The 55,423-nt window shown below is 71.3% G+C and carries 52 protein-coding genes, 2 tRNA genes and 1 pseudogene (1 of these 55 cut by a window edge); 21 read left to right on the top strand and 34 right to left on the bottom strand.

Annotated elements, in window-relative coordinates; all coding sequences use genetic code 11:
* Positions 1-111 carry the 5' portion of a hypothetical protein gene (locus tag BLT59_RS24860; protein ID WP_091787127.1) on the bottom strand. 75 nt of this gene lie to the left of the window's left edge, so the window shows 111 of its 186 coding nt (coding positions 1-111); its start codon is at positions 109-111; its stop codon lies off the left edge, out of view.
* A 304-nt stretch (positions 112-415) separates the two neighbouring features.
* On the opposite strand from BLT59_RS24860, the gene BLT59_RS24855 reads away from it, so the two are divergent.
* The gene (locus BLT59_RS24855) at positions 416-1,717 is read left to right on the top strand and encodes an alpha/beta hydrolase (protein ID WP_175544126.1); all 1,302 of its coding nucleotides are present in this window, start codon (positions 416-418) and stop codon (positions 1,715-1,717) included.
* A 228-nt stretch (positions 1,718-1,945) separates the two neighbouring features.
* On the top strand, positions 1,946-4,198 hold the full coding sequence (locus BLT59_RS24850; RefSeq protein ID WP_091787124.1) for a TonB-dependent siderophore receptor: 2,253 nt from the start codon (positions 1,946-1,948) through the stop codon (positions 4,196-4,198).
* Positions 4,199-4,275: 77 nt separating this feature from the next.
* On the opposite strand, the gene BLT59_RS24845 is transcribed toward BLT59_RS24850, so the two are convergent.
* The 8 genes from BLT59_RS24845 to BLT59_RS24805 form a co-directional block, all read right to left on the bottom strand.
* Entirely contained in the window at positions 4,276-5,820 is a 1,545-nt protein-coding gene (locus BLT59_RS24845; protein WP_091787121.1) for a PhnE/PtxC family ABC transporter permease, read from the bottom strand.
* The gene (locus tag BLT59_RS24840) at positions 5,820-6,500 is read right to left on the bottom strand and encodes an ATP-binding cassette domain-containing protein (protein ID WP_244514135.1); all 681 of its coding nucleotides are present in this window, start codon (positions 6,498-6,500) and stop codon (positions 5,820-5,822) included. The genes BLT59_RS24845 and BLT59_RS24840 overlap by 1 nt, the downstream gene beginning before the upstream one ends.
* A gap of 5 nt (positions 6,501-6,505) precedes the next feature.
* Positions 6,506-7,411 carry a putative selenate ABC transporter substrate-binding protein gene (locus tag BLT59_RS24835; protein ID WP_091787118.1) on the bottom strand — a complete coding sequence of 302 codons (906 nt, stop codon included), beginning with the start codon at positions 7,409-7,411 and terminating at the stop codon, positions 6,506-6,508.
* A gap of 486 nt (positions 7,412-7,897) precedes the next feature.
* Positions 7,898-9,223, bottom strand: coding sequence for an adenylate/guanylate cyclase domain-containing protein (locus BLT59_RS24825; protein ID WP_091787115.1), 1,326 nt, complete (start codon positions 9,221-9,223; stop codon positions 7,898-7,900).
* On the bottom strand, positions 9,223-10,635 hold the full coding sequence (gene hflX, locus BLT59_RS24820; RefSeq protein ID WP_091787112.1) for a GTPase HflX: 1,413 nt from the start codon (positions 10,633-10,635) through the stop codon (positions 9,223-9,225). Before hflX ends, BLT59_RS24825 begins: the two co-directional genes overlap by 1 nt.
* Before the next feature lie 275 nt (positions 10,636-10,910).
* Complete coding sequence (hfq, locus tag BLT59_RS24815) at positions 10,911-11,162, bottom strand: RNA chaperone Hfq (protein ID WP_007563033.1); 252 nt, start codon at positions 11,160-11,162, stop codon at positions 10,911-10,913.
* A 196-nt stretch (positions 11,163-11,358) separates the two neighbouring features.
* Positions 11,359-12,723 carry a nitrogen assimilation response regulator NtrX gene (locus tag BLT59_RS24810; RefSeq protein ID WP_091787110.1) on the bottom strand — a complete coding sequence of 455 codons (1,365 nt, stop codon included), beginning with the start codon at positions 12,721-12,723 and terminating at the stop codon, positions 11,359-11,361.
* Positions 12,720-15,200: a sensor histidine kinase NtrY-like gene (locus BLT59_RS24805; protein ID WP_091787107.1), complete on the bottom strand. Its 2,481-nt coding sequence runs from the start codon at positions 15,198-15,200 to the stop codon at positions 12,720-12,722. Before BLT59_RS24805 ends, BLT59_RS24810 begins: the two co-directional genes overlap by 4 nt.
* Positions 15,201-15,488: 288 nt before the next feature.
* Between BLT59_RS24805 and BLT59_RS24800 the strand changes: the two genes are divergently transcribed.
* From BLT59_RS24800 to BLT59_RS24790, 3 genes are all read left to right on the top strand, one after another.
* The gene (locus tag BLT59_RS24800; RefSeq protein ID WP_091787104.1) at positions 15,489-16,550 is read left to right on the top strand and encodes an oxidoreductase; all 1,062 of its coding nucleotides are present in this window, start codon (positions 15,489-15,491) and stop codon (positions 16,548-16,550) included.
* A 115-nt stretch (positions 16,551-16,665) separates the two neighbouring features.
* Positions 16,666-16,758, top strand: a tRNA-Sec gene (locus tag BLT59_RS24795).
* A 209-nt stretch (positions 16,759-16,967) separates the two neighbouring features.
* Complete coding sequence (locus tag BLT59_RS24790) at positions 16,968-17,216, top strand: hypothetical protein (protein WP_091787101.1); 249 nt, start codon at positions 16,968-16,970, stop codon at positions 17,214-17,216.
* Between the two features lie 46 nt (positions 17,217-17,262).
* On the opposite strand, the gene BLT59_RS24785 is transcribed toward BLT59_RS24790, so the two are convergent.
* Positions 17,263-17,667: a hypothetical protein gene (locus BLT59_RS24785; RefSeq protein WP_091787098.1), complete on the bottom strand. Its 405-nt coding sequence runs from the start codon at positions 17,665-17,667 to the stop codon at positions 17,263-17,265.
* Between the two features lie 168 nt (positions 17,668-17,835).
* Here BLT59_RS24785 and BLT59_RS24780 point away from each other — a divergent pair, with 168 nt between their 5' ends.
* Both BLT59_RS24780 and BLT59_RS24775 read left to right on the top strand, forming a co-directional pair.
* Entirely contained in the window at positions 17,836-18,072 is a 237-nt protein-coding gene (locus BLT59_RS24780) for a DUF4170 domain-containing protein (protein ID WP_091787095.1), read from the top strand.
* Between the two features lie 178 nt (positions 18,073-18,250).
* Complete coding sequence (locus BLT59_RS24775) at positions 18,251-19,195, top strand: ribose-phosphate pyrophosphokinase (protein WP_012318471.1); 945 nt, start codon at positions 18,251-18,253, stop codon at positions 19,193-19,195.
* A 23-nt stretch (positions 19,196-19,218) separates the two neighbouring features.
* Here the strand turns inward: BLT59_RS24775 and glgX are convergent, their stop codons facing one another.
* Positions 19,219-21,339: a glycogen debranching protein GlgX gene (glgX, locus tag BLT59_RS24770; protein ID WP_091787093.1), complete on the bottom strand. Its 2,121-nt coding sequence runs from the start codon at positions 21,337-21,339 to the stop codon at positions 19,219-19,221.
* Between the two features lie 54 nt (positions 21,340-21,393).
* Entirely contained in the window at positions 21,394-22,815 is a 1,422-nt protein-coding gene (locus BLT59_RS24765; protein ID WP_091787168.1) for an alpha,alpha-trehalose-phosphate synthase (UDP-forming), read from the bottom strand.
* Between the two features lie 407 nt (positions 22,816-23,222).
* Here BLT59_RS24765 and BLT59_RS24760 point away from each other — a divergent pair, with 407 nt between their 5' ends.
* The 4 genes from BLT59_RS24760 to BLT59_RS24745 all read left to right on the top strand — a co-directional run bounded on the left by BLT59_RS24760 (position 23,223) and on the right by BLT59_RS24745 (position 25,438).
* A complete protein-coding gene (locus tag BLT59_RS24760; protein ID WP_091787090.1) occupies positions 23,223-23,744 on the top strand; it encodes a hypothetical protein in 522 nt (173 codons plus the stop codon).
* Between the two features lie 4 nt (positions 23,745-23,748).
* The gene (locus BLT59_RS24755) at positions 23,749-24,174 is read left to right on the top strand and encodes a phage holin family protein (protein ID WP_091787088.1); all 426 of its coding nucleotides are present in this window, start codon (positions 23,749-23,751) and stop codon (positions 24,172-24,174) included.
* 5 nt (positions 24,175-24,179) lie between these two features.
* Positions 24,180-24,551 (top strand): DUF3618 domain-containing protein, encoded by a 372-nt coding sequence (locus BLT59_RS24750; protein ID WP_173009402.1) that lies wholly within the window; start codon positions 24,180-24,182, stop codon positions 24,549-24,551.
* A gap of 110 nt (positions 24,552-24,661) precedes the next feature.
* Positions 24,662-25,438, top strand: a complete 777-nt coding sequence (locus BLT59_RS24745; RefSeq protein WP_091787082.1) for a hypothetical protein — start codon at positions 24,662-24,664, stop codon at positions 25,436-25,438.
* 139 nt (positions 25,439-25,577) lie between these two features.
* Here BLT59_RS24745 and BLT59_RS24740 read toward each other — a convergent pair whose 3' ends face one another.
* Both BLT59_RS24740 and BLT59_RS24735 read right to left on the bottom strand, forming a co-directional pair.
* The gene (locus BLT59_RS24740; RefSeq protein WP_091787080.1) at positions 25,578-27,095 is read right to left on the bottom strand and encodes a malonate--CoA ligase; all 1,518 of its coding nucleotides are present in this window, start codon (positions 27,093-27,095) and stop codon (positions 25,578-25,580) included.
* Positions 27,096-27,169: 74 nt separating this feature from the next.
* Positions 27,170-27,619, bottom strand: a complete 450-nt coding sequence (locus BLT59_RS24735) for a monooxygenase family protein (protein ID WP_091787077.1) — start codon at positions 27,617-27,619, stop codon at positions 27,170-27,172.
* 45 nt (positions 27,620-27,664) lie between these two features.
* Between BLT59_RS24735 and BLT59_RS24730 the strand changes: the two genes are divergently transcribed.
* Complete coding sequence (locus BLT59_RS24730; RefSeq protein ID WP_091787074.1) at positions 27,665-28,243, top strand: TetR/AcrR family transcriptional regulator; 579 nt, start codon at positions 27,665-27,667, stop codon at positions 28,241-28,243.
* A 1-nt stretch (position 28,244) separates the two neighbouring features.
* On the opposite strand, the gene BLT59_RS24725 is transcribed toward BLT59_RS24730, so the two are convergent.
* Both BLT59_RS24725 and BLT59_RS24720 read right to left on the bottom strand, forming a co-directional pair.
* Positions 28,245-29,654 (bottom strand): malonyl-CoA decarboxylase, encoded by a 1,410-nt coding sequence (locus BLT59_RS24725; protein ID WP_091787071.1) that lies wholly within the window; start codon positions 29,652-29,654, stop codon positions 28,245-28,247.
* Positions 29,655-29,903: 249 nt separating this feature from the next.
* Positions 29,904-30,095: a hypothetical protein gene (locus tag BLT59_RS24720; protein ID WP_091787068.1), complete on the bottom strand. Its 192-nt coding sequence runs from the start codon at positions 30,093-30,095 to the stop codon at positions 29,904-29,906.
* A 333-nt stretch (positions 30,096-30,428) separates the two neighbouring features.
* On the opposite strand from BLT59_RS24720, the gene BLT59_RS24715 reads away from it, so the two are divergent.
* Complete coding sequence (locus BLT59_RS24715) at positions 30,429-31,604, top strand: MFS transporter (protein ID WP_091787065.1); 1,176 nt, start codon at positions 30,429-30,431, stop codon at positions 31,602-31,604.
* Here BLT59_RS24715 and cobD read toward each other — a convergent pair.
* Positions 31,597-32,631: a threonine-phosphate decarboxylase CobD gene (gene cobD / locus BLT59_RS24710; protein WP_091787062.1), complete on the bottom strand. Its 1,035-nt coding sequence runs from the start codon at positions 32,629-32,631 to the stop codon at positions 31,597-31,599. The two genes, BLT59_RS24715 and cobD, sit on opposite strands and share 8 nt — an antisense overlap.
* Between cobD and cbiB the strand changes: the two genes are divergently transcribed.
* Together cbiB and BLT59_RS24700 are read left to right on the top strand one after the other, a co-directional pair.
* Positions 32,623-33,618 (top strand): adenosylcobinamide-phosphate synthase CbiB, encoded by a 996-nt coding sequence (gene cbiB, locus BLT59_RS24705; RefSeq protein ID WP_091787058.1) that lies wholly within the window; start codon positions 32,623-32,625, stop codon positions 33,616-33,618. The genes cobD and cbiB overlap by 9 nt on opposite strands.
* 178 nt (positions 33,619-33,796) lie before the next feature.
* The gene (locus BLT59_RS24700; protein WP_091787055.1) at positions 33,797-34,711 is read left to right on the top strand and encodes an NAD(P)-dependent oxidoreductase; all 915 of its coding nucleotides are present in this window, start codon (positions 33,797-33,799) and stop codon (positions 34,709-34,711) included.
* Positions 34,712-34,758: 47 nt separating this feature from the next.
* On the opposite strand, the gene BLT59_RS31480 is transcribed toward BLT59_RS24700, so the two are convergent.
* The 5 genes from BLT59_RS31480 to cobU form a co-directional block, all read right to left on the bottom strand.
* Positions 34,759-34,935 (bottom strand): hypothetical protein, encoded by a 177-nt coding sequence (locus tag BLT59_RS31480; protein WP_173009403.1) that lies wholly within the window; start codon positions 34,933-34,935, stop codon positions 34,759-34,761.
* Positions 34,936-35,036: 101 nt separating this feature from the next.
* Complete coding sequence (locus BLT59_RS24695) at positions 35,037-36,383, bottom strand: MFS transporter (protein ID WP_091787052.1); 1,347 nt, start codon at positions 36,381-36,383, stop codon at positions 35,037-35,039.
* Between the two features lie 78 nt (positions 36,384-36,461).
* Positions 36,462-37,904, bottom strand: a complete 1,443-nt coding sequence (locus BLT59_RS24690) for a cobyric acid synthase (RefSeq protein WP_091787050.1) — start codon at positions 37,902-37,904, stop codon at positions 36,462-36,464.
* Between the two features lie 35 nt (positions 37,905-37,939).
* The gene (gene cobO / locus BLT59_RS24685) at positions 37,940-38,542 is read right to left on the bottom strand and encodes a cob(I)yrinic acid a,c-diamide adenosyltransferase (RefSeq protein ID WP_091787047.1); all 603 of its coding nucleotides are present in this window, start codon (positions 38,540-38,542) and stop codon (positions 37,940-37,942) included.
* On the bottom strand, positions 38,539-39,096 hold the full coding sequence (cobU, locus tag BLT59_RS24680) for a bifunctional adenosylcobinamide kinase/adenosylcobinamide-phosphate guanylyltransferase (RefSeq protein ID WP_175544125.1): 558 nt from the start codon (positions 39,094-39,096) through the stop codon (positions 38,539-38,541). The genes cobO and cobU overlap by 4 nt, the downstream gene beginning before the upstream one ends.
* Before the next feature lie 118 nt (positions 39,097-39,214).
* Here cobU and BLT59_RS24675 point away from each other — a divergent pair.
* Positions 39,215-39,290 (top strand) — tRNA-Glu (locus BLT59_RS24675).
* Between the two features lie 761 nt (positions 39,291-40,051).
* Complete coding sequence (locus BLT59_RS24670) at positions 40,052-40,414, top strand: transposase (RefSeq protein WP_091787041.1); 363 nt, start codon at positions 40,052-40,054, stop codon at positions 40,412-40,414.
* A 194-nt stretch (positions 40,415-40,608) separates the two neighbouring features.
* Here BLT59_RS24670 and BLT59_RS24665 read toward each other — a convergent pair whose 3' ends face one another.
* The 7 genes from BLT59_RS24665 to BLT59_RS24635 all read right to left on the bottom strand — a co-directional run bounded on the left by BLT59_RS24665 (position 40,609) and on the right by BLT59_RS24635 (position 47,766).
* Positions 40,609-41,556, bottom strand: a complete 948-nt coding sequence (locus BLT59_RS24665; protein WP_175544124.1) for an acetamidase/formamidase family protein — start codon at positions 41,554-41,556, stop codon at positions 40,609-40,611.
* A 20-nt stretch (positions 41,557-41,576) separates the two neighbouring features.
* Positions 41,577-42,290 carry an urea ABC transporter ATP-binding subunit UrtE gene (gene urtE, locus BLT59_RS24660; protein WP_091787038.1) on the bottom strand — a complete coding sequence of 238 codons (714 nt, stop codon included), beginning with the start codon at positions 42,288-42,290 and terminating at the stop codon, positions 41,577-41,579.
* Positions 42,287-42,997: an ATP-binding cassette domain-containing protein gene (locus tag BLT59_RS24655; RefSeq protein WP_091787035.1), complete on the bottom strand. Its 711-nt coding sequence runs from the start codon at positions 42,995-42,997 to the stop codon at positions 42,287-42,289. Before BLT59_RS24655 ends, urtE begins: the two co-directional genes overlap by 4 nt.
* A complete protein-coding gene (gene urtC, locus BLT59_RS24650) occupies positions 42,994-44,094 on the bottom strand; it encodes an urea ABC transporter permease subunit UrtC (RefSeq protein WP_091787032.1) in 1,101 nt (366 codons plus the stop codon). The genes BLT59_RS24655 and urtC overlap by 4 nt, the downstream gene beginning before the upstream one ends.
* The gene (gene urtB, locus BLT59_RS24645; RefSeq protein ID WP_091787029.1) at positions 44,091-45,722 is read right to left on the bottom strand and encodes an urea ABC transporter permease subunit UrtB; all 1,632 of its coding nucleotides are present in this window, start codon (positions 45,720-45,722) and stop codon (positions 44,091-44,093) included. The genes urtC and urtB overlap by 4 nt, the downstream gene beginning before the upstream one ends.
* The gene (locus BLT59_RS24640) at positions 45,715-46,941 is read right to left on the bottom strand and encodes a transporter substrate-binding protein (RefSeq protein WP_091787026.1); all 1,227 of its coding nucleotides are present in this window, start codon (positions 46,939-46,941) and stop codon (positions 45,715-45,717) included. The genes urtB and BLT59_RS24640 overlap by 8 nt, the downstream gene beginning before the upstream one ends.
* A 534-nt stretch (positions 46,942-47,475) precedes the next feature.
* Positions 47,476-47,766, bottom strand: a complete 291-nt coding sequence (locus tag BLT59_RS24635) for a M28 family peptidase (protein ID WP_280141081.1) — start codon at positions 47,764-47,766, stop codon at positions 47,476-47,478.
* 441 nt (positions 47,767-48,207) lie between these two features.
* Between BLT59_RS24635 and BLT59_RS24630 the strand changes: the two genes are divergently transcribed.
* Positions 48,208-49,251 (top strand): YihY/virulence factor BrkB family protein, encoded by a 1,044-nt coding sequence (locus BLT59_RS24630; RefSeq protein WP_091787019.1) that lies wholly within the window; start codon positions 48,208-48,210, stop codon positions 49,249-49,251.
* Positions 49,252-49,393: 142 nt separating this feature from the next.
* On the opposite strand, the gene BLT59_RS24625 is transcribed toward BLT59_RS24630, so the two are convergent.
* Positions 49,394-49,648: a hypothetical protein gene (locus tag BLT59_RS24625; protein WP_175544122.1), complete on the bottom strand. Its 255-nt coding sequence runs from the start codon at positions 49,646-49,648 to the stop codon at positions 49,394-49,396.
* 258 nt (positions 49,649-49,906) lie between these two features.
* Here BLT59_RS24625 and BLT59_RS24620 point away from each other — a divergent pair, with 258 nt between their 5' ends.
* A complete protein-coding gene (locus BLT59_RS24620) occupies positions 49,907-51,142 on the top strand; it encodes an MFS transporter (protein WP_091787015.1) in 1,236 nt (411 codons plus the stop codon).
* Positions 51,143-51,486: 344 nt separating this feature from the next.
* Here the strand turns inward: BLT59_RS24620 and BLT59_RS24615 are convergent, their stop codons facing one another.
* Both BLT59_RS24615 and BLT59_RS24610 read right to left on the bottom strand, forming a co-directional pair.
* Positions 51,487-52,062 (bottom strand): phospholipase A2 family protein, encoded by a 576-nt coding sequence (locus BLT59_RS24615; RefSeq protein ID WP_091787012.1) that lies wholly within the window; start codon positions 52,060-52,062, stop codon positions 51,487-51,489.
* 168 nt (positions 52,063-52,230) lie between these two features.
* Positions 52,231-52,482 carry a hypothetical protein gene (locus BLT59_RS24610; RefSeq protein ID WP_091787009.1) on the bottom strand — a complete coding sequence of 84 codons (252 nt, stop codon included), beginning with the start codon at positions 52,480-52,482 and terminating at the stop codon, positions 52,231-52,233.
* A 379-nt stretch (positions 52,483-52,861) separates the two neighbouring features.
* On the opposite strand from BLT59_RS24610, the gene BLT59_RS24605 reads away from it, so the two are divergent.
* Positions 52,862-53,044: a hypothetical protein gene (locus tag BLT59_RS24605; protein ID WP_244514134.1), complete on the top strand. Its 183-nt coding sequence runs from the start codon at positions 52,862-52,864 to the stop codon at positions 53,042-53,044.
* Between the two features lie 60 nt (positions 53,045-53,104).
* Positions 53,105-53,233: a hypothetical protein gene (locus tag BLT59_RS32195; RefSeq protein ID WP_280141079.1), complete on the top strand. Its 129-nt coding sequence runs from the start codon at positions 53,105-53,107 to the stop codon at positions 53,231-53,233.
* Positions 53,234-53,409: 176 nt separating this feature from the next.
* On the opposite strand, the gene BLT59_RS24600 is transcribed toward BLT59_RS32195, so the two are convergent.
* Positions 53,410-53,694, bottom strand: a complete 285-nt coding sequence (locus BLT59_RS24600; RefSeq protein ID WP_091787006.1) for a hypothetical protein — start codon at positions 53,692-53,694, stop codon at positions 53,410-53,412.
* 1,251 nt (positions 53,695-54,945) lie between these two features.
* Positions 54,946-55,423, bottom strand: a pseudogene (locus tag BLT59_RS31620) (hypothetical protein); the annotation flags it as partial.

The raw sequence follows: 55,423 nt of genomic DNA, 5'->3' as shown, positions 1-55,423 counted from the left end.
GAGGTCGGCCAGGATCTGGGCGACGAAGGCCTGGAGCGACATCAGACTGAACAGGGCGATGGACGCGACCAGGGCGGCTGAGACGAAGGTCTTGGCGGTTTCGGGATCCACGGCGGGAGTCCTTGGCTTTGCCCCGCCACGGGCGATCCGGGCGAGGGGCGCCGCGAGGGCGCCGGTGCTTCCCCAAGGTGGGCGCGCCGCCCGCGCCGCGCCAGCATCGCCGGGATCGCGCCTGGCATGCGCCGGGGGCCGGGCTCGGCCGCAATCCTGGTTACCGCGACGCTTCGTCCGACGACACCTCGCCTGACCCCGCACCGGGCATCGTACGGGACGGTGCAGCTTTCCAGCTTGGCCGAACGTTGCGTATCCCGCAATAAGCGCCGGCGCGGAGCGGCGCGCATCCGGGAGAGACGGCATGGCCGGCAACGGCATCGCGAACGGCGCCCTCGCGGCGCTGCTCGCCGTTCAGGGGCTCAGCCTGGCCGCGGGACTGGCGTCTGGGCCCGCCCGGGCCCAGGGGGCGGTCCCGGCCCAGCTGCCGGCGCAGGTCGCGCCCTCCTCCGCCGCCCCGCCGGGACCGCCCCGGCCGCAGCCCGAGGCGCCGGACCCGTCCGAGCCGGTGACCCGCGCCGGCTACTTCTACATCGGCGGCCGCTACGAGAAGCTCGGCGACAAGACCGTCATGGTCGGCCAGATGTTCGTGCAGTCGCGCAGTCCCGCCCGGATCACGCAGCCCTACCCGGTGGTGATGGTCCACGGCCTCGCCCAGACCGGCGTGAACTACCTCGCCACCGCGGACGGGCGGCCCGGCTGGGTGCAGCGCTTCGTCGAGAAGGGCTATCAGGTCTACGTGGTCGATCAGGTCGGGCGCGGGCGCTCGGGCACCAATCCGGAGGTCTACGGGCCCTACGACCGGCTCGGCACCCGCAGCCTGGAGCGCACTCACACGGCCCCGGAGGTCTACGACCTCTATCCGCAGGCCAAGCTCCACAGCCGCTGGCCGGGCGGGGCCGGCGTGCAGGGCAACGCCGCCTTCGACCAGTTCTTCGCCAGCCAGGTCCCGTTCCTCGCCAACAGCCAGCAGACCGAGGAGCTGGTCGACCCCGCCCTGGTGGCGCTGCTGGACAGGATCGGCCCGGCGATCCTGCTGACCCACGGCCAGGGAGCCCTGTTCGGCTGGGCGGCCTCGGATGCGCGGCCGGACCTCGTGAAGGCGCATGTCGCCGTCGAGCCGAACGGGCCGCCCTTCTTCGACGTGCAGTTCCGCGGCGGCAAGGAATTCTGGGAGAAGACCGGCGACGGGCGCGCCCGCGCCTATGGGCTGACCCGCATGCCGCTGACCTTCGAGCCGCCGGTCAAGGCGCCCGAGGACCTGAGCGTGGCGCAGCCGGCCAAGGGGGCCGACGCCAAGTCTGACGCCAAGTCCGACGCCAAGGCGCCGGACGGGCGGATCCGCTGCTGGCTGCAGGGCGAGCCCGTCCGGGCCCTGCCGAACCTCGCCAGGGTGCCGACCGTGGTGGTGACCGCGGAAGCCTCCTTCCACGCCACCTACGACGACTGCACGATCGCCTTCCTGACCCAGGCCGGCGCCAGGCCGGACGTGGTCCGGCTGGCCGACCAGGGCCTCCGCGGCAACGGCCACATGATGATGCTGGAGGCCAACAGCGACGCCGTGGCGGATGTCCTGGCCGGCTGGCTCGCGGACCGCGTGAAGTAGCCCCGCCGGGCCGCGACCGCCGCGCCACCGATACGTGTCGCAACAGCAACAGCCGTCGCCTTCCGCGTGAAGGCCGCTTGCGGACGGGCCCGGCTGTCCGTAGTCCGGATAGAGAAAAGGCAAATATTACAGTAGTTTATCACAATTCTAAACAGCGCGGCTGAGGCGTCGGGGGCGAATCCGGCGGGCGCGGCCGGCTGCCCGCAGCGTCGCATCCGGCAAGAGACCATGAGAGCCGCCCACCCCTTCCCCAGCGTCACCCTGCGGGCCCTGCTCGCCGGCGCCTCGCTCGCCGTGCTGGCGCAGGCCGCGCCGAGCTTCGCTCAGGACGCGACGCCGCCGCGCCGCGGCACCGCCAACCCGGCGGCCGGCGGCACCGTGCAGCTCGAGGAGCTGAGCGTCACCGGCCAGGGCGGCGGCGGTCCGGCCTCCGCGGTCCGCGCCGGTGCGCCCGCGCGCCCCGTGGAGAGCCCGACCGGCCCGATCGACGGTTACGTCGCCCGGCGCTCGGCCACCGCGACCAAGACCAACACGCCGCTGATCGAGACGCCGCAATCGATCACGGTCGTGGGCCGCCAGCAGATCGACACGCAGAACGCCCAGACCCTGCAGCAGGCGACGCAATACGTCGCCGGCACCTATGCGGGCACCTTCGGGGCGGATTCGCGCCTCGACTATTTCCAGCTGCGCGGCTTCGTGGCGAGCGATTACGGCCTCTACCGGGACGGCCTGCAGCTCCTGAACTACGGCTTCGCGTATTACCGGATCAACACCTTCGGGCTGGAGCGCGTCGAGGTGCTGCGCGGCCCCGCCGCGGTGCTGTTCGGCGCCGGCAATCCCGGCGGCCTGATCAACCAGGTCACCAAGCGCCCGACCGAGAGCCCGTTCGGGCTTATCGAGGTCGGCGGCGGCTCCTTCGACCAGCGCTACGCCGCCTTCGACGTCGGCGGCCCGGCCGACCGGGAGGGCCACTGGTTCACCCGCCTCACCGGCTATGCCCGCAACGGCGGCACGCAGGTCCAGGGCGCGCCGGACGACAGCTACTACATCGCGCCGGCCTTCACCTATAAGCCGGACGGGGCGACCCGGTTCACGATCCTGTCGAGCTTCCAGCACGACAACACGGCGGTGACCTCGAACTTCCTGCCCTATTACGGCACGGTGAAGCCGACGGTGCTGGGCCTGCGCATCCCGCGCTCGCTCAATGTCGGCGATGCCGGCTTCAACACCTTCCGGCGCGACCAGGCCTTCATCGGCTACGAGTTCGAGCACGCCTTCGACGAGACCTGGACGGTCCGCCAGAACGCCCGCTACGCCTTCGCGGAGAGCTACCAGAACTCCTATATCGGCCAGCTCGGCTACGCCGATCCGCAGCAGACGCAGCTCGCCCGCTACCTGTTCCGGGACCACGCCAAGGTCGCCCAGCTCGACGTCGACACCCAGGCCGAGGCCCTCTTCTCCGACGGCTTCTTCCGGCACGACTTCCTGATGGGCGTGGAATACCGGAACTTCCAGATCCACGACAACCAGGCTTCGGGCTTCCCGGGCCCGAACCTCAACATCCTCGCGCCGATCTACGGCCCGCAGACGGTCTCGGCCTCGCCCTACCTGATCCAGGCCGACTCGTTCCAGCAGGTCGGCCTCTACTTCCAGGACCAGATCAAGCTCACGCCGGAGCTGAGCCTGATCCTCGGCGGCCGTCAGGACTTCGTCGACAACCGGGTCTACGACCGCCTGACGCCCGCCAACAGCAACGGCCGCAACGACAGCGCCTTCACCTACCGGGCGGCGGCGATCTACAATTTCGACTTCGGCCTCGCGCCGTACGTGATGTACTCGACCTCGTTCCAGCCGCTGATCGGCACCGACATCAACGGCCAGACCTTCAAGCCGGAGACCGGCGACCAGATCGAGGGCGGCGTCAAGTTCGAGCCGCCGGGCCAGGGCTATTTCCTGACCTTCGCCGGCTTCGACATCCACCGCAACAACGTGCAGACCCCGAACCCGCTGAACACGCTGTTCCAGACCCAGATCGGTGCGGTGCGCTCCACCGGCTTCGAGTCGCAGCTCGTGGCCAACCTGTTCGACGGGCTCAACGTGGTGGCCTCCTACACGGTGTTCGGGATCAACACCGTGCGGGGCAACCCCGGCCAGCTCGGGCGCGTGCCGGTCAACACCCCGGAGAACTTCGCCAACCTGTTCTTCGACTACACGATCCCGACCGGCGACTGGCGCGGCTTCGGCTTCGGCGGCGGCGTGCGCTATATCGGGCGCTCCTTCGCGGATGTCGGCAACACCCTGCGCCTGCCGGATTACGTGCTGTTCGACGCGCAGGTGCATTACGATTACGAGAACTGGCGCTTCCAGGTGAACGCCACGAACCTCGCCGACCGGCGCTTCGTCTCGTCCTGCCAGGCGGAGAATTCCTGCTTCTACGGCGACGCCCGGCGGGTGCTGGCGAAGGTCAGCTACAAGTGGTGAGGCGGCCGGGGCGGGCCCGTGAGCGACCGCCCGCAGCGTGGTGACCCGCTTCCGCTCGCAAGGACGGCGGCGCCCGGTCAGCCGTCCGCGGCCTCCGCCCCGGTGATCGGCTGGGGCCCGGAGAGCCGGGTCGGCAGGGCATCGATCCGCAGGGACCGGCGCAGCCCCCGGGAGAAGGCGTCGACCGCCACCGTCACCAGGGCGGTGGCGGCGATCAGCAGAGCGGCCACGTCGAGGCGCAGCTCCGAGATCGCCGCGTCGACATAGAAGCCCAGCGTCGTGACCCCCAGGATGCCGAAGATCGTGCTCTCCCGCAGGATCAGCTCCCAGCGGTAGAGCAGGTAGGCGAGGAACTGCCCGTAGAGGCGGGGCACGGTCTCGTAGGCGTAGAGGTCGAGGCCCCTTGGCGCGTCGGCCCGATAGGGGATCGCGTCGGCGTGCCGGCCCATCAGGTAGGCGACGATGCCGGCATTGTGCAGCGCCAGCGCGAGGATCGCCGGCAGCATCGAGGGGCCGAGCAGCTGCAGGCCGAGATAGGCCAGCATGTATTCCGGCGTGGAGCGCACCACCACGAGGAGCACCCGCCCCAGGGGCCGCCCGACCGGGCCGGCGAAGCGCCGCGCGGTCAACGGGAACAGGGCGAGGGCCCCCAGCGCCGTGGCCGCCAGCGCGATCTGCGCCAGGACCAGGGTCTGGGCGGTGCCGGGCAGGACCTGCTCGGTCAGGATCGGGCGCAGCCAGGCCCAGAGCCGCGCCCAGGTCTCGGGTTCGGCGAGAGCGGCGCCCCGGAGCGGCGCCGGCACGATGTCGTGGCCGAGGAAGCGCGCGAGGCTCGGGCCGATCGCGGCGCTGCCGATGCTCGGGGGCAGGGCCAGCGCGGCGCCGACCAGCAGGACAGGCACGGTCCGGGCACGCACCCAGAGCCGGCGGCTGCCGATCAGGACGTAGAAGATCAGGAGCAGCGCCCCGGCCTCGGCGTAACGGCCCTGGCGGAACGCGGATTCGAAGGCGAAGCCCAGGGTCGGCAGGCCGATGAAGCCGAGCACGAGGCTGGAGCGCAGGCCGCATTCCAGGCGATAGAGGGTGTAGTCGCGCATCCGCCCGGCGACCTCGGGCAGGCGGGCGTACAGGAAGGCCGAGACCGCGCCGGTCCCCGCGGGCAGGGTCCGGATCGCCGCCAAGTCGGCCTCCTCGATCAGCTCGGCATAGACCTTGGCGCAGATCCCCGCATAGGGCAGCGCGATGGCGAGCACGCCGGTGGTGGCCGAGAGCCCGAAGACCTGCATCAGCAGCAGCGCCCAGAACAGCTCGTGGACGGCGCGGATGCCGGCGCAGGCAAGGCGCACCGTCCGCGAGCGGGCGAACGGGATCGCGAGCAGCAGGCCCGTCCCGGCGCCGAGCCCGACGCCGAGCATCGCGGAGGCCACCGTGGCGACGACGCTCCAGCCCTCGACCGCGAGGAAATCGGGCCGGATCAGGCCGCCGAGCAGGCGAGCGAGGTCGGCGAACGGATGGAGCGTCGTGACCTGCAGGTCCGCAACCAGCAGGCCGGCCAGCGCCGCCGCCAGGAACCAGCGGCTGACCGCGGCATAGCCGCGCCGCGGCAGGAACGCGGCGCGCATCAGGCGGCCTCGTAGAAGGGGCGCAGGCGCGCCGGATCGAGGCCGGCCGACGGCGCGTCGAGGACGATCCGGCCCGCCTCCAGCACCACGATCCGGTCGGTCTGGGCGAGCGCCAGGGCGACGTCGTGGAGCGCCAGGATCAGGGTCTCGTGGCTCGCCGCCAGCTCGGTCAGGATCCGCGCGCCCTGCTGGCGGTCGAGCGCCGAGACCGGCTCGTCACCCACCAGGACCGGCCGGCCGTTGTAGAGGGCGCGGGCCACCGAGACGCGCTGCTGCTGGCCGCCGGACAGTTCCCCGGCCCGCGCCCAGAGCGTGTCCGCCAGCCCGACCCGGTCGAGGATCTCCTCCACCGCGGCGACGTCGTCCCGCGCCGGCCGGACCAGAGTGCGCAGGTTGTGCAGGGTCGAGCGCCGGTCGAGGCGGCCCATATAGACGTTGTGGAACACCGAGAGCGGCCCCACCAGGGCGGCGGCCTGGGGCACCAGGGCCACCCGCTCGGGCGCCTGCCCGTGGATCAGGCCGATCAGGGTCGACTTGCCGGCCCCCGAGCGGCCCATGAGCGCGACGCGCTCACCCGCCCGCACGGTCAGGTCGATGCCGGAGAGCACCGGGCGCCCGCCATAGGACGCGGAGGCGTTCTCGAGGACGATGGCCGCCCCGTCTTCCACGCCGCCCGACACCGGCCTCAGTCCAGCAGGCCGGTGGAGCGCCCGACCGCGACGAGGGGCTCGTAGGCGGCGTTGGTCACGGGGATGAACGCCGAGCGCCCGAACGGCTCCAGGATCGCCGGATCGGTGATGCCGGTCAGGGCCGAGCGCAGCCTCTCGGTGAAGCCGGCGCCGTAGGTCTGCTCCACGTCGCCCCGCACGGTCCATTGGTAATCGGGGAAGGTCGGGCTCTCCCAGATCACCGAGACGGCTTGTCGGTCGACCTTGCCGGCCTTGGTGTCGAGATCCCAGACCGAGTAGTCGACGGCGCCGGCCGCGAAGGCGCCGGACTGGACCAGCTGGATCGTGCGGGTGTGGTCGCCCGAGAAGCCGACCCGGGCGAAGACCTGCTCGGGAGCCTTCCCCGGGAAGGCCTGCCGGATGAAGTATTCCGGCATCAGTCGCCCGGAGGTCGAGGCGCGGGCGCCGAACGTGAAGGTCTTGTCCTGGATGTCCTTGGGGAAATCCGGCCCGCGCTTCAGCCCGGTGGCGGCGTTGGCGATGACATAGGTCTTGAACGCCGCGTCCTCGGCGCCCTGCGCGATCGCCTGGGAGCCCGGCACGGCCTTGCGCGCCTGGACGCCGGTGAAGCCGCCGAACCACGCGAGCTGCACCTGCCCGTTGGTGAAGGCGGTGACCGCCGCCGGGTAGCTCTTCACCGGGACGTAGCGCACCGGCACGCCGAGCTGGGCCTCCAGATAGACGGCGACCTTGCCGAAGCGCTCGACCAGGCGGCTCTCGTCCTGGTCGGGGATGCCGGTGAAGACGAGGGGCGGGACCGCCCGCCCCTCCTGCCCCCTCTCCTGCGACAGCGCCGGACCGGCGGCGGCCAGGGCCGCGCATGCACCCAGGGCGAGCCGCCCCCACAATCCCGCTCCCCGCATCGCGTCCTCGTGGCACCGCGCCCACGCACCGTGGGCTCTCGATCCGGCGGACGTCGCAGAACACGCTGCGCCCGCTCCGTCAGGCACCCCGGATCGCCGAAAACCGGCCGAACCGGAAGTTGCCGGATATCCGCTCCGCTCCGTGCGGCCGGAAACCGTCGGGTCCGGACGGTTCAGCGGTGAGGGCGATGATGACGGGGCATGCGGTGGGCCCGGCGCATCGTCGCGCGCGACTCCGTCCGGGCATTGCGGTGCATGCCGCCGGAGCGGTCGCTGCCCTGCCCGGCCGCGTTCCGGTCGAGGCCGTCGCCCGGGGCGGCCAGGCCGGGCCGGCGGTCGCGAAGACGAGGCCGAGCGTCGCGCCGAGCATGATCCTGTTCATGGGGAGATGTCCGTCCGCGGCCCTGTGCCGCGCCGACCGAACGGATCGCCCCGGCCCGGTTCCGAACCGGCCGGCGACCACGCTGCGGCAACCTGCGGCGGGCCTCACACGCCCGGCGCCACCGCGATGGAGAACAGGCTGAGGGGCTCCGGCAGGGCGGCCTCCGGCACCGGCACGGCGCGGATTCCGGCCGGAAGACTCCCGCCGAGCAGATCCAGGAAATCCCCCGAGGCGGCGACCTCGATCTCGGCCGCCTTGGCCTGGGTCTCGATCCGCGCCAGGGCGTTCATCGCCGGACCCAGCACCGTGTACTCGGCCCGGACCCCGTCGTCGAAGACGCCGACCAGGAGATCGCCCGCATGCAGGGCGATCACGAGCCGCAGGGGGAAGAGCCCCTCCCGGGCGCGGGCCGCGTTGAGGGTCGCGAGCCGGTCGCGGATCGACAGGGCGCAGGCCAAGGCCGCGCGCGCCTGGACATCGGGGTGGCCGACGACGAACTGCACCAGCACGGCATCGCCGATATACTTGTCGACGAGGCCGCCCTGCTCCGCCACCGCCGCCTGGGCGGCCGCCCGGACGGCCAGCAGGGCCGTCACCATGGTCTCCGGCGGGTGCTCGCGGCTCAGGCGGGAGAAGCCGCGGATGTCGAGGATCATCAGGCAGGCATGGCGCCGGTGGACGCCGAGGCCGGAATCGCCGTCCTCGGCGGCGAGGTCGAGGGCCACCGTGTCGGGCACGAAGCGGGCGAGCTGGGTCCGCTCGTGCTCCATGCGCAGGGCCCGCGCCACCGCCGCGCGCAGGCGGATCATGCCGTCGACCACCAGAAGGCCCGCCGCCATGAAGGTGGCAAGTCCCGTGAGCTGCGCGGTCGGGAAGGTGTCGGCGTTCGGGAACAGGTCCGGATGCAGCAGGCCGACCAGGAAGGCCGCGCTCCAGCAGAGGGTGACCACGCCGCAGAACAGCAGCGTCTGCGCCACCCGCATGCTCAGGCCGGTCTGGAGCAGGAGCAGGAAGGCGGGCAGGCGGCTCACCGCATCCGCGCCGAGGCCTGCCCCGCCCCCGGCCAGCATGTGCTCGATGATCACGTAGACGGCGAGGCCGGCATTGAGCCCGGTGCCGGCCCAGCTGTAGAGGTTGGCGGCGGGGCCGCCGCCGCGCTCCCGGAGCCCGAACCAGACCGTGCCGAGGCCGTAGAGGCCGAGGATGAGCCAGTGGCTCAGGGCGTGCAGCGAGCCGTCATAAGCCTGGGCTGCCATCAGCAGCACCAGGACGATCACCACCCGCAGGCCGAGCAGGCGCAGGCCGCCGCCGGCCTGCATGGCCCTCAGAACCGCTTCGTCGTCCGATCCCGGATCCACCCTGCCCTCGGCGGGCGCCCGCGCGGCCTGCAGGCCGGGAAGCGGCGGATTGCCGAAACCGCCCGAGGCCATCAGCCGCCCCGGCCGAGGCGCCGGGCCGCCGCGAAGCGGTTGAGGAAGCGCGGTTCCTTCTCGGGGGCGATCCGGACCGCGAGGTGCAGGGTGCCGTCGGCCTCGGACCGGCGGTCGAGGATCTCGGCGTTCTCGTAGAGCCAGTTCAGCGCCGCCCCGTCCTCCGGCGGCAGCGCCACCGCGAAGCTCGCGCGGTTGCGCCCGATCCGGGCCTCGATCCGGGCCGACAGGGCCGCGAGCCCCTCCCCGGTCAGCGCCGAGACCAGGACCGGCGCGGCGCTGTCGCGGTCGTTGCGCGCCTTGGCCTGGCCGCTGAGGTTCAGGAGCCGCGTGCGCTCGTCGTCGTCGAGGAGGTCGGCCTTGTTCCAGACCTCGATGATCCGGTCGGCGCTGGTCTCGATGCCGAGCTCGCGCAGCACCTCGCCGACATCCTCGGCCTGGGCCTCGGAATCGACGTGGGAGACGTCGCGCACGTGGAGCAGCACGTCGGCCTCGATGGCGTCCTCCAGGGTCGCCCGGAAGGCCGCGATCAGCGGCGTCGGCAGGTCGGAGATGAAGCCCACCGTGTCGGACAGGATCACGGTCTCGCCGTGGGGCAGCTTGGTCGCCCGGGCGGTGGGGTCGAGGGTGGCGAACAGCATGTCCTTGGCGGTGACCTCGGCGCGGGTCAGGGCGTTGAACAGGCTCGACTTGCCGGCATTCGTGTAGCCGACGAGCGCGACGATCGGGTACGGCACCCGCGCCCGGCTCTGCCGGTGCAGGCCCCGGGTGCGCACCACCGCGTCGAGGTCGCGCTCGATCCGGGTCATGCGCTCCTGGATCATGCGCCGGTCGGCCTCGATCTGGGTCTCGCCGGGGCCGCCCAGGAAGCCGAAGCCGCCGCGCTGGCGCTCCAGGTGGGTCCAGGAGCGCACGAGCCGGGACTTCTGGTAGGCGAGGTGGGCGTGCTCGACCTGGAGGGTGCCCTCGCGGGTCGACGCGCGCCGCCCGAAGATCTCCAGGATCAGGCCGGTGCGGTCGATGACCTTGGCGCCCCAGGCCTTCTCGAGGTTGCGCTGCTGCACGGGCGAGAGGGCGCAGTCCATCACCACGAGGCCGATCTCGCGGGCGCGGATCAGGCCGGCGATCTCCTCGACCCGGCCCTTGCCGAGATAGGTCGAGGGCCGGATCCGCGGCAGGCTGATCGCGAGGCTCTCCAGCACGTCGAGTTCGATCGCGGCGGCGAGCCCGGTCGCCTCGTCGAGGCGCGCCTCGACGGAGCGGGTCGGCGCGGCCTGTGCCGGGCCGGTCCCGTAGGCGCCGCGCGCGAGATAGGGGCCGATCACCAGGGTGTGGGTCGCCGCGGCGATCTCGCCCTCGGGGGCGGCCTGCGCCTGGAGGCGGGCTTCGCCGGACGTCAGCGTTTCGGTCATGCAGCCTTTGGACGCCGCCGGCAGGCCGGCGGTTTCATTCGAGAGGTCGGAGTCGACAGAATGGGGATGCGGGCGGGCCGGGCCAAGATGCCGGGACGGGACGGCCGCGGATATCCGTCGGCGGGACGGCGCCCGTCACGCCCCCGCCGTGGCTGCGCTGGTCACGCAACGGCTCCCGCAAGGCGCGACAGACCCCCGCACCCGCTCGGGAGGGAGCCGCGCTCCCCATCCCGATCCCGGTCGTCGGATCCGTTCCGCGCCGCGGCCGCCGACCCTCACGCCTTCTCGGCGGTCTCGTCCGGCTCGAACAGCTGCACGGGATGGCCCGGCATGATCGTGGAGATCGCGTGCTTGTAGACCAGCTGCGAGTGCCCGTCCCGGCGCAGCAGCACGCAGAAATTGTCGAACCACGTCACCACGCCCTGGAGCTTGACGCCGTTGACGAGGAAGATGGTCAGCGGAATCTTGTTCTTGCGGACATGGTTGAGAAAGGTGTCCTGAAGGTTCTGTGCGCGTTCGCCCGCCATCTTCTTAGCCTTCTTGTTGTCCCGGCTCGCTCGGCCCGGGATGGGTATGCCGCGGACCGGATCGTCCGATCATCCGGTCCAGAGCCGTGTATACAAACACCATGACGACGTGAAAGCGTGGGCGCAAGCAACCCCCGTTCCAGCCGATCCGTGACGGATCGGCCCCGCCCTCAACGCGCCCCCCGGCGCCGCGGCCTCAGGGGCCGATGCCGAGGGACTTCAACTTGCGGTGCAGGGCCGAGCGCTCCATGCCGATGAACTCGGCGGTGCGCGAGATGTTGCCCGAGAACCGCGCGATCTGCGCCACGAGGTACTCGCGCTCGAAGATCTCGCGGGCCTCCCGGAGCGCGAGGCTCATCAGCTTCTCGCCGCCCGCGCCGCCCGGCGTCGTCGGCACCAGGGCGCCGATCTCGGAGGGCAGCATCTCCGAGGTGACCTCCTGCTCCGGGTCGGCCTGGGTCAGGATCATCAGCCGCTCGACGTTGTTCTTGAGCTGGCGGACGTTCCCCGGCCAGTTGTGCGACTGCAGCACCGCCATCGCGTCCTCGGCGATCCGGCGCTTGGGCAGGCCGGTCTGGGACGAGATGTTGTCCATGAAGAACTGGATCAGCTCGGGCACGTCCTCGCGGCGCTCCGACAGGGCCGGCACCCGGATCGGCACCACCGACAGGCGGTGGAACAGGTCCTCGCGGAAGCGGCCGGCGGCGATCTCCTCCTGGAGGTCCCGGGATGAGGACGAGATGATGCGCACGTCGACATGCACCCGGGTGGTGCCGCCGACCCGTTGAAAATTCTGGTCGACGAGGACGCGCAGGATCCGGTTCTGGGTCTCGCGCGGCATGTCGGCGACCTCGTCGAGGTAGAGGGTGCCGCCATGGGCCTCCTCCAGGGCGCCGACCCGCCGGCCGGTCTCGCCCTCGACGCCGAACAGCTCCGCCTCCATGGTCTCGGGCAGGATCGCGGCCGCGTTGAGCAGCACGAACGGGCCGTTCGAGCGGGCCGAGGCCTTGTGCAGGCTGCGCGCCGCGAGCTCCTTGCCGGAGCCCAGCGCCCCGGTGATCATCACCCGGGCGTTGGTCGGCGCCACCCGGTCGAGGGTCTGGCGCAGCTGGTTGATCGCCAGGGAGCCGCCGACGATCCGGTTGGTGGCGCCGGAGCGCGCCGTCAGGTCGCGGACCTCGCGCCGGAGCCGGGAGGCCTCCAGCGCCCGCTCGGCCACCAGGATCAGCCGGTCGGCCTTGAACGGCTTCTCGATGAAGTCGTAGGCGCCCGCCTTGATGGCCGAGACCGCGGTCTCGATGTTGCCGTGGCCCGAGATCATCACCACCGGCAGGTCCGGGTTCGCCGCCTTGATCAGGTCGAGCACCTGCAGGCCGTCGAGCCGGGAGCCCTGCAGCCAGATGTCGAGGAAGACGAGGTGCGGCCGGCGCGCCTCGATGGCGGCGAGCGCCTCGTCCGAGCCGCCGGCCGTGCGGCAGCGGTGGCCCTCGTCGTCCAGGATCCCGGCGACGAGGTCGCGGATGTCGGCCTCGTCGTCGACGATCAGGATATCGGCGCTCATGCGTGCATCTCCGCGATCCGGGGGGCCGTCGGCGCGGCGCCCTTCTCCTCTGTCGTGACGGGACTTGTCTCAGGGGCCGCCGCCGGCTCGGGCCCGTGCTCCCGCGGGACCCGCATCCGCACCTGGCCGCCGCGGCCGGCGGGATTGTCGTTCAGCTCGATCCCGCCGCCGTGCTCCTCCAGCACCTTGCTGACGATGGCAAGCCCCAACCCGGTCCCACCCTCGCGGGTGGTCATGTAGGGCTCGAGCAGGCGCTGGCGCCCCTCGGCGGGGAATCCCTTGCCGTTGTCGGTGACGGCGATCACCGCGAACCCGTCCTCGACGGCGAGGCTCAAGGCGATCTTGCCCTTGCCGAGTTCGGCCTCGGGCACCTCGGCCACGGCCTCGACGGCGTTCTTGAGGATGTTGGTGATCACCTGGCTGAGCAGCCGGATGTCGAAGGCCGCCACGATCTTTTCCGCATTGCCGGCTCCGCCCTGGGCCGAGAACGCGAAGTCGATGTCCGGGTGCGCCACGCGCATCATGAACAGGTTCTGCTTGGCGATCTCGGTGAGGTCGTTCGGTGCGATGGCGGGCTTGGGCATCCGCGCGAAGGCCGAGAACTCGTCGACCATGCGCTTGATCTCGTCCACCTGACGCACGATCGTGGCGGTGCACTGGTCGAACACCTCCTTGTCGGTGGTGATGACCTTCCCGTACTTGCGCCGGATCCGCTCGGCCGAGAGCTGGATCGGCGTCAGCGGGTTCTTGATCTCGTGGGCGATGCGGCGCGCCACGTCGCCCCAGGCGGAGCTGCGCTGCGCCTGGACGAGGTCGGTGATGTCGTCGAGCGTCACCACCGAGCCGCGGGACGCGCCCTGCGCCTGCTCGCTCGTGACCCGCACCGTGATGGTCCGCTCGCCGCGCGACCGGGTGAGCTGGATCTGCTGCTGCTGCAGGCTGCGCGGGCGCGCCTCGCTCTCGGCCAGCACGGGCGCGAGTTCCGGCACCGCCTGGGCGAGGGACTGGCCGACCAGGGCGTCGCTCTCCAGGTCGAGCATGCGTTCCGCGGCCGGGTTGGCGATGGTGACGAAGCCCGCCGCGTCGAGGCCGATCACCCCGGGCGAGACCCCCGAGAGCACGGCTTCCGTGAACCGGCGGCGGGTGTCGATCAGGTCGCTCGCGGCGATCAGGCCGGCATGCTGGCGACGCAGCTCCTGGGTCATCTTGTTGAAGCTCTCGCCGAGATGGGCGAGGTCGCCGCTGGTCTTCTTGGTCGGCACCTGGGCGTAGAAATTGCCCGACGCCACCTGATCGGCGGCGTTGATCAGCCGGCGGATCGGCGCCACGAACCGGTTGGCGAAGTTCATCCCGAACCACACGGCCGAGAGCAGCGCGATCAGCGCGATCAGCAGGAACACCGACGCGAAGGTGATCTGGATCGAGCGCCGCAGCGAATCGTAGGTGAGGTACTCGGCCGCCGCCGCCCGGGACACGCCCGGGAACTCGATGGCGAGCTGGCTGACCTCCCGCTGCACCATCAGCACGGCGTCGTCGTAGGCCGGCATGCGCAGCAGCGCGGCGAAGACGCGGCCCTCGGTCGGCAGGAGACAGATCGGGTCGGCGGAATTGGCCGCGTCCTCGAAGGCCGCCGCCGAGGGCAGGCGGTTCGTCTTCAGGACGTCGATCTTGGCCCGGGCCACCACCTCGGTGGGGCCGCGCATGATCTGCGCCACCGGCAGGCCGAGATTGGTCGCCCGGGTCGTCAGGAAGGTCTGGAACCAGTCCCGGTTCACGTCGAAATTCGGCCGGGCCCGGGTGAGGTCGTCGGCGAGGATGCGGATCTCGCGGGCGAGGCTCTGGCACTGGTTCTCCTGGTAGGCGTCGGCCACCTCCACGGATTTCAGCACCACGTCGCGGACCCGGTCGGTGAAGCCGAGCGACAGGCCCCGGTCGATCGTCACGGACGCCACCACGGCGAGCAGGATCGTCGGCAGGATCGCGATCAAGCTGAACAGGCCGACGATGCGGGTGTGCAGGCGTGCGACCGCGGCGTTGGCCTTGCGGGCGTGCAGGAAGACCCGCGCCTCCCAGGCGATGATGACGGCCAGCCCGAGCACCAGGGCGGCGTTGATGGCGAGCAGCGTCACGCCGTAGGCCGGCGTCGGCGTCACCCGGATCACCCCGGCCAGGATCAGGAAGGTCGCCAGCGCCGAGACCAGGGCGGTGACCACCATGGCCGCGCCGATCCAGCCCGGGCCGCGCGGGCCCGGCCGCAGGGATTCCGCCAGGGGCGTGCCGGACGGCGGGGATGCGTCCGAACCCGCGGGCATGCCCGAACCCTGCTGGTCCGCGGCCGGCGGGCCAGCATCTTGGCCAGCGGCTTGGGCCAGGTCTTGGCCAAGGTCTCGGCCAAGGTCTCGGCCAGCCCCGTCGCCTGCCCTCTCGGGCGCCGGCGTGGAGCCTTCCTCTGTCCGTGAGCGTCTCAGGAACGGCATGACTGGTGCAGGGCCACAACAGTGTGGCGGAATTAATACGAATCCGGGCGTCGAGGCGGCGGTTCGGCGGCGCGATCCGCCGCAGGCGGCGGCCTCGAACAGCGTCCGGACCGCGAATCCGGGCCCCGGAGCGCGGCCCACGCCCTCCGGGGGAGATCCGCGCGGGCGGTCCAGCCACGGGCAGCCTGCGGGGTGTAGGATGGCGCGGTGAGGCCGGCGGCGCCGGGATCCCGGGGCCTGCGTGGCGGCGGGTCTCGGCCTCGCCCGGGAAAGCCGGGAGGCGCGGCGATGCGTGCAGATCGACGGATCCGGGTCGGCCTGATCGGCTACGGCTATTCCGGCCGGACCTTCCATGCCCCCCTCATCGGCTCGGTGGCAGACCTCGACCTCCGGCTGGTGGGCTCGGGCGCGCCCGCCCGGGTCCTGGCCGACCTGCCCGACGTGGCGGTGGTCGCCGATCCGGTCGCGGTGGCGACGTCGGAGGCCGTCGACCTCGTCGTGATCGCCACCCCGAACGACACCCACGCGCCCCTGGCGCAGGCCGCCCTGGCGGCGGGGAAGCATGTCGTGGTCGACAAGCCCTTCACCCTGGACCTTGCCGAGGCGCGCAGTCTGGCCGATGCGGCGCGGCGCGGAGGCCGGCTGCTGCGCGTCTTCCACAATCGGCGCTGGGACAGCGACTATCTCACCATCCGTCAGGCGATCACGGAGGGCCGCGTCGGCCGGGTCCGGCACTTCGAATCCCACTTCGACCGGTTCCGTCCGGAGGTCCGCGACCGGTGGCGGGAGGGGCCGGGCCCCGGCAGCGGGATCTGGTACGATCTCGGTCCGCATCTCGTGGACCAGGCGCTCCAGCTCTTCGGTCTGCCCGAGCGGGTGAGCGCGCATCTCGCGCGGCTCCGCCCCGGCGCGCAGGCCGACGATTGGGCCCACGCGGTGCTGGACTATCCGGGCCTGCGCGTTGTGCTCCATGCCAGCATGCTGGTCGCCGGCGGATCGCCCCGCTTCCTGGTGCACGGCGAGGCCGGCAGCCTGGTGAAGCACCGTTCCGACATCCAGGAGCAGCAATTGCTGGCCGGCCTGAAGCCTGGCGCCGCCGGCTGGGGCGAGGATCCGGACGGGCCGGAGATCCACGACGCGACCGGGCGGGTGGCGCGCGCGCCGGCGCTGGCCGGGGACCAGCGCGGGTTCTACCGCGCGATTGCCGAGGCGCTCGCCCGGGCTCCGGTCGACCAGACCGGGGCGCTGGAGGCCGTGCGCGTGATGGCCTGCATCGAGGCGGCGCTCACCGCGGCGCGCACCGGGATTGCGGTCGGCCTGACCCTGGCTCCGGAGGAGCGGGGGCCCTGACGCGCCGCCCCCGTCCGCTCCGGCCCGCGACCTTTGCGCGCTGGCATGCCGCCGCGGCCGCCGGCGGACGCCGTCGACCTTGACCCGTCCGGTGGCCGCTCGTAACCCCGGCCATGGAGGCGAACGGGGTCTGGTGGCCCTCCTGGTCTTCAAAACCAGTGGTACGCCAACAGCGTACGGTGGGTTCGATTCCCATCCGCTTCCGCCAGTCTTCCGATTTTCTCAACCGATAAATCAGTGTTCGCCGATATCCGGGCGACAGGCGCGATAAAGTTCGCAATACTCACTTATCGGAACCGTGGGGGTGCCGGTTCGTTTTCCGCGATCGATCCCGCGCTGGTGCCCCGTGAAGAACCGTTCCGCCGCCACCGTCCCGTCCCCGCCGGCCTCGGCCGGCCGTCCGCGCTGAGGCCGGCCATGCTGGACAGACTGGTCACGTTCCTCCCGCCCGGCGCCCGCGAGGCGTTGCGGACCCTGGCGGCGCGCGTGCCGGCCCGCATGCCGGCGCGCCGCCCGGAGCCGCAATCCGCGATCCTGCCAGGCTTCGACACGCGGCCCGCCGCGATGGCGCCGCTGCATCCGCCCGCCGCCATCAACGACAATCCGCTTCAGGCCGTCCACGAGGCCGTCGAGCGGGACCTGCGCGCCAGCGGCCACCTGCGCTGACGTCGGGCCAAGGCACGAGCGAAGGGGCGCGTCGCGGGCCTGTCCGTCAGCGCTTGGCCCGCGCGGGGCTCTCGGAGATCGTCCCGGGCTCGATCCAGTGGCAGGCCGTGGTGCCGCGCACGGCGGCACAATCGTAGCTCTGGCCGCCCAGCGTCACCTTGTCGACGATGCCGGTGAGTTCCGCGCGCGCCAGCGCCGCGCAGCCGAGATGGTCCGCCTTCGGATCGGCCAGATGCGCCGCGGCAGCCGCAGCGCCGTCGCGCATCAGCATCCGGTAATTGGCGAGCGACGGGCAGCCGATCACCGGCGGGCCGCCCCGCCGGTCGGGGGCGTTCCTGTCGGATCCGGACCGGCCCGGCGCGCGGGGCGCCTGCTGCGCCAGGACCTGCACCGCGCTGAGGCTGACGGCCAGCGCGACGGGGACGAGCAGTGCGAGCAATCGGCGTGTCATGGGCCGCTCGTAGCATGACGCATCGGGGGTTGCGCATCCGCCGCGGCGCCGCGGCCGGAACCCGCCATCGCGCAGACCTGCGGCGGGCTCAGGGCTCGGCTGCGGATGTTCAGGCTTGACCGCAGGCCCGCCATTTGCGAGCGCCGCTCTGGAACGGGAGGACCGGCCATGACGACGGAAATCGACAGCGACCAGAAGCTGCATCTGGTCTTCGGCGGCGAACTGCAGGACCTCGACGGGGTCCGGTTCCGGGATATCAAGAATCTCGACATCGTCGGCATCTTCCCGGATTACGCCTCGGCCCAGGCCGCGTGGCGGGCCAAGGCCCAGGCCACCGTCGACAGCGCGCAGACGCGCTACTTCGTGGTGCATCTGCACCGGCTGCTGGAGCCGCCGGCTCCCTGAGCACCGCCCTCCGCATGCACGGCGCCGATCCGCGGCGCTTGCGGGACGGCCGTGAAGGCATTGTGACACTTCCTGCCCGCTGCTAAGAGCCTCGCCCGTCATCGGATCGTTCCGGCCCCTCGGGAGACCGGTCTAGACAAGAGCGGCGGAAGGTCCGGCCGCGAGTGAGCGGCCGCCCATGAAATCCTCGATCAAGATCATCGCCGGGAATGCCAGCCGGCCCCTGGCCGAGGCGATCGCGGCCTATCTCGAATTGCCGCTGGCCAAGTGCATGGTCCGGCGCTTCGCCGACATGGAGATCTTCGTCGAACTCCAGGAGAACGTGCGCGGCGAGGACGTGTTCATCGTCCAGTCGACCTCGTTCCCGGCCAACGACCACCTGATGGAACTGCTGATCATGATCGACGCGGCGCGCCGGTCCTCGGCCCGGCGCATCACGGCGGTGATCCCGTATTTCGGCTATGCCCGGCAGGACCGGCGCACCTCCGGCCGCACGCCGATCTCGGCCAAGCTGGTGGCGAACCTGATCACGGAAGCCGGCGCCGACCGCGTCCTGACCCTCGATCTCCACGCCGGCCAGATCCAGGGCTTCTTCGACATCCCCACCGACAACCTGTTCGCCGCCCCCGTGATGGTGCGCGACATCAAGGAGCGGCTGCCGAGCGCCGACCGGATGGTGGTCTCGCCGGATGTGGGCGGCGTGGTCCGCGCCCGCGCCATCGCCAAGCGGATCGACTGCCCGCTGGCCATCGTCGACAAGCGCCGCGAGCGCCCGGGCGAGTCCGAGGTGATGAACATCATCGGCGAGGTCGAGGGCCGCTCCTGCATCCTGGTCGACGACATCGTCGATTCGGGCGGCACCCTGGTGAATGCCGCCGAGGCCCTGCTCAATGCCGGCGCCAAGGACGTCTCGGCCTACATCACGCACGGTGTGCTGTCGGGGGGCGCGGTCTCGCGGATCGCCGCCTCGCGGATGAAGGAGCTGGTGATCACCGACTCGATCCAGCCGACGCAAGCCGTCAAGCTCGCGCGCAACATCCGGGTGGCGACCATCGCGCCCCTGCTCGGCGAGGCGATCGGGCGCACGGCGACGGAATCCAGCGTCTCCAGCCTGTTCGACTGACGGGCCGTCGGGGGCGTCGCCCCCTATTCCCCCGGCATCCCGCCGCCCCGGTTTCCGGTCACCGTCCCCGGCGCGGTGAGCACCAGGACCGTGCGCCCCGGCAGCGGCACGGTCCCGCCGGCCGCGACGGCCGGCGCGTCGGGCGCGCGGGCGCCGGCCGGCTCGCCGGTGTCGAAGACCGGTCTCCACGGGCCGCCGACCACCGGGGCAAGGCGGAACGGGACGGCCTCCGCCCCGGCATTGAACAGCATCAGGAGCCGGTCGCCCGGATCGCCGTCGTTGCCGATCTGCATGCCGAACACCTGAAGTCCGTCGTCGGACCAGTGGCGGACCTCCATCTCGATGCCCTCGGGGGAGAGCCAGTGCACGTCGCGCAGGGGCTCGTCGGGATCGATCAGCGCGCCGGTGAAGAAGCGCCGCCGCCGCAGGGCCGGCTGGGTCCGGCGCAGGGCCAGCAGGTTGGCGACGAACTCCGTGAGGGCGGGGTCCGGATCGACGCTCCAGTCCATCCAGCTCGTCGGGTTGTCCTGGGCGTAGGCGTTGTTGTTGCCGCCCTGGCTGCGGGAGCGCTCGTCGCCCATGAGCAGCATCGGGACGCCCTGGGCCAGCATCACGGTCGCCAGCATGTTGCGCTTCTGGCGGGCGCGCAGGGCGAGGATGGCGGAATCGTCGGTGTCGCCCTCGACGCCGTAATTGCGGCTTACGTTGTGGTTGTGGCCGTCGCGGTTGTCCTCGCCGTTGGCCTCGTTGTGCTTGTGCTCGTACGACACCGTGTCGGCGAGCGTGTAGCCGTCGTGGCTGGCGATGAAGTTGACGCTGGCGAGCGGCGAGCGCCGGGACGGGGCGAAGACCTCGCGCGAGCCGGTCAGCCCCTGCGTGACCTTGGCGAGCGTGGCGGAATCGCCCTTCCAGAAGCCCCGCGCGGCATCGCGGAACTTGTCGTTCCACTCGCTCCATCCGCGCGGGTAGCCGCCGAGCTGGTAGCCGCCCTCCCCGATGTCCCAGGGCTCGGCCACCATCTTGACCCGGGCCAGAACCGGGTCCTGCGCCACGGCCTGGAAGAAGGCCGCCTGGGGGGTGAAGGCGAGCGGCGCGCGCCCGAGGCTCGAGGCGAGGTCGAAGCGGAAGCCCGCGATGCCGTAGGCGGTGACCCAGTGGCGGAGGGAATCGAGCACGAGTTGCATCACCCGCGGGTGGCTCGCGTCGAAGGTGTTGCCGCAGCCGGTGCAGTCGAGGTTGCGGCGCGCATCGGCCGAATCGAGCTTGTAGTAGCTGGCGTTGTCGATGCCGCGGAACGACAGGGTCGGGCCGGTATGGTCGCCCTCGGCGGTGTGGTTGTAGACCACGTCCATCCAGGTCTCGATCCCGGCGGCATTCAGCTCCCGGATCGCCGCCTTCAGGCCGCCAAGGCCGCCCTCCCCGAGATAGCGCGGCTCCGGGGCGAAGTAGCCGAGGGGTTGATACCCCCAGAAATTGACGAGGCCCTTCTCGACCAGGAAACGGTCATCCGCGAAGGCCTGGATCGGCAGCAATTCCAGGGCGGTGACGCCGAGCTTGACGAGATGCGCGATGATCGCCGGGTGGGCGAGTGCCGCGTAGGTGCCGCGCTCCGCCTCGGGGATATCGGGATGGGTGCGGGTCAGCGCCTTGACGTGCGCCTCGTACACCACCGTCTCGGCGAGCGGCCGGCGCACCGGATTGAGGGCGAGGTCGGGCACCTCCGGGGCCGTGACGACGCATCTCGGCATGTAGACCGCGCTGTCGCGCCGGTCGATCCGGTCCTCGCGTCCGCCGCGGCGATGGCTGTAGAGCGCGTCGTGCCAGCGGATCCGGCCGCGGATCTCCCGCGCGTAGGGGTCGAGGACGAGCTTCGAGGCGTTGAACCGGTGGCCGGAGGCCGGATCCCAGGGACCGTGCACCCGGTAGCCGTAGAGCTGGCCCGGCAGCACCCCGCGCAGGTAGCCGTGCCAGACGTCGTCGGTCCGGCAGGGCAGCCGGACCGTGCGGGTCTCGTGCCGCTCCCCGGGCTCGAACAGGCAGATGTCGACCGCGGTGGCGTGTTCGGAGAACAGCGCGAAGTTGACGCCGCGCCCGTCGAAATGGGCGCCGAGGGGCGCCGGCACCCCGTCATCGACGGCGATCATGCGGGGCGTCCGGTCACGCGGATGGAGGCGGGCGGAAGCAGCGGGCGGCGCCGGCTATTCGGCGGCCGCGGCGGCGGTGGGGGGCTCGCGCTCGATCGTGCGGAAGTTCTCGAGTTCGGCCAGGAAGTTGCGCGCCCACCAGTCGACATCCTCGCGGGTCATGCGCTCGACCATCGGCTTCCACCGCGCCAGCCGCTCCGCCTTCGGCATGTAGAGCGCGGCCCGGATCGCCTCGGCCACCTCGAATCGGTCGTAGGGGTTGATCAGCAGCGCCTCGGGCAATTGCCGGGCGGCGCCGGCGAATTTCGACAGGACCAGAACCCCCGGATCGTCCTCGCTCTGCGCGACGACGTATTCCTTGGCGACGAGGTTCATGCCGTCGCGCATCGGCGTCACGAGCCCGACCCGGGCGGCCCGGTAGAGGCCGGCCAGGACCGGGCGCGGATAGGCCTTGGTGATGTACTGGATCGGCGTCCAGGCGGGGTCGCCCAGCGAACCGTTGATCTCGCCGACCTTCTCGTTCACGTCGCGGGCGAGCTGCTCGTATTCCGGCACCTCGCTGCGGGATTTCGGCGTGATCTGGATGTAGGTGACGTTGCCGCGCTGGTCGGGATTGGAGGCGAAGAAGCTCTCCACGGCCTCCATCCGCTCGGGCACGCCCTTGGAATAATCGAGCCGGTCCACGCCGATCAGCAGCTTGCGGGTGCGCAGACCCGCGATGGTCTCGCGCACGACCTTGTTGGCATTGGCCTTCTCGGCCGCCTCCTTGAAGCCGGCGACGTCGATGCCGATCGGGAAGGCGCGGATCCGCGTGCGGCGGCCGTCGACCATCAGCGAGCCGCCGCCGAGCGGTATCGCCCGCTGGGTGTCGACGAGGTTGCGCTGCAGGTTCTGGACGTCCGCCTCGGTCTGCAGGCCGATCAGGTCGTAATCGACGATGGCGCGCAGCAACTCGCCGCTCGCCGGCAGCGAGTTGAACACGTCGGCGGCCGGCCACGGGATGTGGTGGAAGTAGCCGATCGGGTTGTCGAGGCCGAGGCCGCGCAGCTCGGCCGCCAGCGGCAGCAGGTGGTAATCGTGGACCCAGATGATGTCGTCGGGCTCGACCAGCTTGGCCAGCGCCCGGGCGAAGGTCCGGTTCACGCGGCTGTAGCCGGCATAGTCCGAGCGCGAGAAGGCGCCGAGCCCAAGCCGGTAATGCATGATCGGCCACAGGGCGCGATTCGCGAAGCCGGCGTAATATTCGAGGTGGTCCTGCGGCGAGAGATCGACGACGGCGTACTGGACCCGGCCCCGGTCGATCAGCGTCGGCTCCTCGGAGGGCTCCTCCGTGATGGTGCCGCTCCAGCCGAACCACAATCCCTCATAGGCCGTGAAGGCCTCCTTGACCGCGACGGCGAGGCCGCCCGCCGCCACCGCCTTGCCGCCCTCTTCCGGGACGGCGACGCGGTTCGAAACGATCACAAGGCGTGCCACGCGGGTCGACTCCGGATCAGGGGCGCGGGTCGGGTCGAGGATCTCGCCGCGCCTGCATCGGGACATCACTACTATGCCAGAACGCGCGGAGTCCCTGCGCGATCCTTTGTTGGGTCGTGAGGCAACCCAAGCGTGAAGCCGGGCGCGGGTCAAGTCGAGGCCTTACCGTTCCGGGACAGGGCGGCCGCTCCGTCCCGATCCGGCACGTTGTGCAAGCGTGGCGGTTCTGGCAGACCTTGTCTGAACGTCGACTGAGCGGTGCCGCGCGGGCATCGGACCGGGTGCGGACAGCGGAACTGCGCACACGGGACCGGAACCCGTGACAGCCGAGTCGGTTACTCAGCCATCGCGGGGCCCGCGGTCGCCGCGAGCGGCCCCGCCCCCGCGCCGCGAGGAGTGTTTTCGAGATGGCCGGCAACGAGTTACCGCAAGGCACCCCTGCGGACCCCATCGCGGATCCGCATCGCGAGGCGCCGCACACCGCCTCGGAGGAGCGCGCCCAGTGGCGGGCCCTGCAGGGCGACGTCGAGGGGCTGGCCGACGTGGCGGCCGAGCGCGGCCGCGGCCTGCTCGATGCGGCGCGGCTGCAGGCCCAGACCTACGTCGAGCAGCGCAAGAGCGACGCGGCGCAGTCGGTCCACGATCTGGCCCAGACGATCCGCAATTCCGGCCGTGACCTCGGCGACAAGCCGAACGTGCGTGCCTTCTTCGACAGCGCCGCCGACGGGCTGGAGCAGCTCGGCTCCTCGATCGAGCGCCGCAGCCTCGGCGACTTCTACAGCGAGGCCGAATCCTTCGCCCGGCGCGCGCCGGTGGCGGTGGCGGTCGGGACCTTCGTGGCCGGCCTGATCGCCGCCCGCTTCATCAAGTCGTCGAGTCTGCCGCCGGAGGCGCCGGACGGCGATGCCCGCGACAGCTTCCGGGCCTGATGCCATGACCCTCGGCTCCGACCCGCGCCAGACAGGCCCATCCGCCGGCCCCTCCAGCATCCAGAGCCTGATCGGCGACGCCCTGCGGGAGACCAACGAGCTCGCCCGCAAGGAGATCGCTCTGTTCCGGGCCGAGATGGCCGGCAACATCCGGCAGCTGATCGTCGGGCTTGCCTGCATGGTCGGCTCGGCCGTGTTCGCCGTGGTCGCCCTGCTGGTCCTGATCGGCGCCTTCGTGAAGTGGCTCGCCACCATCGTGGGCTCCGAATGGCTCTCGGCCCTGATCGTCGGCGGCGTGCTGCTGGTCCTCGCCCTCGGGATGGCCCTGTGGGCGCGCAGCGTCCTCTCCCTCTCGACCCTGGCTCCGAAGCGCACCACGCGCCAGGTCCGCCAGGATGCCCAGGCCCTCTCGGAGCGCGTGTCCGGATGAGTACGATGAACGACCTCGAGAAGGAGATCGAGGAGAGCCGGGCGCGGCTCGACGACACGATCGACCGCATCCAGGGCCGGCTCTCGGTGCCGAACCTCGTGGACGAGATGCTGGGCAATGCCCGACGGGTGCCGGCCCTGAACAGCACCTACGATACGGCCCTGGAGGCGGTGCGCCGCAATCCGGTGCCGGTGCTGCTGATCGCGGCCGGCGTCGGCCTGCTGTTCAACCGGATGGCGAAGGATGCCCAGCGTCGGCGCACCGAGGTGTCGGCCGCCCGCGTGCCCACCCTGAACACCGGCGCGGCCCGCGGCTACGACCCCGACCTCCCCACGGTGCGCCCGGCCCGCGATCCGCTGGACACGACCGAGATCTGACGCTCGGGCTCCGAGACCGGGCCGGACCCGGGACGAGACACCGCACGTGCCCGGACGGGCAGACCGGCGCCGAAGGCGGGCCGCCGAGACCGACATTTGAGGACAGTGCCATGACCGACAAGCCGGGTATCCCCTCCAGCACCCCCGAGCAGCTCGCCGCCGAGGCGGGGATGCCGCACGGCGCCGGCGACAAGAGCCTGCGGCCGGATCCGGCCGGCCTCGGCGACCCGGGCGCGCCCGGCACGGCGGCGGGCGACTTCACCCTCCGGCCCGATCCGCGCGGGCTGCACGATCCGCTCCCACAGGGCGCGGCGGCGGGCTCGCACGACGCGGCTTCCGCCGCCAAGGACGGGATCCGGGCGGCGGGCGACCGCGCCGCCGAATTGGCCGGGCAGGCGCGGCAGACCGTGTCGGGCCTCGCCGACGACATCAACGACCGCCTCGGCGGTGCGGCCGATCAGGCGCGCGACCGCGCCGCCGCGGCCTATGACGACGCCCGGGAGCGGGCCGGCGCCCTCCACCGCCGCAACATGCGGGCGCTGGACGACCTGACCAATCAGGGGATCGAGGGCCTCAACCGCGGCCGCTCCGCCGTCGAGCGCTTCGTGGACGACAACCCGCTCCTCGTCGGCGTGGTCGGCGTCGCCGCCGGCCTGCTGCTCGGCGCGCTGCTACCGCGCACCCGCCAGGAGGACCGGAGCATCGGCCCCTGGGCCGACGAGGTGCGCGACCAGGGCCTGCGCTACGCCCGCGAGGTGACCAATATCGGCCGCGAATTCGTCCAGACCGCCCTCGATCCGGACAATCTCAACGCCGCCGCCCGCAAGGTCACGGATCCGGACGACCACACGCCTCCGGCGGGGGAGCGGACGCAGCATAATCTCTGATCCGAATCTCTGATCCGGGGCCGGCCCGCTCCGTGGAGGGGGCCGGCACCGTCATCACGAGCGACGCGAAGTCATCCAGGATTGCGCGACGCCGGGAAGCGTGGCGCCGCCGGATCACGTCCGGCCGGCGGACGGATCGTCAGTCCCGATACAGCCCCGCATGCGTCTCGCGCAGAAGGTTCTTCTGCACCTTGCCCATGGTGTTGCGCGGCAGCTCGTCCACGAACAGGACGCGCTTGGGGCATTTGAAACGGGCGAGCCGGCCTTCCAGGGCGGCCTGCACCCCGGCCTCGTCCGGGCATCCGGCGCCGCCCACCACCACGGCGGTGACGGCCTCGCCGAAATCCGGATGCGCCAGGCCGATCACCGCGGATTCGACCACGCCGGGCAGCGCGTCGATCTCGGTCTCGACCTCCTTCGGGTAGACGTTGAAGCCCCCTGAGATGATCAGGTCCTTGCCGCGCCCGACGATGTGGACGTAGCCCCGCGCGTCGACCTTGCCGAGGTCGCCGGTGATGAAGAACCCGTCGGCCCGGAATTCCGCGGCGGTCTTCCCCGGCATGCGCCAGTAGCCCTGGAACACGTTCGGGCCCTTCACCTCGATCATCCCGACGGAATCCGGACCGAGGACCGCTGCGGTCTCGGGATCGACCACCCGCAGGGACACGCCCGGCAGGGGGAAGCCGACCGTGCCGGCGACCCGGTCCCCGTCATAGGGATTCGAGGTGCTCATGTTGGTCTCGGTCATGCCGTAGCGCTCGAGGATGGCGTGGCCGGTGCGGGCCTGCCACTCGCGATGCGTCTCGGCGAGGAGCGGCGCCGAGCCCGACACGAACAGGCGCATGCCCCGAGCCGTCTCCGGCGTGAGGCCCGGCTCCTTGAGGAGGCGGGTGTAGAAGGTCGGCACGCCCATCAGCACGCTGGCCCGGGGCATCAGGCTCAGGATCAGCCTCGGGTCGAGCCGGGGCAGGAACAGCATCGCGCCGCCGCTCGCCAGCACCGTGTTGGTCGCCACGAACAGGCCGTGGGTGTGGAACACCGGCAGGGCGTGGATCAGCACGTCGTCGGCGGTGAACCGCCAATAGTCGACGAGGGTCCGGGCATTCGACGCGAGGTTGTCGTGGGTCAGCATGGCGCCCTTGGAGCGCCCGGTCGTGCCCGAGGTGTAGAGGATCGCCGCGAGGTCCTCCGGACCCCGGGGCACGTCGGCGAAGGCGCCGCCCGCATCCGCAGCTTGGTCCGCCGCCTCGGCGGCGCTGCCGCCGCCGGCGGCGTCGAGGGTCCAGATCCGGCCGACATTCGCGGCGGCCTCACCCAGGGCATCGCGCCGGCTCGGGTCGCAGACGAACAATGCCGGCTCGGCATCGCCCAGGAAGTAGCCGATCTCGGCCGGGGTGTAGGCGGTGTTGAGCGGCAGGAACACGGCCCCGGCCCGGACCGCGCCGAGATACAGGAAGATCACCTCGGGGCTCTTCTCGACCTGCACGGCCACCCGGTCACCGGGCGCGACGCCCGCCGCCTGCAGGGCCGCCGCGTAGGCGCCGGAGCGGGCGATGAGGTCCGCGTAGCTGGTGCGGCGCCCGTCCGGCGTCTCGATCGCGGTCTTGGCGGAATCGGGGACGCCGTCCCGCACCAGGGAGAAGAGATGGTTCGTCATCGTGAGGCTGAGCTATCACGGGATGTGTGTCCCGCGCACCCATAGCCGCCCGAAGCCCCACTCGGCGAGCCCTTTCAGGCGGCCAGCCGCTGTCGCGACGATAGGAAGGCGCCTTCGGGCGCGCGTTCGGGCGCGAACAGCCCGAGACCGGTGGGCGCGGGCATCCCGACATAGATCGCCTCGACCCCGCCCCGGGTATAGGCCTCGTGCCAGAAGCCGGACCCCCGGGAATCCCGCGAGAAATCCCGCCACCACGTGCGGTGGGGTTCCGACCGGGTAAAGCGTTCGAGGCTCTCGAGGTCGCGCCAGTACTGGCGCAGGCCGACATGGGTCAGGCCGAAGAACAGGTTCTCGTGCGCGAGCAGCCCGTCCGGCCGGCTCTGCACCGAGGCGGCGATGCCGCGCCCGAGCCCCATCAGGGCGAGCAGGCCGCGCCAGCGCGTCACGCGGAAACCGAGATAGACCACCACGAGGTCGGGATAGGCGGACAGGTCCACCGAGCGGCGGGCGGGTGCGGCTTGCATGAGGCGGCCTCCTGCGCTTTGTTTACGGTGTAAACTTGGAGCGGGATGCTTACGGTGTCAACATCGGATCCGGACAGGAGCTACCATCACGGCGACCTGCGCGCGGCCTTGGTCTCGGCGGCCCTGGATCTGCTGGAATCTGGGGGCGAGGCGGCGCTCTCGCTGCGGGCGACGGCGCGGGCCTGCGGGGTGTCGGCGATGGCGCCCTACCGCCACTTCCCCGGCAAGGAGGACCTGCTCGAAGCGGTCGCCGCCCGGGGGTTCGAGGATCTCGCCGCGGATCTGGAGGCGGCCGACGCCGCCGCGACGGGCAGCGCGGCGCTTGCGGCCCAGGGGGCGGCCTACGTGGCCTTCGCCCGCCGGCGCCCGGCCCTGTTCCGGCTGATGTTCATGCGCCCCTGCCGGGTCGCGGCGAAATCGCGGGCCTACGGGATCCTGGAGCGGCGGGCGGCCGCCCTCGCCGGCCCGGCGATGCCCGCCGAGGACCTGACGCTCGCCGCCTGGTCGCTCGTGCACGGGCTCGCCGCGCTGATCCTCGACGGCCGGGTCCCCCTGGAGGGCGCGGCCGCGGAGGCCGCCGCCCACCGGATCACCCTGTCCTTCGGCCGGCTGGCGGGCGGCTGAGTCACGCCTCGGCGAGCACCACCGCGCGGGGCGGCGGCAGCTTGGCGCGCAGCTCCCGGGTCACCGCCGGGGCGGCCACAACCGTGCCCAGATTGGCGTAGGTCTCGTGGTTCCGCTCGATGGCGGCGAGGTCGTAGAGGTAGTTGACCATCAGCCCGTGGGACTGGGCCAGCCCCTTCTTGGAGGTGTCGCCCAGGAAGTTGATCCGGTCGAGGCGCGCGCCGTTGCCGAGATGGAACCGGGCCACCGGATCGAGGGGGCGCCCGCGCTCGTTCTTGGCGCGCAGGAAATAGGCCGCCGCCGCCGGGATCAGCGCCCGGCGCACCGTCTCGGCCCGGGCCTTGTCGGCGGCCCAGTCGGGATCGTCCAGCGCCCGCAGGGTCTCGACATCCTCGGGCAGCAGCCCCTGCGGGCTGTCGGCCCGGCGCTCCCGCGCCAGCCACGCGGCGAAGCCCGGCACCGGCGAGAGCGTCACGAAGGTCTTGAGCGTCGGCACCTCGCGGGTGAGGTCCTCGACCACCTGCTTGATCAGGAAATTGCCGAAGGTGACGCCGGCGAGCCCCTTCTGGCAGTTCGAGATCGAATAGAACACCGCCGTGTTGGCCGCCTGCGGCTGCAGCGGCTTGCGCGCCTGCGACAGGATCGGGGCGATGGCCGGGGCGATCTGGTCGGTGAGCGCCACCTCCACGAAGATCAGCGGCTCGTCGGCGAGCGCCGGGTGGAAGAACGCGAAGCAGCGCCGGTCCGGCGGCTCGATCCGGGCGCGCAGATCGTCCCAGTCGGCGATGGCGTGCACCGCCTCGTAGCGGATGATCTTCTCCAGGATATGCGCGGGCGTCGTCCAGTCGATGTGGCGCAGCACCAGGAAGCCGCGGTTGAACCACGAGGCGAACAGGTGCTCGAAGTCGCAATCCAGGCTGTCGACGGCGTCCATCAGGGCGGGATCGGCCTCGCCGCCGGCGCGCAGTCCCCGGCGCAGGTCGAACAGGTCCTCGCGCATCCGCACGAGGCTGAGCGTGCCGCCGCGGGCGAGGTTGAGGCGGCGGATCAGCTCCTGGCTGCGCGGCTCGGCGGCCTCGTGCAGGCTGCCGAGGCGGGCGCGGGAGGGGGCGGCGCGATAGGCGGCGATCGCCTCGTCGACGGCGGCGTGGTCGGCATCGAAGTCGAGGGCGATGGACCGCAGGAAGGCGTGGCGCTCCGCTTGGCCGAAGCTGGCGTAGCGGTCGAGGATCAGGCGGGCCAGCGCCACCCCGGAGGCCTCGCCGCGCCGGGAGATCAGGTCCTCGCACAGCTTGACGAGATCGGCCGCGCTGGCCCGGGAGGTCATGTCGCCGCGCCCGATCCCGATCAGGTCGCGGCCGCGCTCGCTGATGGTCTGAAGCAGGTCGCCGAAGAAGGAGATCGCCGCCATGACCCTTGCACTGACCTCCGTCGACCCGGATTCGAGACGCGTCCGGCCCTGCGACGCCGGCTCGTCGATCGGGCGCGTGCGGAGGCGGAAGCCGCCGGCCTTCCCGAGGAGGCCGGCTCAGCGTCCTGGTCCGCCCGCCCTTCTACGGCGCCGCGGCCGCCGCGACCAGAGCTTGACCGGTCGCGGAATGCGGGCTCCCAGAGTGCGGCAGCGGCACGAAGGGCGTGTGACGCGCCGGGACCGGATGCGTCAGAGCCGCTCGGCCACGGTGGCGAGGTCCGCCCGTTCCCGCCAGTCGCCCACGCCGTGCTGGCGGGCGAACCGGATTTCGGCCGCGCGGCGGGCACGCTCGGGATCGCGGGCCCGCGTGATCGCGACGGAGCCGACCGTGAACGGCACCCCGAGGATCTCCTTGGCGAAGTCGATGCGGTAGTTCGGCATCCCGTACTCCCTGCTGCGGCGGTCCCGGTGCCGTTCGTACGGAACGAAACCGCCCTCTCGTTCGTAGTCCGGTTCGGAACCTCAAACGGCTCGACGCCCGGGACATGAACCTGCGGCGCCCGCTCGCGTGCGGACGGCGCCGGCTGCATCCCTTGCATATGGTGCGCTGCCAGCTCCGGTGAAGGGGGCCGGGACGCCCCGGCAGGGATGCATCGCCGCAGATTGCCCGGCGGCGCGCTCCGCCCGTATCGCTCCCCGCTCCGATTCCCTCCCGTACCCGGATCCGACCATGGCCCTCCCGCGGCGGCGTGCCTGCCTGCCCCAGACCCAGCCGTGACCGCACCCCTCGACGCGAAGGCCCGGCTCGGCCTGACGCTGATCGCGGGCGGGGCCGTGGCCAACATCTACTACAACCAGCCGCTGCTCGGCCTGATCGTCGCCGAGTTCGGCGACCGCGCCGCCCTGTGGGTGCCGACCACGGCTTTGGTCGGCTACGGTCTCGGCATCGTCGGGCTTGTGCCCCTCGGCGACGCGCTGCCGCGCCGCGCCCTGATCGTGGGGCAATGTCTCGGCCTCGCCCTGGCGCTGCTGGCGGTGGGCCTCGCCCCGAACCTCGCCTGCCTCGCGCTCGCCCATCTGGTGGTCGGCGTGCTGTCCTGCGCGGCCCAGCAGGCGGTCCCGTTCGCGGCCGAACTCGCCCCGGATGCGAGCCGCGGGCGGATCGTCGGCCAGGTCATGACCGGGCTGCTGACCGGCATCCTGCTCGCCCGCACGGCGAGCGGCTTCCTGGGGGCGCATCTCGGCTGGCGGCCGGTCTTCCTCGTCGCGTCCGTGCTGGCGCTCGCCATGGCCGGCATCGCGCGGGCCACCCTGCCCCACACGGTGCAGACGCACCCGCTGCGCTACCGCGCCTTGATGCTGTCGATCCTCCATCTCGCCCGCACGCAGCCGGTCCTGCGCACGGCGAGCCTGTCGCAGGCGCTGCTGTTTGCCGGCTTCAACGCCTTCTGGGCGACCCTGGCCCTGCTGGTGGAGGGGCCGCCCTTCTCTCTCACCGCCGCCGGGGCCGGGCTGTTCGGCGTGATCGGCGTCTGCGGGGCCTTCGTGGCGCCGATCTCGGGCCGCTTCACCGACCGGCGGGGGGCGAAGCCCGTGGTCCTCGGCGGCAGCCTGCTGGTCGCCCTCTCCTTCGTCGTGCTCTGGGCGGGGGGCACGTGGTCGCTGACGGCGGTGGCGCTCGGCGTGCTGCTGATCGACATCGGCATGAACGGCGCGCTGATCGCCAACCAGACCCGGGCCTACGCGCTGGTCCCGGGGGCGCGGGGGCGCATCAACACCGTGCTGTTCACGACCCTGTTCGTGTTCGGGGCGCTCGGCGCCTATGCCGGCTCGCAGGCCTTCCTGCTCGTGGGCTGGCCGGGTGTCTGCGCGGTCGGCCTCGCCTTCTCGGCGCTGGCCGTGATCGTGGCGGCCCGCGACCCGCACCCGCCGGGTGTGCGGTCTACCTGAGCACCCGCGACAGACGGCACCAGCCCGCCTTGTCGGGCGGCAGGCCGAAGCGCAGGCGATCCGGGTGCCCGGCGAAGCGCCGCACCGCGATGCCGGACGCCGCGAGCCGCCGGAAGAGGTCCGGCCCGTCGGGGAAGTCGGCGGTCCGGAACAGGCACGTGCCGCCGACGATCCGCCCCCCGCCCCGGGCGATCATCCGGTCGAGGCGGCCCGCGTCCGCCGCCCGGTCCCGGGCAGCCCGCGCGCGCCAATCCGCGTCCGACAGGGCCGCGCGCCCGATCGCCAGGGCCGGGCCCGACACCGCCCAGGGTCCGAGGGCCGCGGCGATCCGGGCCGCCGTGGCGGCATCGGCGATTGCGAAGCCGAGACGCAGGCCGGCGAGCCCGTAGGTCTTGCCGAAGGAGCGCAGCACCACGAGGCCCGACGCCAGATCCGGTGCGGAGACGTGCGGGCACAGGCTCTCCACCGGCTCCAGATCCGCGAAGGCCTCGTCGACGACGAGCAGGCCGCCCCGGGCGGCGAGCGCTTCGGCGAGCGCCCGGCGCTCGGCGAGCGGGCGGGTCCGCCCGTCCGGGTTGTTGGGATCGACGATCACCGCCACCCGGGCCGCACCGAGGGCGTCGAAATCCGAGGTCTCCGTCACCGCATGCCCGGCACGCGCCCAGGCGGCGGCATGTTCGGCGTAGGTCGGCCCGAGCACCGCGACGCGGGTCGGGGCCAGCAGCCGGGGCAGGGTCTCGATCAGGATCTGGGTGCCGGGCGCGGGCACGACGTGGTCGGCATCCGGCGCGCCGTAGGCCGAGGCGGCAGCCTCCCGGAGGGCCCGGACCTCGGCGGCCTCGGGCAGCCGCGTCCAGGCGCTGGCCTCCACCGGCGGCACACGATAGGGGACCGGGTTGATCCCCGTCGAGAGGTCGAGCCAGGGCTCCGGCGCGTCGGGAAAGGCTTGTCGGAGTGCGCCGAGATCGCCGCCATGCGCGATCGGGGCGACCTCACGCGCGGGAACGCTCCACACCGAATGGTCCATCTGCCCGGTACGTTTGCCGACACGCTCGCCGTCCTCGCCGTCGCCCTCGGGATCGAGGCGGCGGCCGGCTATCCGGACGCGCTCTACAGGGCGGTCGGTCACCCTGTCACCTGGATCGGCCGGCTGATCACCGCCCTGGAGCGCGGCCTCAACCGCGGCTCCGAACGGCGCCGTCGGATCGCCGGCTGCGTCGCGCTGGCGCTGCTGCTCGCCGCGGTGGGGCTGCCGGCCCTCGCCGTCACGGCGCTGGCGGGGCTTGCCGGCCCCCTCCCCGCGCTGCTCCTCCTCGGCCTCGCCTGCGCGAGCCTGCCGGCGCAGCGCAGCCTCCACCAGCACGTCGCCGCCGTGGAGCAGGCCCTGCGGACCGGCGGCCTGGAGGCCGGGCGCCGGGCCGTGGCGATGATCGTCGGGCGCGACCCCGAGCGCCTGGACGAGGCGGCGGTCTGCCGGGCCGCGATCGAGAGCCTGGCGGAGAACTTTTCCGACGGGATCGTGGCGCCGGCCTTCTGGATCGGCGGCCTCGGCCTGCCGGGCGGCGCCCTCTACAAGGCGATCAACACCGCCGACAGCATGATCGGCCACCGCACCCCGCGCTACGAAGCCTTCGGCTGGGCGGCGGCGCGGCTCGACGACGGCGTGAACCTGCCGGCCTCCCGGCTCGCGGGCCTGCTGATCGCCGGGGCGGCCGCCCTGCGCGGCGCCGACGCGCGCAGCGCGCTCCGGGCGATGGTACGGGACGCGCGCCGGCACCGCTCGCCCAATGCCGGCTGGCCCGAATCCGCCATGGCGGGGGCGCTCGGCCTGCGGCTCGCGGGGCCGCGGGTCTACGACGGCACCCTCGTCCCGGACGCCCATATGGGCGACGGGCGGGACGCGGCCGCGGCCGACGACATCGCCCGGGCCCTGACCCTCTACCGGACGGCCTGCTGGCTCCAGGGCGGGCTCGTGCTGGCGCTCCTCGGGCTCTGCCTGTCGCTCACGGGCTGAGCCACGCCGTCCTTGCGAGTGGAGCGAAGCAAGCCAGCCGCGCCACGCAGACGGAGTGCCCGCTGCCCTGGCTTGCTCCGCGCCGCTCGCGAAGACGGCGCGCCCTTCGATCAGGCCTTGGCACGACCCGCGCACCGGACGCATCGTGGCCGGACGGGGCTGGATGAGGGAGACGCCGATGCGCGCCGTGTTCGTGGATGCCAGCGAGACCCTGGCGGCGGTGGCCCGGCGGCTGCTGCGGCCGGACGATCCGCCCTTCGCGATCCACGCCGATCCCGGCATCGCGCCGCAGGACCTGCCCGCGATCCTCGATGGCGCCGAGACCGCGGTGATCGACCACACCGCCCTCCCCCTCGACGTGGCCCGGGCCTGCGCGGGCCTGAAGCACGTGGTGTTCCTCGGCACCGGCGCGCGCAGCTACATGGACCCGGAGGCGCTCCGGGACGCGCTCGGCGTCACCGTCCACACCATCAAGGGCTACGGCGACACGGCGGTCGCCGAGTGCGCCTTCGCGCTGATGTGGGCCGCCGCCCGCGGCCTGCCCGAGATGGACCGGGCGATGCGCGCCGGATCCTGGCTGCGCACGGAGGGCATCCAGCTCACCGGCAAGACCGTCGGCCTCGTCGGGTTCGGCGGGATCGCCGCCGAGATGGCGCGGCTGTGCCGGGGCGCGGGCATGCGGGTGCTCGCCTGGAACCGGACCCCGAAGACCCATCCCGGCGTCGACTTCGTCCCGCTCGACCGCCTGCTCGCCGAGAGCGACGTGGTCTCGCTCCACCTGCTGCTGACCGACGCGACGCGCGGCTTCCTGTCGGCCGCGCGGATCGCCGCGATGAAGCCCGGCGCGATGCTGATCAACACCGCCCGCGGGGCGGTGCTCGACGAGGCCGCCCTGGTCGAGGCCCTGCGCGCCGGCCGCGTGGCGCGGGCCGGGCTCGACGTGTTCACGGTCGAGCCGCTGCCGGCGGATCACCCGCTGGCGAGCCTGCCGAACGTCACCCTGTCGGCGCATTCCGCCTTCCGCACGCCCGAGGCCAGCGACAACCTGATCGGCGCCGCCCTCGCGCATTGCCGGCGGATTGCCGCCGGCTGACGGACGCGCGGCGGGAGCCGCCGCGGCCGCCTCGGTGCTCGGTGACCCTAGTGCTCGGTGCCGGGCATGTTCGGGCGCGGGGCGCCGCCGTGGTGCTGGATCACGCTGGACCGCTCCGGGCTGCCCTTGGCGTCGGCGACCTGCTTCCGGGCCGCGGCGGCCAGGAACCAGATGCCGCCGAGCGTCCCGAAGGCGAGGATCATGAGTGGAAATCCCTGACTCATCGCGGTGCCCTCCTCGACGATGGCCCGCGGAAATGCGGGGTTGCATCATCATGCCGGTCAATCCGGCCTGAGGAAGGATAACGCACGAATCCGACCGGTGTTCAGGCCGGCCGCACCTCGGTCGGGATCGCTCGTCGGGCCGCGTCCCGGCGCAGGGCGGAGAGCACCACGAACATGAGCCCGGCGCCCAGGGCCAGGCAGGCGGCCAGGAACAGCATCGGCACGAGGTCGCTCTTGGTCTGGTCGCGGATGAACGGCACGGCGTTCTGGGCGACGAAGCCGCCGAGATTGCCCACCGAGTTGATCGCCGCGATCCCGGCGGCCGCCGAGGCGCCGCGCAGGAACGTCCCGGGCATGGACCAGAAGACCGGCTGGGCCGCGAAGGTCCCCGCCGCGGCCACGCACAGGCAGGCGAACTTCACGGCGTTGCCCGGCAGGACGACGGAGAGCGCCAGGCCCGCCGCCCCGACCAGGGCCGGCCCGACCACGTGCCAGGTCAGGGCGTTGCCCTGCGCCCCCGTGCGGGCGGCGTGGCGCGGCACCCACCACAGGGCGAGGGCGGTCGCCAGCCAAGGGATGATGTTGAGGAAGCCGTTGGTGAGGTTCGAGACGCCGAAGCCCTTGACCACGGTGGGGAGCCAGTAGCCGAGGCCGTAGGCGGCGAGCGGCAGCGAGACGTAGACCCCGGCGAGCATCAGCACCCGCCGGTCGAGGAGCGCCGCGAAGGGGTTGCCGTGGTCGACATGGCCGCCATCCTCGCGCTCGGCCCGGAGCGTCCGGGCGAGCCAGTCGCGCTGGGCCTGCGACAGCCAGGGGGCGGTCTCCGGCCCGTCCGGCAGGACGAACAGCACCACCGCGGCCATGAGGATCGCCGGCGCGCCGGTGGCCAGGAACACCCATTGCCAGCCCTGGAGGCCGAGGAGCCCGTCGAGGCCGAGCAGCGCGCCGCCGACCGCCGCGCCGACCGCGTTGGCGATCGCGCTGGCGATCATGAACCAGCCGACCATGCGGGCCCGGTGTCCTTGCGGGAACCACAGGGTCAGGGCGAACAGCACGCCGGGGAAGAAGCCGGCCTCCGCGACCCCGAGCAGGAAGCGCAGCACGTAGAACATCGCCGTGCCCTGGGTGAAGCCCAGCAGGACGGTGACGATCCCCCAGGTGATCATGATCCGGGCGAACCAGATCCGCGCGCCGACCCGCTCCAGGAAGACGTTGGCCGGCACCTCGAACAGGAAGTAGCCCAGGAAGAACAGCGAGGCCCCGAGCCCGTAGGCGGTCTCCGAGAGGCCGAGGCTGCCGACCATCTCCAGCTTGGCGTAGGAGACGTTCTGCCGGTCGATATAGGCGATCAGGTAGAGCAGGCCGAGCAGCGGCATCAGCCGCACGGTCACGGTGCGGACGGTGCTCGCGGCGAGATCCTCCCCGGCGGGGGATGGCGTGGGGGGCATGGGGCGTTCCTCTGGGCGCGTGCGGTCCTTCGTGGCGGGACCGGCATGACACGGAGTCATCCCTGGCTCACGCCCCGCCTACCGGGCAAGCGCCAGCAGGCGGTCGCAGTCGACATGGGCCGCGATGTGTCGCGCGAGTCCGTCCAGCGCCGCCTCGACCCCGGATTCGTAGCCGGCACCCTCCGAGGCCGTCCCGAGGCGCGCGAGCCACGCCGCCCGCTGCGCATCCTGCGCGAACAGGCCGTGGACGTAGGTCCCGGCCACGCGCCCGTCCGCCGAGACCGCCCCGTCCAGGCGCCCGTCGGCGAAGCGCAGCAGCGGCCGGGCCGCGTCGGGCCCTTCGGTCGCACCGATATGCATCTCGTAGCCGGCAAACGGCACGCCGTCGGGCAGGCTCGTGCCGGTGACGGCGGCGAGGCGCTTCTGCGGCGTCATCACGGTGTCGACCTCGAGCAGACCGAGGCCCGGCACCGTGCGGGGCGCCCCCTCGATCCCGTGCGGGTCGGCGAGGCTCCGGCCCAGCATCTGGTAACCGCCGCAGAGTCCCAGCACCCGCCCGCCCCGCCGGACATGGGCGTGCAGGTCGATGTCCCAGCCCTCCTGGCGAAAAGCCTCCAGGTCGTCGATCGTGGTCTTGGAGCCCGGCAGCATCACGAGCGCGGCCTCGGCGGGGATCGGTGTCCCGGGCCGGACCAGCGTGACGCGGACGCCCGGCTCCGCCCGCAGCGGATCGAGGTCGTCGAAATTGGCGATGCGCGGCAGCACCGGCACCGCCACCGTGACGGCTCCGGGCCCGCGCGCTTCCGAGCCGGCGAGCCCCAGCACGTCCTCGGCCGGCAGGCGCGCGGCCTCGGGAAAATGCGGCACGAGGCCGAGCGCCGCCCAGCCGGTGTGCTCGGCGATCAGCCGCATCCCGTCGGCGAACAGGCTCGGATCCCCGCGGAACCGGTTGACGAGGAAGCCGGCGATCATCGCGGCGTCCTCCGGGTCGATCACGGCCTTCGTGCCGACGAGGCTCGCGATGACGCCGCCCCGGTCGATGTCGCCCACCAGCACCACCGGCGTGTCGGTGGCCCGGGCGAAGCCCATATTGGCGATGTCGCCCGCGCGCAGGTTGACCTCGGAGGCCGAGCCCGCGCCCTCGACGAGGACGAGGTCGGCGTCCTCCGAGAGGCGTGAGAAACTGTCCAGGACGGCGGACATCAGCCGGGGTTTCCAGGCCTGGTAGTCGCGCGCCTTCACGGTGGCGACCATCCGGCCCTGCACCACCACCTGGGAGCCGACCTCGCTCTGCGGCTTCAGCAGGACCGGGTTCATGTGCACGGAGGGCGCCACCCGGGCAGCCCGGGCCTGGAGCGCCTGCGCCCGGCCGATCTCGCCGCCGTCGGCGGTGACGGCGGCGTTGTTCGACATGTTCTGCGGCTTGAACGGCCGGACCCTCAGGCCCCGCTCCGTGAAGGCGCGCGCCAGCCCCGCCACGAGCAGCGACTTGCCGACATCGGAGCCGGTGCCCTGGATCATCAGGGCCTTCTTGGGCGCCTTCGCGCGCGGCGGGCTCAGAACTCGATCCCTTCCTGCGCCTTCACGCCGGCGGCGAAGTGGTGCTTGACGCTGCCCATCTCGGTGACGAGGTCGGCGGCCTCGACCAGGGCCGGCTTGGCGTTGCGGCCGGTGACCACCACGTGCAGGTCCGGCCGGCGTGCCCGCAGGGCGGCGACGACGGCATCGAGGTCGAGATAGTCGTAGCGCAGCGCGATGTTGAGCTCGTCGAGGACGAGCAGGCGGATCGTGGGATCGGCCATCAGGCCTTCGGCGACCTCCCAGGCGTGGCGGCAGGCGGCGATGTCGCGGGCCTTGTCCTGGGTCTCCCAGGTGAAGCCCTCGCCGAGGGTGTGCCAGACGACCCGCTCGCCGAAGGCCGCCACGGCGTGGCGCTCGCCCGTGTCCCAGCCGCCCTTGATGAACTGCACCATGCCGACCCGCCAGCCGCGGCCGAGCGCCCGCAGCATCAGCCCCAGAGCCGCCGTGCTCTTGCCCTTGCCGGGGCCGGTATGGACGAGGAGCAGGCCCTTCTCGAGGGTCCTGGCGGCGACCTCGGCGTCCTGCACGGCCTTGCGCTTCTCCATCTTCTCCCGGTGGCGCGCGGCGTCGTCGCTCATGTGGGGGCTCCTGTCCGGAGGGCTTGTGTGTTCGGGGCTTGCGGCTTCACGATCAGCGGCAGGCCGGCCACGGTGAGCACGACCCGGTCTGCCCGGGCGGCGAGCTGCTGGTGGAGGCGGCCGGCCGCGTCGCGGAAGTGGCGGGCCAGGGCGTTGTCGGGCACGATCCCGAGGCCGACCTCGTTGCCGACCAGCACCAGCGGCCCCCGCGCGTCGGCGCAGGCGGCGAGCAGCCGCTCCGTCGCCTCCGCCACGTCGGCTTCCGCCAGGATCAGGTTGGTGAGCCAGAGCGTGAGGCAATCGACCAGGACCGGCCCCTCGGATGCGGCGACCGCCTCCGGCAGGGCGAGCGGCACGTCGCGGGTGCGCCAGGCGTCGCCGCGCCTCGCGCGGTGCTGGGCGATGCGCGCGACCATCTCGTCGTCGAAGGCCTGCGCGGTGGCGAGATACAGCCACGGGCCGGGGCAGGCTTGGATCAGCCCCTCCGCGTAGGCGCTCTTGCCGGATCGCGCCCCGCCGAGGACGAGGGTCATGCGAGGGGTGGGCTGGGGCATGGCTCTCCATCGCCCCAACCCGGGGCGCGGTCAAACCCGGGGACCTGTGGCACCGGTGCCGCGCCTGAGCGGTTGCCGGGCGGCTCCGGTCCGACTATAGAACCCCGGCCCGACCAGAGCGCCCTTCGTCTAGCGGTCCAGGACGTCGCCCTTTCACGGCGAAAACACGGGTTCGATTCCCGTAGGGCGCGCCACTTCCGGACAGAACGGCGAACACCGGGCGCGGCTGTGCCTCCCGAACCGGTCAGGTCGGTCTTGAGGCTCGCCTTATCGCCGACACTCCCAAGCACGTCCGTTCCGACCTCGACCCGCTCGACGATCGCTTGAAGCCAAGCTCTGCGGAACGGGATCTCCCCCGCCGTCACGTTCGCGCGCATCAGGCGGCCGAATCGCTCGATCAGCGCCGGCGCGCTCGGCCGGTGATGGCGCGGCCACATGGATGCGGTCGAGCGCTCCTTTGGCTCAGTCCCGGTCCGCCTTCAATGTCGCGATCGCTCTTTCAAAATATCGTCGCTGTCGGTGATGGCCTCTTCGACCATCCGGTAGAGCCGTCGCAGTTTGTCCTCTGCTGAGAATGATCGGCCCTCACGCGGTGGTCCGTGTTTGAAGTTGGTGCAGGGTCAGAGCGTTTCGGCGCCCGTCTCAGCAAGGCCGATCCCGCAGGTGCTCAACGCCAGGGGTCGCACATCCCTCGCCTCGTCGATTTCCCCACCGGCGCACCGCTGACGCCCGACGCACCGATTGACTCCTCGCCCACGGGATCAGCGTGCCTCTGCCGAAGTGGCGAGGGCCCGGGATCGATGCGACCCTACGCAGCACCGAACTCTGCTCCACTGGGGCCTTTCGTCCGGATCGCGAACAGCGCTTCACCAAGTTGAGTACGTGCCGTCGGTCCACTTCTTGCCCATGATTTACCTAACGGACGCAACAAGTCTGACGAACCTGGAGATCCTCGATGAGCCGGTCCCTGCACACGGATGAGGAGATCGCCTTTCTATTGGACGAGGCCGCGCGTGGCATACCGATCGTCGAGATCTGCGTGAGCGCCGGGATCTCGCTCGGTACCTTCTATCGGTGGCGACGGCGCCTCGGCGGGCTCAAGCCCGCGGGCGTGGCTCGGCTCGGCCGCGTCGAGCAGGAGAACGTGGCCCTGCGGGCAGAGGTGCAGCGCCTGCGGGCCGCGATAACGGTCCAGCCGGGGCGCGGGGAGACGGGCCGGCCAGCCGCCGCGCCGCGCACAGCGCTGCGCCAGAGGCCGAGCTACCGCGGCGGCGAGCCCTGCATCGGTCGCTTCGCCTTCGTGCGAACCGCCAACTAGAGCCGGCACACCATCGCGTTGCGCTGCGCTTCGCGACCCGCCGCGATGCACTGCCTGGCCGCACCTCGGGATGAGAGTGCGACCGGGATTGCTTGATCTGGCACCAGGGCGCTGTCCGTTGTCGGGGACCCGTATGGGACCGCGTCCAGGCCGCCCCGGAGCGAGCGCGCTGAATTGGCGGGCGCGCACCACATTCATTTCCCGGCCAGCGCCGTCTTGGGCATCATCATGTGGACGCCCTTGTTGCCGTCGACCGTCTGGGTGATCCGCAGGTTCCCGGCCAGGGAGCACAGCATGTAGGCTTGGTTGCGGGTGAGGCTGGTGCGGACGCAGACGAGGCGCACCATCTCGCGCACGGCTTGGCGCATGGCCTCGTCGAGGCTCTCGTGGAGGCCGATCGACATCAGGTCGGTGGGGGTTTCGGCGAAGGGCCAGGCGCCCTGGAGATCCGTGCGCACCGTCAGCCGGAACGTGCCGGTCAGCCCCGTCTCCAGCGCGGTGATGCAGACCTCGCCGTCGCCCTGCACCCCGTGGCCGTCGCCCGCGTAGAAGCCGCCGCCCTCATTGAAGACCGGCAGGTACAGGGTCGTTCCGACCTTCAGCTCCTTGTTGTCCATGTTGCCGCCGAAGGCGCGCGGCACCGGTGAGCCGACCCGACCCCAGGCGGGGGGCGGGGCAGTGCCCAGGATGCCGAAGAACGGGTCGAGGGGCAGCTCCGTCCCCCAGGGCAGGCGGCAGAATCCGCGGTCGCTGTCGATGTCGGCGTGGACGGTCTCGTACTCGGTGAACTCGTCCGGCAGGGTGCCGAGCAGCGGTAGGATCGAGACGAAGCCCCAGTCGAGCCGGAACTTCAGGTTGAGGATGTCGACCTGAAGCATGTCGCCAGGCTCGGCCCCTGCCACATGGATCGGTCCGGTGACGAAGTGCGGGCCGCCGCCTGGCTTCAGCGTATCGAGCGCGTGGAGCAGGTCGGCCGGCACCCGAGCCGGGTCGGGGTGGAGCGACTCGCGCCCGCCGGCCGGATGCGAGTGCAGGGTGACGGTGTCTCCGGACTCGACGGTCAGCACGGGCGGAAGGGCGGCGTCGAAATAGCCGAGCACCATGGTCTCGGGGACGGCGGGGATCTCGTGATGGGTGGGCACGGCGTCTCCTGGGTGGTTCGTCAGACGGCGATGTGACGGGTGAGGGTCTCGTGGTTCAGCGCTGCCGGGTCACCGCGCGCGACGACACGGCCCCGCGACAGCATCACCACGGCGTCGGCGACCCGAAGAGCGAAATCGAGATACTGCTCCACGAGCAGTACAGTGATTCGGCCTTTGAGCCCGGCGATCACCGTCTCGATGGCGGCGACGATCGAGGGCTGGATGCCCTCCGTCGGCTCGTCGAGCAGCAGGACACGAGGCCGCGTCGCAAGCGCCCGGGCGATCGCAAGTTGTTGCTGCTGGCCGCCCGAAAGGTTGCCCCCCGGACGGTGCCAGAGGCCGCGGAGCGCCGGGAACAGGGCGACCGCCTCGTCGACGGCGTCGGTTCGCTCCAGCCCGTGGGCCCGGGCCGCGACCCGCAGATTCTCGGCGACACTCAGGTCCGGAAAGATCTCGCGTCCCTGGGGCACGTAGGCGAGGCCCGAGCGGGCCCGCCGGTCGGGCGGCAGGCGCGTCAGGTCGGTCCCATCCAGTGCGATCCGCCCGCGGCTCGCCGGGATCAGGCCGGTGAGGCAGCGCAGCAGCGTGGTCTTGCCGGCGCCGTTGCGGCCGAGCACGGCGAGGCAGGCGCCCGGCTCGACCGCGAGGTCGATCCCGCGCAGCACCTGCGCGCTGCCGTAATGCTGGTCGAGCCCCTCGACGGCGAGACGTGCGGGTTCGCGGGCTTTCGTCATCGGCCGAGGAACACCTCGATCACGCGGGCATCGCCCCGCGCGCCCTGCATGCTGCCCTCGTAGAGCGTGCGGCCCTCGTGCAGCACGGTCACCCGGTCTGCGATGGCCTCGACGAAGCCCATATCGTGCTCGATCACCAGGATCGCCCGGTCCGGCCGGCGCAAGCTCCGGATCAGCGCGGCGGTCTGGGCGGTCTCGGCGTCGGAGAGCCCGGCCACGGGCTCGTCGAGGAGGAGCAGCGCCGGCTCGGCGGCCAGCACCATGCCGATCTCCAGCCACTGTTTCTCGCCGTGAGCGAGGCTGCCGGCCGGCACCTCGGCCCGCGGGCCGAGGCCGATCTCGCCGAGGATCGAGGCGATGCGCGCCGGGCGCTCGCGCGGGCTCAAGGCGGGGCCGCAGCCGATCTCCAGGTTCTCGCGCACGGTGAGCGCCGGGAAGACGCTGGGCTTCTGGAACTTGCGCCGCACGCCGGCTTTCGCGATCTCGGCCTCGGAGCGCTTGGTCAGGTCGACATGATCGCCGAGCATCACCCGGCCGGAGACCGGCTTGGTGACGCCCGAGATCACGTCGAGCAGCGTGGTCTTGCCGGCGCCGTTCGGGCCGATCACGGCCCGCACCTCGCCGGGATCGACCGCGAGCGAGACGGCATCGAGCGCCGTGAAGCGGCCGAAGGCGACGGTGAGGGCGTCGACCACGAGGGCGCTCATCGGGGCCTCCGCAGCCAGGTCGGGCGCGGGCGGAGTGCCACGAGGTCGAGGAGGCCGTTCGGCAGGACCAGCACCACGAGCAGCACCAGACCGGACAGGATGAAGGGCCACGCCTCCGGCATCGCGGCGCTCAGCCAGAACTTCAGGCCGTTGACGAGGATCGCGCCGATGACCGCGCCGCCGAGCCGCCCGAGGCCGCCGATCGCCACCCAGACGGCGATCTCGATGGAGAGGTCGGGCGCCAGCACCCGCGGATTGATGATGCCGACCTGCGGCACGTACAGGATCCCGGCGAGCGCCGCGATCATGGCCGAGAGGCACCAGATCGCGAGCTTCAGCCGGGTGGTGCTGTAGCCGAGCGTGCGCAGGCGGGTCTCGTCGTCGCGGCAGGCGAGCATCCGCCGCCCGACGGCGCTGCCGACGAGGAGCCGGGTGCCGGCGATCACGGCCGCCAGCGTCAGGAGGGCCGCGACGGCCAGCCCGGTGACCACGCCCGGTGAGCCCATCGGCCAGCCGAACAGCAGCGGGAAGCCGGTCATGCCGTTGTTGCCGCCGAGCCCGGTATCGTTGCGGTACATCAGCAGCATCGCGACGTCGACGAGCGCCTGGCTGATGATCGAGAAGTAGACGCCGTTGACCCGCGAGCGGAACGAGGCGAGCCCGAACACGAAGGCGACGAGGCCGGCGAGCGCCAGCGCGAGGACGAAGGCGTACGGGGCGTGGTCGAGACCCGCCCAATAGGCCGGCAGGCTCTTCCAGCCCATGAACTGCACGAAGTCCGGCAGCACGCCGGTCATCGCGGCGCCGTGGGCCAGCAGGTGCATGGCGCAGACATAGCCGCCGATCGCGAAGAACAGCCCGTGCCCGAGGCTGAGGATCCCGAGATAGCCCCAGACCAGATCCAGCGACACGGCGAGGATCGCGAAGGCCGCGAGCTGGCCCAGGGCGTTGACGAGATACGGGGCGGGCGGCGCCACGAGGAGCCCCGCCGCGGCCGCGAGGCAGAGCCCGACGAGCCCGGCGACCAGCGGATCGCGCACGGCGCGCCGCGCCGGTCCGGCTGCCGGAGCGAGAGCGGTCTGCACGGCGCCGCTCATCGCCGCCGCCGCACCGCGAACAGCCCCTCGGGCCGGCGCTGCAGGAACAGGATGATGCCGACGAGCACGATCACCTTGGCGGCCACCGCGCCGGAGATCGGCTCGATCAGCACGTTGGCGCCCCCGACCCCGAGGGCCGCCACCAGGGTCCCGACGAGGCTGCCGACGCCGCCCAGCACCACGACCATGAAGCTGTCGACGATGAAGCCCGCGCCCATGCCGGGATTGACGCTGTAAATCGGGCACAAAGCCACCCCGGCGAGCCCCGCCAGGCCCGAGCCCAGCCCGAAGGCGAGGCGGTCGACCCGGCGGGTCGGCAGCCCGAGGCAGGCGGCCATGTCGCGGTTCTGGGTCACGGCGCGGATGTCGAGCCCGAGCGGGGTCCGGCGCAGGATCAGGAGCGTCAGGACGAGCGTCGCCGCCGCGAAGCCGATGGCGAACAGCCGGTTCCAGGTCATGACGAAGTCGGCGTAGAGCGGCACGCCGCCGCTGACATAGGCCGGCATGACGAATTGCAGGTTCTGGGTGCCGACCGTCACGCGGACGAGGTTCACGAGGAACAGGCTCACCGCCCAGGTGGCGAGCAGGCTCATCAGCGGCCGCCGGTAGAGGTGGCGCAGGATCAGCGCCTCGACCACGATCCCGACCAGGGCGACCGCCAGGAAGGCGATCGGGATGGCGGCGACGAGGTAGAGGTCGAGCAGGCCGGGGGCGAGGCGGCGGAAGGCCTCCTGCACGCCGTAGGTGGCGTAGGCGCCGAGCATGATGAACTCGCCCTGGGCGAGGTTGATCACGCCCATCAGCCCGAAGATGATCGCGAGCCCGGCCGCCGCCATGAACAGGATGCTGGCGAAGCTCAGGCCGTTATAGACGACCGCGAGGCCGTCCCCGACCGCCACCGCGCGGGCGACCTGCGCGAGCCCCGCATCGAGCGCCGCCCGGAAGGCCGGATCGGCGGCGTAGGCGGGATCGCCCTTCAGCGCCGCGAGCCGTGCCTGCGCGGCCCCGGACGGGCTCGCGGCCACCGCGGCGATCGCCGCCCGGCGCCGGGCCGGATCGGGCGACGACAGGGCGGCCGCCTGGGCGAGGCCGGCGATGGTCGCTTTCAGCGCGGCATCCGTCTCCGCATCGCGCGCGCGGTCGAGCACGGCCGCCGGAACGGTGGCGATGCGCCGCTCCAGAACCGCGAGACCGGCGGTGCGGGCGGCCGGATCCGGGCCGGTCAGCAGCGCGACGGTGCCGCGCGCGGTCTCGATTGCGGCGCGCTGGCGCAGGCCGAGGACCGGCGCGCGCGTCTCCGAGACCGGCCGCGGTGCGCCGGTGACCGCGTCGCGGCCCTCAGGCGCGCCCGGGCGGTCGAGCAGGACGGCGCCGTCCGCCGGGCAGGCCAGGCGGCGCTCGGCCAGCGCGCCGAGGAGCCTGCCGGCGAAGGCGAGGTCGTCGGTCGGAAGGTCCCCGCCAGCCTGCACGAGACCCTCGGCTCCGCGGACCTGCGCGGCGCCGTCCCCGCACAGGTCCGCCGCGAAGGCCGCCCGGTCGAGCGGCGCGGCGGAGGCCGAGGCCGCCCCGAGCGCAAGACACCCGAGCACCAGAAGAGCGCGGAGCGGAAACCGCCTCAGATCAGCCATAGGGGCTGAATGGGACCGGCTTCGGAGCGTTCGGAGATTGCCAGAGGACGTCGAAGCCGCGCTTCTCGTTGACAGAGCCGATGAAGACGCCGCGGGAGACGTAGTTGTTCTCGCCCGTCATGGTCAGCGTGTAGCCCGAGGGGTCGTCGAAGCTCAGTCCCGCGAAGGCCTTGCGCACCTCCGGCACCGCGAAGGACCCGGCCTTGGCGGCGGCGAGCGCCCAGAGATGGACGCTGTCATAGGCCGAGACCATCGGGTCGATCACCGTGTCGGCGCTGAACGGGACGTTCTTGGCCTTCACGTAGGCGGCCCAGTCGCCGAGGAATTTCCGGTTCCGCTCGCCCTTGGCGGCCTGGAGATAGGCCCAGCAATTCAGGTGGCCGACGAGCTTTCCGGTATCGAGCCCCTCGAGGTCGGCCTCCACCATGTCGAGGCCGAGGATCGGCACGTCGGTGGCGCTGATGCCCTGGTTGGCGAACTCGCGCAGGAAGTCGGGGATCGAGGAGCCGACGACGGTGAGCACCACGATCGCCTGGCCGCCGGGCTGGCTGGCGAAGGTGCGGACCTGGTTCACCAGCGTCTGGAAGTTCGAGAAGCCGAACGGCACGTATTCCTCGCGCCACGCGCTCTCGGGGATGCCCTTGCTCGTCCAGTACCCCTTGAGCTGCTTGTTGATCGTGCGTGGCCAGACATAGTCCGAGCCGATCATGAAGAAGCGCTTCGCGCCGACGCCGTCCGGGCCCATCAGGTAATCGACCGCCGGCAGCACGGAACTCGCGGGCGGCGAGTTCACGTAGACGACGTTCTTGGAATTCTCGTCGCCCTCGAAGTGGAGCGGGTAGAACAGCAGCCCGTCATTCTGCTCGACGACCGGCAGGACCGACTTGCGCGACACGGAGGTCCAGCAGCCGAACAGGGCCGCGACCTTCTCCTGCTGGAGCATCTGCCGGCCGATCTGGGCGTAGAGCGGCCAGTCCGAGGCGGGATCGGAGGTCAGCACCTCGATCTGGCGGCCGTTGACGCCGCCGCGCCCGTTGATTTCGTCGGCGGCCATGCGGACCACGTGGTTCAGCCGGCCCTCAAGATTGGCCATCGTGCCCGACGACGAGAACAGGCAGCCGAGCTTCACGGTATCGGCGGCAAAGGCAGGCCGGATGATGGCCGGTGCCGCGAGCAGCGCCGCTGTCCCGATGAAGCTGCGCCGCGTGAGATGCGTCATCGACCCCGAAGCTCCCATGGATGGACCGTCCGAGTGTCGGCCGAGGTCCGGGGGACGGGAAGGTCAAAGAAGCTGCAGGCCAGCTAGGGCGTTGCGCATATTGGTAGCACTTGCGTGAATGACGGGCGCAATCTGACCGAGAACGTCAAAATTGCCATCTCGGGCGCCGTTATGCTTGGCCAGCCTTCGTCTTGGCGCGTCGCCTGATCGACGGTGGACGCAGCTGGAAGACGCTGTCGGGAGCCGACCTCAAGACCGCGAACGGATGGTCCGCATATCTCGACGCCTCGGCAGCCGGGAAGTCCTTCGCAGTGGCAGCCCGGGAGCGGATGGTCCGGGGCAGCGACTGGCCGGGCCGCGGTGAGACGCACATGCCCGACGATGCTCGGCGACTCGACCTTCCGGATGATGTGTGCACGGCGGCCAGACCGACGCGCGGGATTTGGTCGACGATCCTGCAGCGCTCTGCGGCGGCTGCGCCGGTGCGGCGCTGCCGGCGACGTCTTTCCCGATGAGGTGCTACGCCAAAGGCCGTCAGGCGGCCGGGCCGGCGACGGAATCGAGGTTGACGTGCAAGGCGATGCTTTCGCGCTCGGCCACGGGCAGGCCGTCGCGGTAGACGCGCGAGCCTGTCAGCGCCCATTCCTCCGCACCGAAGAAGGCGAGGCGCAATACGCGCCGAAAGCGCCCCGCCTGGGGGGCGAGCGCCCGCGCCGCGGCGAGCGCCACCGCGACGCCGGCGGCGTTGTCCATCGCGCTCTCGGCGAGGTCGTGGCCGTCGAGATGCGCGCTCCGCACGACGGTCTCGGCGGTTCGCCCCGGCAGGTCGAACAGGATCGCCTCAGTGCTGTCGGCGAACTCCGTCGCGGTGATCGTGAGCCGGGCTCGGGCGTGATGCCGAGGGCGGCGATCCCGTCCTCTCGGCCCCGGCTGGACGACCCTGCGACCGGGCGCGTCGGCAGGGGGCCGGTGATCGGGAAGCCCACCGCGCCCGGCCTCGGCGAGGCGGGAGAGGCCGCTCTGCGCCGGCTACCGCATGCTCGAGAAATTGCCTCGCGAACTCAAGCGCATAGGTGTTCGCATTTTTGCATGTCGGCCCGCGTCAAACCTGACGCGCCGCCGCGATCAACGTGCTCGACGGCATCGACCTAGCGCCAGACAGGCTGATGCTCTGCCGGTTTGACGGGATCGCGCCTCAATGACAGGCGCTTGCCTCAGCCCGGGTCTTGATGAACCTGAGCAATCGCAGGCTTGAAGGGGCGCCTCATGCAACGGGACGAGGCGGAAGGGGACGATTGGCGCTCCGTCAGCACGCGCCCGCCCGATGTGACCAGCATCGGCAACGCGCTCGCCCGATCCTACGAGCCCGGTCGTGGCCGCAATGCTGACCAACCCAGCGAGATCCCAGCCCTCGGTTGGCATGACATCCTCTGGCGCGTCGTCCTCTCTGTGCCGCGCGACCGGGTGTTCGCCACAGCCGGCGGCGTGGCGTTCTTTGCCCTGCTCGCGATCTTTCCGGCGCTGGCCACAATCGTCTCGCTCTACGGCCTGTTCTTGGATCCAACAGCCATCGGACAACACCTGAGCCTGCTCGCAGGCGTTTTGCCGAACGGCGTGCTCGGCCTGTTGTCCGAGCAACTCGTTCGTATCGCGCGGCAGAGTCCCGGCGCCCTCAGCACCGCCTCGCTCCTGAGCCTGCTCACGGCGTTCTGGAGCGCGAATTCGGGCGTCGCTGCGCTCTTCGACGCGCTCAACGTGATCTACAGAGAGCGCGAGAAGCGATCGCTCGTTCGCGTCTACGCGACAAGCTTTCTGTTCACCCTGAGCGGCATCGTCTTCATTCTCGCGACGGCCGGCGTGCTGGTGGTTCTGCCGATCGCGCTGAACCGCATCGGCTTAGGAGCCCTGACGGACACCGCGCTCCGCTTCCTGCGGTGGCCGGCGCTCTTGATCCTCGTGAGCCTGAGCTTGTCACTCACCTACCGGTATGGTCCGAGCCGGCGGGAGGCGAAATGGCGCTGGGTGAGCTGGGGCAGCGTCGTCGCCGCTGTCTCCTGGGTCTGCGCCTCCGTCCTGTTCTCCTGGTACGTGGCGAGCTTCGACAGCTACAATCGCGTCTACGGCTCGCTCGGAGCGGGGGTCGGCTTCATGACCTGGATCTGGCTCTCCGTGGTCATCACGCTCCTTGGGGCGGAGCTGAACGCCGAGATGGAGCGTCAGACTGCCCGCGACAGCACCACAGGGCGGCCCAGGCCGCTTGGATCACGGCAGGCATTTGCCGCCGATACCGTTGGTCCACCGCAGGGTTGAGGCCATTCGCCCTGGCGCCTCTTCACGCGGCGCTTGGAGGATCTTGGGAGGCCACCGCCTCGGATCGGCCGGCATCCGGCAGGCGAAACGAAGGCGGGGCGCCCGAGCGGGCGCCCCGAGGTCGTTGGAAGGCGGCGGCCGCTCAGTCGTCCCAATCGTGATGGCGGTGGAAGCCGCCGTCACGACGCTCGATCACGCGCACGCCCGGGCGATCCCAGTCGCGATGTCGGAAGCCGATGCCGCGATAGCCCTCGCGATAGTTCTCCCGCGCGATGACGCGGCCGTGGCCGTGGCCCGGCCCATAGCCATATCCGTCGCCCCACTCATGAGCCTGGACGGTTGAGGCAGCGCCCATGAGAGCGGCTGCGGCGGCAAGGGTCAGAGTGATCTTCTTCAAGCTGCATCTCCGTTTCAGTGATTGCTCTCAAAACGTCATCGCTTCGAAAACCGTTCCCCTGAAGTATGCTCTTGCTTCACGGAGATCGTTACTGGTGTGCAAGCCTGGTGCTGCCAAATGTCTACCTGAAACCGCGCGCACGCGCTCGATGCGGAACGGTTCAGGTTGTTCGCGCGTCTCTGGTGACCTGTCTTCGCGCAACACGCGCGGGCCGCGTTACGCTCCTCCTGCGGAGCCGCGGCACACCGGCCTGAGAGCATGCTCGCGACCACCCACCTTGCGCTCATCAACGTCTTCACCGGCGACATCCAGGGTGGCCTCGGTCCGTTCCTGGGCACTTGGCTGGCCGAGACCGGCGGCTGGTCGCCGGCGCGGGTCGGATTCGTCACGACGCTTGTGGGCGTCGGCGCCCTGTTCCTCAGCGGCCCTGCCGGCGCGCTCGTCGACCGGATCGGGCGCCCCCGCCTCCTCATCGCCGCCGCCTGCGCGGCCATCCTCGCCGGCACGCTGCTGGTCATGCCCGCCACATCGTTCCCGGCGGTGTTCGCCGCCCAGATGCTGGCCGCGGCCGGCGGCGTACTCCTTCTCCCGGCCGTCACCGAGCTGACCCTTGGCATCGTCGGCAAGGACCGATTCCCGAAGCAGCAAGGACGCAACCAAGCCTACAACCACCTCGGCATCCTGGTCGCGGCGGCGATCATAAGCTTCGGTACCGTCCGCCTCGGGCCGGCCGTGGCCTTCTGGGTGCTCGGCGCCATGGCCCTCCTGGCCATCGCCGCCAGCGTGACGACCCCGGGCCACTGCTACAATGGACGGCGCGCGGTCGGCTGGAAGGAGGACGATCCGGACGACAAGCCCCAGCGGGCGAGCGCCCGTAGCGTGCTCTCGAACCGCAAGCTGATGGTGTTGGCGGTGGCGCTGGCGCTGTTCAACCTTGGCAACGGCGGCATGCTGACCCTGCTCGGGCAGAAGCTTGTGGCAGCCGGCACTGACGCCACCGCCTGGACGGCCCGTTACGTCATGGTCGCGCAGCTGGTCATGATCCCGGTGGCCCTGTTCGCAGGCTCGCTCGCCGACAAGCGCGGGCGTCGCAAGCTCCTGCTGGTGGCACTCGGGGTGCTGCCGATACGCGCGGCATTGTCCGCCTTCATCGACGACCCGGTGTGGCTCATCTCGGCAGAGATTTTCGATGGCGTGGCCTCGGGCATCGTCGGGGTGGCCGTGCCAGTGGTCGTGGCGGACCTGACCTGGGGCTCGGGCCGTACCCAGACGGCGCTCGGAACGGTCAACGCCGTGCAGGGCATCGGCGGCGCGCTCTCGGCCTGGTACGGCGGGTTGGCGCAATCCCTGCTCGGCTGGACCGGTTCGTTCCTGGCCCTCGGGGCCCCCGCGCTCATCGCCCTCGCCCTGGTCGTCTGGCTCGATGCGACCTGCGAGCCGGGACGCCGCACACGCCGGCGCGAGCGCTTGACCGCGAGCCCGCAGCCCGCCTGACCCGGACGCTAGACCGCCCGCGTCCGAGTGCCGGCATCGTGGCGTCCGGGCGCTCGACGAGGAGAGGCCCGGCACCGGGACCGGCACCGACCTGACGCCGAGAATGACCGCTCGTCCGGTCAGGCCGGACCGCCTCGGCGTGAAATTCAGGCGGAATCGGCCAAAGCCTTCCTCTGCGCCGCAGCCGCCATGATCCTCGCCAGCCGTCTCACCCGCTCAGCCCGATCTCCCGGGCAGAGGCCAGGTACGATGCTGGGTACCGCAAGTGAGAGCGAGCACTCGAAGGCGCCCGCGCAAATCGTCCGGCAGCTGAAGGATGATCGGCTCTGCGTGGAGCGAGGCCCTTAGGGCGCCCGGCAATCCATCGCCGCCGTAGCCTCGATCACGCTGAGAGCCCGGCGCCTCACTTCCAGCGCCGCGGTCGGGCTGTCCGAGACGACGGACGCCTCGCGCTTCAGCGCCGCGTCGCAGGCGCACGAGCTGTACCCGGCCGTGTCGTAGCAGGTGTCGTGGCGCAGGCATGCCGCGTCGAGGTCGTCGGTGGGCGGCAATCCCTCGCCCCGCTGGCCCTTCCCGCAATAATTGCCGTGGAACAATTCCTTGCCGGCGACGACGCGGTCGAGGGCGCCCTTCGGCGGTGCCGGCGCCTCGGCCCGGCCGCTGGGGTTCAGGTCGTTGGCCGGGCCGCCAGCCTTCGATCCTGACGAGCGAAGTGCCTTCGGAATGTCGGAGCGACCGCCGGGCTCGTTCAGGGCTTCGCCGGACCGTCCGTTCGGGTCGGAGATGTCCGGCAGCGGCGGGGGCGGCCCCGGTCGGGGATCGTCCGCCTCGACAGGCGCGGCGCGCACGCCTTGAGCCATCGAAGCGTGCGGGCAGGCCACGAGGATTAGCCCCACGACGGCGAGGAAAGACGGTCTCAAGGATGCCCTCCGGATCAGCAGCCCCTAAACTCGAAGCTCAGCTTTCTCGTTCCGGAGGCTGACCCGCTGGCCTTTCCCAGCGATAACGCGTGTTCAGTGGGTGAACGACCTGCTTCGCAGCATGCGAAGACGACCCGCTCAGGCTCGGCCCCGCCTCGATGATGAGGTTCAGTAGCGGTCGTAGCCGTAGCGGCCGTAGCGGCGTCCCGCGTCGATGCGCATGTCCCTGCGACCGTATTCCCCGAACTCACGATGGCGTCGATAGCCGTGCGCCGGAGCCCATGGTGGGGGACCGCCGTGACGGAAGCCACGTTCGCCCCTCGCCCACGGCGGATCGGCCATGGCGGCCGACGAGGCCCCGATGATGCCGCCCGCCAGGGTTAGTGCGCCGAACACGGCCAGCATCACCTTGCGAAACATCGAAGGCCTCCCTCGTGTCGGCGTGTTGCCAACGTCAGTCTAGAGACCGCGAGCGGGGCTGAACCGTTCCATGGGACGCGTCGGAGCGACCGGAGGCTGTCCGCTCGGCTCGCCGTCACCGCCCTCAGGGGTGCCCCCTTCACCGATCAGGCGCCCTCATCCGACCGGGGCACCGCCGCTGACCTGCTCACAACCGTCCCCGTGCGGGAGGCTCCCCACTTTGTGCCTCCGGCTAGGCCCCTGCGTGCAACGGTTTCCCGAGCCTCCGGATTTCTGATCGGTTTCCCGAAACGAGGAAGGGATGTCTGCCATGCCACTATGTTTGGTCGCGACCGTTTTGCTTCTGTCCGCGGCGGCTACCTCCGCCCTCGCTGCGCCGATGTCGGCGGACGACAAGGCGGCCCTGCAGCAGCAATGCATGGGCGACTTCACGACCTTCTGCGGGGACATGCCGCCCGAGGACGGCCCTGAGACCCAGGCATGTTTCGAGAAGAACATGTCAAAGCTGTCGCCCGGTTGCCAGGGCGCCATCCAGAGCTTCAAGCAGGGCAAGAAAGGCTGATCGGCCGGCCGCGCCGACGGCGCCCTGCCCAGGGCGAATTCGGCGCGGTCGCGCTGCGGAATGAAGCAGGATTCACAATCGCAGGCCGAGGCCGAGGATCTGGCCCGGCGGGGCCTGCGCAGCACCGAGCGCATCCGCCTGGCCGAGGATGACGAGCGGGTGCATCCCTGCTCGGTCGGATCCTCATGACAGCGCACCATACCCCCGGCAACGCGCACAATGCCGGGGGCCATCACGGCATGACCGACCCCGGAACGCACCTGCTGCCTGAGCCGTTCGGGCTGGACCAACGGGCCGAGACGGTCGGCGCGGGCCTGGCCTGGACGGCTGAGGGGCGATCCGAACCCGGACCGCCCCGCATCCCATCAATAGCTGTAGGACCGACGCGGGTAGGTCTGGGATGGTCCATATCCGGTGTCGCGGGGCTGGACCCGCGCGCCGTACTCGATCTCCTTGCGCCGTGCCTGCCGGTTGGCGAGGTAGCGTCCGCCGATGCAGCCCGCCACAGCGCCGACGACGCCGCGCTCGGCTAGGTAATGGCCGGCCAAGCCTCCGATGATCGCGCCCTTGATGCAACCCTTCGCCTCGGCGGCCCCGACGCCCATCAGGGTCACGAGGGCGACGACTGAGGCTTTCGCGACGATTCGCATGACGATGCTCCTGCTGGACTCAGGAGAGAATGTCCTCGTGTCGGTCACGTTCCGGCCGGTTGCCGCAATTCCCCCACTTCTCATATGTGAGGCGTCGTCATCCTGTGCCGGTCGTTGCCCTGTTGGTCGAGGGACGCCGTGGCACCGCGGGCGTGGCAGCCAGGGGGCCAGGACAAGCGCCGCCGACCTTATCGTCGTGATCGGGCAACCCAGAGACTGGGCGGCCCTCCGACTGTTGGGCTGTCGATCGCCTGAGAGAGCGCCCGCGACGGCCGGAATAGAGGGTCCTCCCGGGACAGCCCACTATGTTAGGGAAGAGTCGTAAGCACGTCGGGTCCGATGGCCTGTTCCAGGTGGTGTGGCGTAATCGACCTGACCGGTTCCTTCGGTCCAGGCTGATACGCCTGATCCGCCCCGTCTAAAGCCAGCCGGTCAGGTCATCCGGCGCCCTCCGCGACACCCGCTGTCCAACCGCCGCGATCCAAAAGAAGCTGGCCGGGGCACGCCGAAGACGCAGGCCTTGAGGGGCATACAGCAAACCTCTATTATGTATTCGCTGCACGGCTCCGCATGGTCAGATCGGGATTGAGCACCGCATGCCGTTCCATCCAGACATTCAGTCACGACAACGCGCGGATACGATCGAACCAGCGCTTGACCTGACGGCGGAGTGCCGGCTGGGCGCGCCGCTCGCACAGACCTTTCGGTCGCATGCGGAACCGTCGCGGGCACCTGACCCGAGCCGGTTTTGCGATGACCTTCTTCGGTTGCTACCCGAGCTGAGGCGTTTCGCAGGATCGATCACACAGGCCGCGGAGCAGGCTGACGACCTTGTCCAAGAGACACTCCTCAATGCTTGGCAGAGCCAGGATCGATATTGCCCGAGTCGCGACCTGAAGTCGTGGATCTTTGCGATGATGCGAAACAGCTTCTATTCTCGGGGCACAAAGCGAAGCGTGAACTCTCCGACGTGACCCTGCCCGATGCCGGGCAAACGGTTGCGCTTGCCAATGAGGTTCCCAAAACCCCCGCACGGTGAAGCGGTTCACGCATGCACGCCGTGCTGACGCTCAACGAAGAGCACCGAACCGCGCTGTCGCGCAGGAAAAGACATGGGACGGGGCCCATCGTGCGCCTCAGATACAGTGCCGGTAACGTGGAGAGCTGCGGCAGTCGCACACGGGAAAGCCTTCCGGACTCGTTTTGCTTTTCCTGAAGCTGCCGGGTCGGCCGAAAAGCCTGCCCGCGTCATCAGGAGTGTAGATCGTAGTGATGCGCGTTGGCGCCGTGATCCGAAATCCCGATCAGCTCGACTTCGCCCAGCGTCCCGCCATCGGCCGGCGCATGGCTTGGCGCGGCCGCATGCTCATGCTGTCTATCGGACGCGAACACGATGTTTCCGGTCGGATCGACCTGCGCTGCCGGCGCCCGTGGCTGACCTTGCCCGCCGGTGTGATCCGTTTGAATGGCTGATCCCGGTTGATCACCGCTTGAGGGAGCCGGTGCTCTTGATCCTGGAGAATCGGTCGGCTGGCTTGAGCCTGATTGAGCTCCGGGGTTTGCTTCCGAAGCGGCCCTGTTGTCGTGGGCGGCGGCTTGAGCCCCGATGCCGGGTTGTTGTGCGGATCCTTGATCCGTGGTGCTCGCCTGGGCTTGCGGCGCGCTTGGCGGCGGGCTCGCGTTCGTGCCGTTGGCCGCGCCGTGGCCGTCGGCACCGTGCGGATCCGAT

This window comes from Methylobacterium sp. UNC378MF, from assembly GCF_900103195.1.
GTDB lineage: Bacteria > Pseudomonadota > Alphaproteobacteria > Rhizobiales > Beijerinckiaceae > Methylobacterium.
The sequence above is the reverse complement of the archived record's forward strand: the minus strand, read 5'-3'. Positions and strand labels throughout refer to the sequence as shown.

Bases quoted from the DNA above. Each gene is read 5' to 3' on its own strand.
- BLT59_RS24790 (WP_091787101.1), top strand. From the start codon at position 16,968: ATGCTGGACAGACTGGTCACGTTCCTCCCGCCCGGCGCCCGCGAGGCG.
- BLT59_RS24655 (WP_091787035.1), bottom strand. From the start codon at position 42,997: ATGAGCGCCCTCGTGGTCGACGCCCTCACCGTCGCCTTCGGCCGCTTC.
- BLT59_RS24740 (WP_091787080.1), bottom strand. From the start codon at position 27,095: ATGACGAACCATCTCTTCTCCCTGGTGCGGGACGGCGTCCCCGATTCC.
- BLT59_RS24755 (WP_091787088.1), top strand. From the start codon at position 23,749: ATGACCCTCGGCTCCGACCCGCGCCAGACAGGCCCATCCGCCGGCCCC.
- BLT59_RS24730 (WP_091787074.1), top strand. From the start codon at position 27,665: ATGCTTACGGTGTCAACATCGGATCCGGACAGGAGCTACCATCACGGC.
- cobD (WP_091787062.1), bottom strand. From the start codon at position 32,631: ATGGACCATTCGGTGTGGAGCGTTCCCGCGCGTGAGGTCGCCCCGATC.
- cobO (WP_091787047.1), bottom strand. From the start codon at position 38,542: ATGAGCGACGACGCCGCGCGCCACCGGGAGAAGATGGAGAAGCGCAAG.
- BLT59_RS24605 (WP_244514134.1), top strand. From the start codon at position 52,862: ATGTCGGCGGACGACAAGGCGGCCCTGCAGCAGCAATGCATGGGCGAC.
- BLT59_RS24620 (WP_091787015.1), top strand. From the start codon at position 49,907: ATGCTCGCGACCACCCACCTTGCGCTCATCAACGTCTTCACCGGCGAC.
- BLT59_RS24810 (WP_091787110.1), bottom strand. From the start codon at position 12,723: ATGAGCGCCGATATCCTGATCGTCGACGACGAGGCCGACATCCGCGAC.
- glgX (WP_091787093.1), bottom strand. From the start codon at position 21,339: ATGATCGCCGTCGATGACGGGGTGCCGGCGCCCCTCGGCGCCCATTTC.
- cbiB (WP_091787058.1), top strand. From the start codon at position 32,623: ATGGTCCATCTGCCCGGTACGTTTGCCGACACGCTCGCCGTCCTCGCC.
- BLT59_RS24855 (WP_175544126.1), top strand. From the start codon at position 416: ATGGCCGGCAACGGCATCGCGAACGGCGCCCTCGCGGCGCTGCTCGCC.
- hfq (WP_007563033.1), bottom strand. From the start codon at position 11,162: ATGGCGGGCGAACGCGCACAGAACCTTCAGGACACCTTTCTCAACCAT.
- BLT59_RS24600 (WP_091787006.1), bottom strand. From the start codon at position 53,694: ATGCGAATCGTCGCGAAAGCCTCAGTCGTCGCCCTCGTGACCCTGATG.
- BLT59_RS24690 (WP_091787050.1), bottom strand. From the start codon at position 37,904: ATGATCCAGGGCACCGGCTCCGATGTCGGCAAGTCGCTGCTCGTGGCG.
- BLT59_RS24785 (WP_091787098.1), bottom strand. From the start codon at position 17,667: ATGACACGCCGATTGCTCGCACTGCTCGTCCCCGTCGCGCTGGCCGTC.
- BLT59_RS24725 (WP_091787071.1), bottom strand. From the start codon at position 29,654: ATGGCGGCGATCTCCTTCTTCGGCGACCTGCTTCAGACCATCAGCGAG.
- BLT59_RS24750 (WP_173009402.1), top strand. From the start codon at position 24,180: ATGAACGACCTCGAGAAGGAGATCGAGGAGAGCCGGGCGCGGCTCGAC.
- urtB (WP_091787029.1), bottom strand. From the start codon at position 45,722: ATGGCTGATCTGAGGCGGTTTCCGCTCCGCGCTCTTCTGGTGCTCGGG.
- hflX (WP_091787112.1), bottom strand. From the start codon at position 10,635: ATGACCGAAACGCTGACGTCCGGCGAAGCCCGCCTCCAGGCGCAGGCC.
- BLT59_RS24720 (WP_091787068.1), bottom strand. From the start codon at position 30,095: ATGCCGAACTACCGCATCGACTTCGCCAAGGAGATCCTCGGGGTGCCG.
- BLT59_RS24800 (WP_091787104.1), top strand. From the start codon at position 15,489: ATGCGTGCAGATCGACGGATCCGGGTCGGCCTGATCGGCTACGGCTAT.
- BLT59_RS24760 (WP_091787090.1), top strand. From the start codon at position 23,223: ATGGCCGGCAACGAGTTACCGCAAGGCACCCCTGCGGACCCCATCGCG.
- BLT59_RS24700 (WP_091787055.1), top strand. From the start codon at position 33,797: ATGCGCGCCGTGTTCGTGGATGCCAGCGAGACCCTGGCGGCGGTGGCC.
- BLT59_RS24695 (WP_091787052.1), bottom strand. From the start codon at position 36,383: ATGCCCCCCACGCCATCCCCCGCCGGGGAGGATCTCGCCGCGAGCACC.
- urtC (WP_091787032.1), bottom strand. From the start codon at position 44,094: ATGAGCGGCGCCGTGCAGACCGCTCTCGCTCCGGCAGCCGGACCGGCG.
- BLT59_RS32195 (WP_280141079.1), top strand. From the start codon at position 53,105: ATGAAGCAGGATTCACAATCGCAGGCCGAGGCCGAGGATCTGGCCCGG.
- BLT59_RS24835 (WP_091787118.1), bottom strand. From the start codon at position 7,411: ATGCGGGGAGCGGGATTGTGGGGGCGGCTCGCCCTGGGTGCATGCGCG.
- BLT59_RS24745 (WP_091787082.1), top strand. From the start codon at position 24,662: ATGACCGACAAGCCGGGTATCCCCTCCAGCACCCCCGAGCAGCTCGCC.
- BLT59_RS24630 (WP_091787019.1), top strand. From the start codon at position 48,208: ATGCAACGGGACGAGGCGGAAGGGGACGATTGGCGCTCCGTCAGCACG.
- BLT59_RS24845 (WP_091787121.1), bottom strand. From the start codon at position 5,820: ATGCGCGCCGCGTTCCTGCCGCGGCGCGGCTATGCCGCGGTCAGCCGC.
- BLT59_RS24610 (WP_091787009.1), bottom strand. From the start codon at position 52,482: ATGTTTCGCAAGGTGATGCTGGCCGTGTTCGGCGCACTAACCCTGGCG.
- urtE (WP_091787038.1), bottom strand. From the start codon at position 42,290: ATGACGAAAGCCCGCGAACCCGCACGTCTCGCCGTCGAGGGGCTCGAC.
- cobU (WP_175544125.1), bottom strand. From the start codon at position 39,096: ATGCCCCAGCCCACCCCTCGCATGACCCTCGTCCTCGGCGGGGCGCGA.
- BLT59_RS24825 (WP_091787115.1), bottom strand. From the start codon at position 9,223: ATGGCCTCGGGCGGTTTCGGCAATCCGCCGCTTCCCGGCCTGCAGGCC.
- BLT59_RS31480 (WP_173009403.1), bottom strand. From the start codon at position 34,935: ATGAGTCAGGGATTTCCACTCATGATCCTCGCCTTCGGGACGCTCGGC.
- BLT59_RS24670 (WP_091787041.1), top strand. From the start codon at position 40,052: ATGAGCCGGTCCCTGCACACGGATGAGGAGATCGCCTTTCTATTGGAC.
- BLT59_RS24640 (WP_091787026.1), bottom strand. From the start codon at position 46,941: ATGACGCATCTCACGCGGCGCAGCTTCATCGGGACAGCGGCGCTGCTC.
- BLT59_RS24780 (WP_091787095.1), top strand. From the start codon at position 17,836: ATGACGACGGAAATCGACAGCGACCAGAAGCTGCATCTGGTCTTCGGC.
- BLT59_RS24735 (WP_091787077.1), bottom strand. From the start codon at position 27,619: ATGCAAGCCGCACCCGCCCGCCGCTCGGTGGACCTGTCCGCCTATCCC.
- BLT59_RS24850 (WP_091787124.1), top strand. From the start codon at position 1,946: ATGAGAGCCGCCCACCCCTTCCCCAGCGTCACCCTGCGGGCCCTGCTC.
- BLT59_RS24775 (WP_012318471.1), top strand. From the start codon at position 18,251: ATGAAATCCTCGATCAAGATCATCGCCGGGAATGCCAGCCGGCCCCTG.
- BLT59_RS24805 (WP_091787107.1), bottom strand. From the start codon at position 15,200: ATGCCGTTCCTGAGACGCTCACGGACAGAGGAAGGCTCCACGCCGGCG.